The sequence below is a fragment of the Kitasatospora sp. NPDC058965 genome, from assembly GCF_042741245.1.
In the GTDB taxonomy this organism is placed as follows: Bacteria; Actinomycetota; Actinomycetes; order Streptomycetales; family Streptomycetaceae; genus Kitasatospora.
The window spans coordinates 1-41,842 of record NZ_JBHYKG010000034.1; the positions used below are offsets into that span (position 1 = coordinate 1).

At 72.2% G+C, this 41,842-nt stretch carries 36 protein-coding genes and 6 pseudogenes; 20 read left to right on the forward strand and 22 right to left on the reverse strand.

Translation table 11 applies throughout. The features are described 5' to 3' along the window. Positions 1 to 101 precede the first annotated feature (101 nt). The 4 genes from ACFW1A_RS08675 to ACFW1A_RS08690 form a co-directional block, all read right to left on the reverse strand. On the reverse strand, positions 102 to 809 hold the full coding sequence (locus tag ACFW1A_RS08675) for a hypothetical protein (RefSeq protein ID WP_380406453.1): 708 nt from the start codon (positions 807 to 809) through the stop codon (positions 102 to 104). A 215-nt stretch (positions 810 to 1,024) separates the two neighbouring features. Then, on the reverse strand, positions 1,025 to 3,754 hold the full coding sequence (locus ACFW1A_RS08680; RefSeq protein WP_380406456.1) for a SpoIIE family protein phosphatase: 2,730 nt from the start codon (positions 3,752 to 3,754) through the stop codon (positions 1,025 to 1,027). Between the two features lie 266 nt (positions 3,755 to 4,020). Beyond that, positions 4,021 to 4,722: a class I SAM-dependent methyltransferase gene (locus ACFW1A_RS08685; RefSeq protein ID WP_380406459.1), complete on the reverse strand. Its 702-nt coding sequence runs from the start codon at positions 4,720 to 4,722 to the stop codon at positions 4,021 to 4,023. Between the two features lie 162 nt (positions 4,723 to 4,884). Next, the gene (locus ACFW1A_RS08690) at positions 4,885 to 6,438 is read right to left on the reverse strand and encodes an HD domain-containing phosphohydrolase (protein WP_380406462.1); all 1,554 of its coding nucleotides are present in this window, start codon (positions 6,436 to 6,438) and stop codon (positions 4,885 to 4,887) included. Between the two features lie 290 nt (positions 6,439 to 6,728). Between ACFW1A_RS08690 and msrA the strand changes: the two genes are divergently transcribed. The 5 genes from msrA (at position 6,729) to ACFW1A_RS08715 (ending at position 8,626) form a co-directional block, all read left to right on the forward strand. Continuing rightward, positions 6,729 to 7,235, forward strand: coding sequence for a peptide-methionine (S)-S-oxide reductase MsrA (gene msrA / locus ACFW1A_RS08695; RefSeq protein WP_380406466.1), 507 nt, complete (start codon positions 6,729 to 6,731; stop codon positions 7,233 to 7,235). A gap of 224 nt (positions 7,236 to 7,459) precedes the next feature. Beyond that, positions 7,460 to 7,552 carry a hypothetical protein gene (locus tag ACFW1A_RS08700; RefSeq protein WP_380406469.1) on the forward strand — a complete coding sequence of 31 codons (93 nt, stop codon included), beginning with the start codon at positions 7,460 to 7,462 and terminating at the stop codon, positions 7,550 to 7,552. Beyond that, positions 7,546 to 8,097, forward strand: coding sequence for a transposase (locus ACFW1A_RS08705; protein ID WP_380406473.1), 552 nt, complete (start codon positions 7,546 to 7,548; stop codon positions 8,095 to 8,097). Before ACFW1A_RS08700 ends, ACFW1A_RS08705 begins: the two co-directional genes overlap by 7 nt. Next, positions 8,094 to 8,444: a hypothetical protein gene (locus ACFW1A_RS08710; RefSeq protein ID WP_380406476.1), complete on the forward strand. Its 351-nt coding sequence runs from the start codon at positions 8,094 to 8,096 to the stop codon at positions 8,442 to 8,444. Before ACFW1A_RS08705 ends, ACFW1A_RS08710 begins: the two co-directional genes overlap by 4 nt. Further along, positions 8,441 to 8,626, forward strand: coding sequence for a hypothetical protein (locus ACFW1A_RS08715; RefSeq protein ID WP_380406479.1), 186 nt, complete (start codon positions 8,441 to 8,443; stop codon positions 8,624 to 8,626). The genes ACFW1A_RS08710 and ACFW1A_RS08715 overlap by 4 nt, the downstream gene beginning before the upstream one ends. Here ACFW1A_RS08715 and ACFW1A_RS08720 read toward each other — a convergent pair. The 5 genes and pseudogenes from ACFW1A_RS08720 to ACFW1A_RS08740 form a co-directional block, all read right to left on the reverse strand. Next, entirely contained in the window at positions 8,618 to 8,761 is a 144-nt protein-coding gene (locus ACFW1A_RS08720) for a hypothetical protein (protein WP_380406557.1), read from the reverse strand. The two genes, ACFW1A_RS08715 and ACFW1A_RS08720, sit on opposite strands and share 9 nt — an antisense overlap. Before the next feature lie 47 nt (positions 8,762 to 8,808). Continuing rightward, positions 8,809 to 8,961, reverse strand: a pseudogene (locus ACFW1A_RS08725) (ISAs1 family transposase); the annotation flags it as partial. A 164-nt stretch (positions 8,962 to 9,125) separates the two neighbouring features. Then, the gene (locus ACFW1A_RS08730; RefSeq protein WP_380406482.1) at positions 9,126 to 9,614 is read right to left on the reverse strand and encodes a YfbM family protein; all 489 of its coding nucleotides are present in this window, start codon (positions 9,612 to 9,614) and stop codon (positions 9,126 to 9,128) included. A gap of 243 nt (positions 9,615 to 9,857) precedes the next feature. Next, positions 9,858 to 10,218: pseudogene (locus ACFW1A_RS08735) on the reverse strand (transposase family protein); the annotation flags it as partial. A gap of 129 nt (positions 10,219 to 10,347) precedes the next feature. Continuing rightward, positions 10,348 to 10,920: a hypothetical protein gene (locus ACFW1A_RS08740; protein ID WP_380406485.1), complete on the reverse strand. Its 573-nt coding sequence runs from the start codon at positions 10,918 to 10,920 to the stop codon at positions 10,348 to 10,350. Positions 10,921 to 11,161: 241 nt separating this feature from the next. On the opposite strand from ACFW1A_RS08740, the gene ACFW1A_RS08745 reads away from it, so the two are divergent. Then, positions 11,162 to 12,634 carry a hypothetical protein gene (locus tag ACFW1A_RS08745; protein ID WP_380406488.1) on the forward strand — a complete coding sequence of 491 codons (1,473 nt, stop codon included), beginning with the start codon at positions 11,162 to 11,164 and terminating at the stop codon, positions 12,632 to 12,634. Positions 12,635 to 12,894: 260 nt separating this feature from the next. Here ACFW1A_RS08745 and ACFW1A_RS08750 read toward each other — a convergent pair whose 3' ends face one another. From ACFW1A_RS08750 to ACFW1A_RS08760, 3 genes and pseudogenes are all read right to left on the reverse strand, one after another. Continuing rightward, positions 12,895 to 13,173 (reverse strand): nitroreductase/quinone reductase family protein, encoded by a 279-nt coding sequence (locus ACFW1A_RS08750; RefSeq protein ID WP_380406491.1) that lies wholly within the window; start codon positions 13,171 to 13,173, stop codon positions 12,895 to 12,897. A gap of 131 nt (positions 13,174 to 13,304) precedes the next feature. Further along, positions 13,305 to 13,745: pseudogene (locus ACFW1A_RS08755) on the reverse strand (flavodoxin family protein); the annotation flags it as partial. 178 nt (positions 13,746 to 13,923) lie between these two features. Continuing rightward, a complete protein-coding gene (locus tag ACFW1A_RS08760; RefSeq protein WP_380406494.1) occupies positions 13,924 to 14,973 on the reverse strand; it encodes an amidohydrolase family protein in 1,050 nt (349 codons plus the stop codon). Between the two features lie 256 nt (positions 14,974 to 15,229). Between ACFW1A_RS08760 and ACFW1A_RS08765 the strand changes: the two genes are divergently transcribed. The 6 genes from ACFW1A_RS08765 to dmpG all read left to right on the forward strand — a co-directional run bounded on the left by ACFW1A_RS08765 (position 15,230) and on the right by dmpG (position 21,686). Then, positions 15,230 to 16,837, forward strand: coding sequence for a bifunctional 3-(3-hydroxy-phenyl)propionate/3-hydroxycinnamic acid hydroxylase (locus ACFW1A_RS08765; RefSeq protein WP_380406497.1), 1,608 nt, complete (start codon positions 15,230 to 15,232; stop codon positions 16,835 to 16,837). A gap of 43 nt (positions 16,838 to 16,880) precedes the next feature. After that, positions 16,881 to 17,726 carry an alpha/beta fold hydrolase gene (locus tag ACFW1A_RS08770; protein WP_380406553.1) on the forward strand — a complete coding sequence of 282 codons (846 nt, stop codon included), beginning with the start codon at positions 16,881 to 16,883 and terminating at the stop codon, positions 17,724 to 17,726. Beyond that, entirely contained in the window at positions 17,723 to 18,739 is a 1,017-nt protein-coding gene (locus ACFW1A_RS08775) for a VOC family protein (protein WP_380406500.1), read from the forward strand. The genes ACFW1A_RS08770 and ACFW1A_RS08775 overlap by 4 nt, the downstream gene beginning before the upstream one ends. 195 nt (positions 18,740 to 18,934) lie before the next feature. Further along, positions 18,935 to 19,729 (forward strand): 2-keto-4-pentenoate hydratase, encoded by a 795-nt coding sequence (gene mhpD, locus ACFW1A_RS08780; protein ID WP_380406503.1) that lies wholly within the window; start codon positions 18,935 to 18,937, stop codon positions 19,727 to 19,729. Continuing rightward, positions 19,726 to 20,673: an acetaldehyde dehydrogenase (acetylating) gene (locus ACFW1A_RS08785; RefSeq protein ID WP_380406506.1), complete on the forward strand. Its 948-nt coding sequence runs from the start codon at positions 19,726 to 19,728 to the stop codon at positions 20,671 to 20,673. The genes mhpD and ACFW1A_RS08785 overlap by 4 nt, the downstream gene beginning before the upstream one ends. Further along, positions 20,670 to 21,686 carry a 4-hydroxy-2-oxovalerate aldolase gene (gene dmpG / locus ACFW1A_RS08790; protein ID WP_380406509.1) on the forward strand — a complete coding sequence of 339 codons (1,017 nt, stop codon included), beginning with the start codon at positions 20,670 to 20,672 and terminating at the stop codon, positions 21,684 to 21,686. The genes ACFW1A_RS08785 and dmpG overlap by 4 nt, the downstream gene beginning before the upstream one ends. A gap of 115 nt (positions 21,687 to 21,801) precedes the next feature. Here the strand turns inward: dmpG and ACFW1A_RS08795 are convergent, their stop codons facing one another. After that, on the reverse strand, positions 21,802 to 22,125 hold the full coding sequence (locus ACFW1A_RS08795; protein WP_380406512.1) for a hypothetical protein: 324 nt from the start codon (positions 22,123 to 22,125) through the stop codon (positions 21,802 to 21,804). A 117-nt stretch (positions 22,126 to 22,242) separates the two neighbouring features. Between ACFW1A_RS08795 and ACFW1A_RS08800 the strand changes: the two genes are divergently transcribed. Continuing rightward, the gene (locus ACFW1A_RS08800; RefSeq protein ID WP_380406515.1) at positions 22,243 to 22,887 is read left to right on the forward strand and encodes a TetR/AcrR family transcriptional regulator; all 645 of its coding nucleotides are present in this window, start codon (positions 22,243 to 22,245) and stop codon (positions 22,885 to 22,887) included. A 44-nt stretch (positions 22,888 to 22,931) separates the two neighbouring features. On the opposite strand, the gene ACFW1A_RS08805 is transcribed toward ACFW1A_RS08800, so the two are convergent. Together ACFW1A_RS08805 and ACFW1A_RS08810 are read right to left on the reverse strand one after the other, a co-directional pair. Further along, positions 22,932 to 23,585 (reverse strand): DUF2993 domain-containing protein, encoded by a 654-nt coding sequence (locus ACFW1A_RS08805; protein ID WP_380406518.1) that lies wholly within the window; start codon positions 23,583 to 23,585, stop codon positions 22,932 to 22,934. Positions 23,586 to 23,713: 128 nt separating this feature from the next. After that, on the reverse strand, positions 23,714 to 25,189 hold the full coding sequence (locus ACFW1A_RS08810; protein ID WP_380406521.1) for a protein kinase: 1,476 nt from the start codon (positions 25,187 to 25,189) through the stop codon (positions 23,714 to 23,716). A 429-nt stretch (positions 25,190 to 25,618) separates the two neighbouring features. On the opposite strand from ACFW1A_RS08810, the pseudogene ACFW1A_RS08815 reads away from it, so the two are divergent. After that, positions 25,619 to 26,703, forward strand: a pseudogene (locus tag ACFW1A_RS08815) (SpoIIE family protein phosphatase); the annotation flags it as partial. Between the two features lie 68 nt (positions 26,704 to 26,771). Here the strand turns inward: ACFW1A_RS08815 and ACFW1A_RS08820 are convergent. From ACFW1A_RS08820 to ACFW1A_RS08840, 5 genes are all read right to left on the reverse strand, one after another. Continuing rightward, positions 26,772 to 28,331: an MFS transporter gene (locus ACFW1A_RS08820; RefSeq protein WP_380406524.1), complete on the reverse strand. Its 1,560-nt coding sequence runs from the start codon at positions 28,329 to 28,331 to the stop codon at positions 26,772 to 26,774. Positions 28,332 to 28,702: 371 nt separating this feature from the next. After that, positions 28,703 to 29,335 carry a TetR/AcrR family transcriptional regulator gene (locus ACFW1A_RS08825; protein WP_380406527.1) on the reverse strand — a complete coding sequence of 211 codons (633 nt, stop codon included), beginning with the start codon at positions 29,333 to 29,335 and terminating at the stop codon, positions 28,703 to 28,705. Positions 29,336 to 29,495: 160 nt separating this feature from the next. Then, positions 29,496 to 30,650, reverse strand: coding sequence for an amidohydrolase family protein (locus tag ACFW1A_RS08830; protein ID WP_380406530.1), 1,155 nt, complete (start codon positions 30,648 to 30,650; stop codon positions 29,496 to 29,498). 411 nt (positions 30,651 to 31,061) lie between these two features. Continuing rightward, entirely contained in the window at positions 31,062 to 31,778 is a 717-nt protein-coding gene (locus ACFW1A_RS08835; RefSeq protein WP_380406533.1) for a flavodoxin family protein, read from the reverse strand. A gap of 488 nt (positions 31,779 to 32,266) precedes the next feature. Further along, entirely contained in the window at positions 32,267 to 32,908 is a 642-nt protein-coding gene (locus ACFW1A_RS08840; protein ID WP_380406536.1) for a TetR/AcrR family transcriptional regulator, read from the reverse strand. Positions 32,909 to 33,026: 118 nt separating this feature from the next. Here ACFW1A_RS08840 and ACFW1A_RS08845 point away from each other — a divergent pair, with 118 nt between their 5' ends. Beyond that, positions 33,027 to 33,482 carry a PaaI family thioesterase gene (locus ACFW1A_RS08845; RefSeq protein WP_380406540.1) on the forward strand — a complete coding sequence of 152 codons (456 nt, stop codon included), beginning with the start codon at positions 33,027 to 33,029 and terminating at the stop codon, positions 33,480 to 33,482. Positions 33,483 to 33,593: 111 nt separating this feature from the next. On the opposite strand, the pseudogene ACFW1A_RS08850 reads toward ACFW1A_RS08845, so the two are convergent. Beyond that, a pseudogene (locus ACFW1A_RS08850) lies at positions 33,594 to 33,731 on the reverse strand (IS5/IS1182 family transposase); the annotation flags it as partial. A gap of 38 nt (positions 33,732 to 33,769) precedes the next feature. Then, positions 33,770 to 34,123 (reverse strand): annotated as a pseudogene (locus ACFW1A_RS08855) (flavodoxin family protein); the annotation flags it as partial. Positions 34,124 to 34,266: 143 nt separating this feature from the next. Here ACFW1A_RS08855 and ACFW1A_RS08860 point away from each other — a divergent pair. From ACFW1A_RS08860 to ACFW1A_RS08880, 5 genes are all read left to right on the forward strand, one after another. After that, positions 34,267 to 34,794 (forward strand): hypothetical protein, encoded by a 528-nt coding sequence (locus tag ACFW1A_RS08860; protein WP_380406544.1) that lies wholly within the window; start codon positions 34,267 to 34,269, stop codon positions 34,792 to 34,794. After that, a complete protein-coding gene (locus ACFW1A_RS08865; protein ID WP_380406555.1) occupies positions 34,761 to 36,188 on the forward strand; it encodes a hypothetical protein in 1,428 nt (475 codons plus the stop codon). The genes ACFW1A_RS08860 and ACFW1A_RS08865 overlap by 34 nt, the downstream gene beginning before the upstream one ends. Continuing rightward, the gene (locus tag ACFW1A_RS08870) at positions 36,185 to 37,636 is read left to right on the forward strand and encodes a VWA domain-containing protein (RefSeq protein WP_380406546.1); all 1,452 of its coding nucleotides are present in this window, start codon (positions 36,185 to 36,187) and stop codon (positions 37,634 to 37,636) included. The genes ACFW1A_RS08865 and ACFW1A_RS08870 overlap by 4 nt, the downstream gene beginning before the upstream one ends. 95 nt (positions 37,637 to 37,731) lie before the next feature. Next, positions 37,732 to 38,847 carry an AAA family ATPase gene (locus ACFW1A_RS08875; RefSeq protein ID WP_380406549.1) on the forward strand — a complete coding sequence of 372 codons (1,116 nt, stop codon included), beginning with the start codon at positions 37,732 to 37,734 and terminating at the stop codon, positions 38,845 to 38,847. 71 nt (positions 38,848 to 38,918) lie between these two features. After that, positions 38,919 to 41,720 carry a hypothetical protein gene (locus tag ACFW1A_RS08880; protein ID WP_380406551.1) on the forward strand — a complete coding sequence of 934 codons (2,802 nt, stop codon included), beginning with the start codon at positions 38,919 to 38,921 and terminating at the stop codon, positions 41,718 to 41,720. Positions 41,721 to 41,842: the final 122 nt, after the last annotated feature.

Consider the following 41,842-nt stretch of genomic DNA (forward strand, 5'->3'; position numbering starts at 1 on the left):
GGACAGGACTGACAGCCGGTCGTGTCACCGGCGGTACCGCGCCCGATGGCAAACGGGCGCGGTACCGCCGACGGTCACGCCTGCGGCGGGCAGCAGGCCCGTCACCCCTGGTTGGTGTCCTTCCACTGACCGCTCAGCGGATCCTTGGAGACCTCGCACATCGCGATGTTGTAGCCGCCCGACGCGGACGCCTGCGAGATCGTCTGCCCGTCGATCTGCAGCTCGCAGGAGACCTTCCCGTCACCCTGCAGCTGAGCGCTGATCGAGTAGTACAGCGGGTTCCCGAGCGGCTCGCTCACCTTCATCGGGGCGTGCCCCTGGCTGGTGGAGCCGGTCGACCCGTACTGGACATCCGCGCCGGACGAGCCGGTGACGACGAACGTCACCGTGTGCTGGGTTGCCGGGGCGGGTGCGCTGGTGGCCGGCGGCGCAGCTGCCGCCGCGCTGGTCGCGGGCGCGGCCGGCGTCTGGCTCGCAGGGTCGGCCTGGGTGGGGGCCTTCGACGCCTGGGTGGCCGGTGCCGCGGTGGTCGAACCGGTGGTGCCGTTGGACGACTTGCTCAACGCGGCACCGACCACGCCGATGACGACGACCAGGCCGACCGCTCCGAGACAGCCGAGGCCGACCTTCTTCCCGGCGCCGCTCTTCTTCGGCGGCGCGGGCGGCTGCCCCCAAGCGGGCTGACCGGGCGGGGGCTGCTGGCCCCACCCGGGGCCGGGCTGCTGCGGCTGCGGCTGTCCCCAGGCAGGGCCCGGCTGCTGCTGGGGCTGTCCCCAGGCGGGGGGCTGGTTCGGGGGAGGGGTGGACATGCGCTGATCTCCTCAAAGCGGGACGGGATCAGCAGACTTTCAGTCAGATCACGTCAGCTGTAAGGGAGTTGCGAAGCTGTGATGCTACTCCTGAGTTCAGGGCGCGGGCCTTGGCCGGCTCGAAATCGGCCGACGTGAGCACCTCGGCATCGAGCAACCGGTCCGGCTCGAGCGCCGGGAACAGTGACCTTCACCGGGACGTGACCGCCACGCCGTCAAGCTCTGGCGACGAGGCGCGGGGTCTCGTGGTCCTGCGAGGGCACGGCGTGGACGGAGACGGGGAAGGCCTGTTGCGCCCAGATGATCTTGCCGTGCGGTGTGTAGCGGGTACCCCAGCGCTCGGTGAGCTGGGCCACCAGGAACAGGCCCCGGCCGCCCTCGTCGGTGCTCGCCGCGTACGTCAGGTGCGGCGAGGTCTTGCTGCCGTCGGAGACCTCCAGGATCAGGCTGCGGTCGCGCAGCAGCCGGACCCGCACCGGCTCCGAGCCGTAGCGGATCGCGTTGGTGACCAGCTCGCTGAGGGCGAGCTCGGTGGCGAAGGACAGCTCGCCCAGGCCCCATTCCTCCAGCGTCGCCGTGCTCCATGCCCGGATGTCGGCAACGGCGGCCGGGTCGGACGGTACGTCGCGCTCGACGACCCGGTCCGGGCCGAGCACCCCGGTCCTGGCGATCAGCAGTGCCACGTCGTCCTGCGGGCGCTCCGGCAGCAGTGCCTCCAGCACCGCCCGGCAGTTCTCCTCCGGCTCCCGGTCGCGCTGCGACAGCGCCGCGCGCAGCAGGTCCATGCCGACGTCGAGGTCCCGGGTGCGCTCCTCGATCAGGCCATCGGTGTAGAGCACGATCTGGGTGCCCTCGACCAGCCGCACCTGGGCGGTCTCGTAGGGCATCCCACCCGCGCCGAGCGGCGGTCCGGTCGGCAGGTCCGGGAAGACGACCTCCCCCTCGGGATCGACCAGCGCAGGCGGCGGGTGGCCGGCGGTCGCGATGGTGCAGAGCCGGGAGGTCGGATCGTAGATCGCGTACAGGCAGGTGGCGCCGGTGACGCCGGTGCCGGTGCCGCTGTCGGCCTCCTCCTGGTCGATCCGGTTGACCAGCTCGTCGAGGTGGCCGAGCAACTCGTCGGGTGCCAGGTCGAGGGCGGCGAAGTTGTGCACGGCGGTGCGCAGCCGGCCCATGGTGGCGGCGGCGTGCAGCCCGTGGCCGACCACGTCGCCCACCACCAGGGCCACCCGGCTGCCGGGCAGCGGGATCACGTCGAACCAGTCGCCGCTCACACCGGACTGCGCGGGCAGGTAGCGGTGGGCGACCTCCAGGGCGCTCTGGTCGGGCAGGGCGCGCGGCAGCAGACTGCGCTGCAGGGTCACGGCCATGGCGTGCTCGCGCGTGTAACGGCGGGCGTTGTCGATGCTGACGGCGGCCCGCGCGACCAGTTCCTCGGCCAGCGACCGGTCGTCGTCGTCGAACGGCTCGGGCTTCTGCGACCGCCAGAAGTTGACGACGCCCAGGATGATGCCGCGGGCCTTCAGCGGGGTGGTGATCAGCGTGTGCACGCCGTAGTCCAGGATGTGCCCGGTCCACTCCGGGTCCTGGGCCTGCCAGCCGTGCGCGACCGCCAGATCGGGGACGACCTGCGAGCGGCCGCTGTCGAAGCCGCGGGCCATCGGGGAGGACGGGATGAAGGCGGTCAGCCGGCCGCACGGGTAGAACGGGTGGTCGTCCCGGATGCCGTGGACGGCGGTCCGGCGCAGGTTGACGGCGCCGCCGGTGGGCTCGTCGCCCTGCAGCACCGGGTCGGCGAGGTCGACGGTGACGAAGTCCGCGAAGCCGGGCACCGCGACCCGGGCCAGCTCCTCGGCAGTGCGCTCGACGTCGAGCGTGGTGCCGATGCCGACGCCGGCCTCGTACAGCAGGGCCAGGCGCCGGCCGGCCGTCTCGGCCTTGCCGGAGAGGGCGAGGAGCTCCGTGGAGTCCCGGATGGTCGCGACCGTCCCCATGGCGCGACTGTGCGGGTCGGTCGGCCGCTGGTTGACCACGACGAGCCGGCCCCCGACGTGGAGCAGTTCGTCGGTGACCGCCCGGCCCGACAACAGCAGGTCGGCAGCCTCGGGGGTGAGGCCCTCGATGTCGCCCAGGTGCCGACCCTCGACCTGGGCGGGCAGGCCCAGCAGTTCGCGCGCCTCGTCGTTGGCCAGCAGCAGTTGCCCGCCCTGTCCGACGATGACCACGCCCTCGCGGACCGCGTGCAGGACGGCGTTGTGGTGCTCGTACATCCGGGCCAGCTCGCCCGGGTCCATGCCGCGGGTCTGGCGCTTCACCCGGCGGGCGATCAGCGCGGTGCCGGCTGTGGCGACCATGACGGCGGCGGCGCCGGTGCCGAGGATCAGCGGCAGTTGCCGGTTGTCGGCGGCGGTGACGTTCTGGACCTTGAGCCCGGCCGACACCAGCCCTGCGACCGACCCGTCCGGAGCGGTGACCGGCACGGTCGCCTGGACCTCGTGGCCGAGCGGACCGTGCACGCTCTCGGTGTAGGTCTGGCCGGCCAGGGAGGGGCCGATGGTGCCGACGAATCGCTGGCCGATCCGGTCCGGCATCGGGTGCGTGTAGCGGATTCCCTGGTCGTTCATGACGACGATGAAGTCGACGCCGGACACTTTGCGGGTCGCCTCGGTGATCGGCTGGAGAATCGCCGTCGGATTGGGCGACTTGAGCGCGGCGAGCAGACCGGGGGAATGCGCGAAGGTTTGCGCGACCGCGATCGACCTGTTCTTCGCCTCGGAATCGCTGCTCCGCCGTGACTCGAGGACCTGCGCCAGGATCGCCCCGAGCACGAGGAGGACCACGACCACGAGTTCCAGAGCGAAGACCTGAGTGGCTACGCTCCGTCGGTTTCTCGCGATCAGTGGCTTTCTGAATACGATCCGCGATCGGTCGGCGTGTTCGACCATGCAGTCATTTCTAGCACTGCACCGGCATTATTCCGCCAAACCCTATTCGCCGTCTCGCTCCTTGGATTCCTGCCTTCCGCATTCCCGACGCCGGACACTCACCCTCCGTGATCGCGCCGCCCTGCCCGACGGGCCGTGGAAGGCCCGCCGGGTTGAAGAGCGTCCCGAGGCGTGGAAAGCCGCGCCACGGCTCGTGGGTCGCGCGGCCCGCCAGCCTCCGACAGCCGTCTCCGGCCCGTCAGCCTCCGACAGCCGTCTCCGGCCCGTCAGCCTCCGACAGTCGTCTCCGGCACGGCCGTGGCCGGCACGGCCGTGGCCGCGTCGGGCCCGGACGGCGTCGCGGCCGCCGCCGGGAGCCTGGCGCTGCCCAGCACGGCCGGGCCGATGAAGGACGGACTCGCGGGGAACACCTGGCGCTCGACGTGGTCGACGACGAATCCGGCCGCCCGGATCGAGTCGAGCGTCGGACGGTTGCACTCGCAGCAGACCACCAGCCGGTTCAGCCAGTTCATCCGGTCCTGGTGGCGGGCCGCCTTCGGGTCCTCCGAGCGCATGTGCTCCAGGAAGAGCAGCCGCCCGCCGGGGCGCAGCACTCGGCCGAGCTGGCGAAGCGCCCGCTGCTGGTCGCTCACCCCGCAGAGCACCAGCGTCGACACGACGACGTCGAAGCTGTCGTCCTCGAACGGGAGGTCCTCGGCCGGCGCCCGCAGGACCGTGGTGTGCGGGGCCCGCTCCGCAACGTGGCGCTCCAGCCTGCGGACCATCGCCGGCTCGGGCTCGGTGACGGTCAGCGACTCGACGCCCTCGCCGTAGAGGGCGAGGTTGGCCCCGGTGCCGCCGCCGATCTCGAGCACCCGGCCGGCGGCCTCGGCGATCAGTCGGCGACGCAGGTCGTTCAGGCCCTGCCGCTCGGCCTTGGCCATCATCCGGTCGTAGGTCACCGCGAACAGTGTGCTTCTGATGCCCATGACTGCCTCGATTCACGGTCCGACGTTCTGACTCGACGCTAGGCCCGCGCCGTGCCCGGCACATGGGGCGGATGCCTCATCTTCGGCACCGTCGTCCGCGCCGTCGTCCGGGCCGTCGTCCGGGCCGTGGTTCGCGTCGTGGTTCCCGGAGCCGGCGCGCGCTCAGAGCAACCCGTTCTGCACCGCGAAGAGGCAGGCCGAGGCCCGGGTCGAGGCCCCGATCTTGGCGTAGATGTGCTCGATGTGGTTGCGCGCGGTCTTGGGCGAGATCACCAGCCGCGCGGCGATCTCCTTGCTGGAGCAGCCACGGGCCAGCAGCCGCAGCACGTCGATCTCGCGGGTGGTCAGGCCCGCGGGCCCGGCGCCGCGCCGCGGCGTGCGGTGCCCCGCCGCCGTGAGCACCGCGGCGACCGCCTCGCCGTCCAGGCGTCCGGCGGCGATCTCGGCCCGCAACTGCACGGCGGCCTCCGCCGCCTGGAGCGCCGCCCGGTGCGGGCGCGGCTCGATCATCGACTGGTACGCGTCCGCGACGCCCAGGATCCGGCTCGGCCAGGAGATCGCACCGCCCGCGAGCCCGCGCGGGTAGCCGGAGCCGTCCAGCCGCTCGCGGTACTGCACCGCGACCGCGCCCAGGGGCGCGAGCGCCGGGGACTGCCGGAGCATCCGCTCCGTCAGATAGGGCTGCAGCCGCACCCGTTCCCACTCCCCCGCGCCCAGCGGTCCCGGTTTGTCCCAGATCGCATTGGAGACCCCGAGGCGGCCCAGGCCGTGCACCAGGCCGGCCCGGCGCAGCGTCGTCACCTCGACCGGATCCATCCGCAGTCCGAGCGCCGCCGCCACGGCCAGCGCCGCGACGGCACGGCCGTGGCCCAGTGTGTACGGAGACTTCAGGTCCACGAAGTCGGCGACCGCGAGCAGCGCCGCGTCGAACTCCTCGTCGCCGAGCCGCACGCCGAGCGCGGGCTCGGCCCCGATCACCGCCTCCCAGGTGCGGACCGTGTCCAGTCCGCCCACGATCCCCTCGGGCTCCCGGCAGAACTCGACCACGAGTCCGGGATCGAACTGCGCCCCCGCCCGACGCCTGGCCAGCTCCGTGGCCGCACCGGTCCCGCCGATCCGGTGCGCCACCTCGACGTACTCGGACAGCTGCGCGAGCCGGGAGGGCAGTGGCACGGCCTCGCCCTTGAGCTCTCCGGGCCACCCGCGCCCGTCCCACTGCTCGTACGAGCCGGCCACCGCCTCCTGCACGGCGTCCGGCAGACCGAGCCGCCGGGCGAGCTCGCGGGCCAGCGCCGCGTGCGAGGTGATCATCCCGTTCAGATCGCGGAACCCGCCGAGCGTGAACTCCAGGCCGACCCGGAACCGGTGCAACGGCGGATTGCCCGACCCGATCAACCGCAGCGTCGCCGCCGCGCCCGCCAGGCTGCGCTGCTCGTAGGCGTACTTGCCGGACTTCAGCGTGATGTCGTCGCCGAACCACTTCGCCTGCTCGTGCGCGTCCGAGTGGCAGCCGACGTTGATCAGCAACGCCGTGTAGTAGACGACCGACCGGATGTCGTCGTCCAGGCCGAGCCGCTCGGCCAGTCGCAACGCGATCAGGCACTGGCGCAGCACGTGCTCCATCGGCTGGCCGAAGCCCAGGTCGACACCCAGCGAGAGCGCGGCCACCAGCTCCGCCAGACGCACCCCCGCTCCGCTCTCCGCGCGGCTCGTCACCGTCACCACGCTACGCCTCCGCGCACCGCGAATCTCGACCTGTGGGGGTCTTCCCCTCCGTCGTGCACCCGACCGCGGTCCGCACCGTCGGCAACACCGTCATCTCCCCCGACGCCAACCGCACCGTCGGCTCCGCCCCCGGTCACCACCGGCTGGTGGCCGGCCTCCCTCGGTCCTGGGTCCTTACGGAACCCGGACGGGGAGCGGCCGGCGCGTGCACAGGAATACGGGGGCCTCGTACGTTGTCAGTAGCAGCGAAAGTCGATGTCCGTCACTGAGGGAGTGGAACCATGGCGACCGAGAAGGCCATCCTCGCCGGGGGTTGTTTCTGGGGCATGGAGGAGCTCTTCCGCCGCCAGCCCGGGGTGGTGTCCACCCGCGTGGGCTACACCGGCGGCGGGGTCCCGAACGCCACCTACCGCCACCACGGCGACCACGCCGAGGCCATCGAGGTGGTCTACGACCCCGCCCGGACCGACTTCCGGGCCCTGCTGGAGTTCTTCTTCCAGATCCACGACCCGTCCACCAAGGACCGCCAGGGCAACGACATCGGCACCAGCTACCGCTCGGGGATCTTCTACCTCACCGACGAGCAGAAGCGGGTCGCCGAGGACACCATCGCCGACGTCGACGCCTCGGGCCTGTGGCCGGGCAAGGTCGTCACCGAGGTCACCCCCGCCGGGGACTTCTGGGAGGCCGAGCCCGAGCACCAGGACTACCTGCAGAAGTTCCCGAACGGGTACACCTGCCACTTCCCCCGCCCGGGCTGGAAGCTGCCCCGCCGCGCCGACGCCTAAGGGTTGTCCCGCAACCAGAGCAGTGAGCTGAGGGCATGGATAGCCCCGTTCACCGGGCTGAGCCCGCGAGACTTCCGCAAGCTGATGACCGCGCTGCGCCGTGAGGGCGCTGACATGGTGCGGCCCGGCCGGTCGTGGAGTCTGCCTCTGGAAGACCGGGTTCTGCTGGTCGCGGCCTACGGCAGACGAACCTGACGCTGCGGCAGCTCGCGTCGCTCTTCGGGGTGTCCAAGTCGGCGGCTGACCGGATCATCGACTACGTCGGGCCGCTGCTTGCACTCAAGCCGCGGCAGCGGTTCCGCAGGACACCGTGCTGATCGTTGACGGCACTCTGGTCTCCACCCGCGGCCACAGCATCGCCGAGCAGTCCAAGAACTACCGGTACCCCACCAACCACCAGGTCGTCGTCGACGCCCACACCCGCCTCGTCGTCATGGGTCGGCTCGCCGCTTCCCGGCAACCGGAACGACCGGCAAAGCCTGGGGGGGAGTCCGGGGCCAAGGCCGCCGTCGGCAGAGCGACCACGATTGCCGACGGCGGCTACCCGGGCACTGGCCTGGTCATCCCGCACCGGCGGCCGCGCGGCGGCGAACTGACCGAGTGGCAGGTCGAGCAGAACCGTGAAAACAAGCGGGTCCGGGCCCGCGTCGAGCACATCTTCGCCCGGATGAAGACCTGGAAGATCCTGTGCGACTGCCGGCTCAAGGGAGACCGCGTCCACCGCGCGATGCAGATCCGGCGCCCCGCCGGCTGCGCCCGGCCCGTCTCACTGACCAGATTCGCGCCCTTGAGCCCACCGAGCGGCGCCCGCCTGCCGTACGGTGGGCCTTGGCACCACCGAGATGGAGGAAGCCGGAGATGAGCGCTCAGCCGACCCATGGTCCCGAGCTGATCCCGAGGCCGGCCCAGACGCCTTTGGCTCTGTACGAGGCGGTGGCAGCCCTTCTCCCGCACCGGCTTACCGAGATGACCGCGGACCAGGCGCGCGCCATGACCGAGGCAGTCGATCGCCAGAGCCTCAAGCCCCTGCTGCGCTTCACCACGAAGTGGGCTGTGGACGTTGAGATCGCTCGCCACCCGGAGACCCTCGCCGAACTGCACCGTGCTGAGTACCTCGCCAATCACGCCCAGACCTTGGAAGAGCGCAAGCAGCAGGCTGCCCTCGCCGGAGCCATCGTGGGCGCCGCCACAGAGGCGGTGCGCGGGTGACCTGGCTCCGGGAGTACAACCCGGACGAGGAGCACGTGGCCTCCGGCGCACCACCCGCCTTCGTCGCCCCGGTCGAGCAGAAGGCTGTCGAGATTGTCCGAGCTGCCGCAGCGCTCCACCTGGACGGCACCACCTACCAGGGGTCGGGCGAGAAGAGTACTGACTTCGGCTCGTCAGGATGAGGTAGGGCTATCGAGAGTCAGACCGGTGCCGGCTATAAAGCCGTCGAGGATGTCGGGCCGGTACTGCAGGCGCTTGAGCCGGTTGCGGACGAGGGCTTCGAGACGATCGACAGCAACCGAGGAGAGGTTGGCCATGATCTCGCGCCGGCCAGGACCGCGCAGGCGGCCAGGGCGAGGACAAAGGTGAGGGGCTGGCGACGGCCCTTGGCCCGGCGCGGATCGGGCACCGTGGCAAGACAGTCCAGCAGGCCGGGGTGTTCCTCGGCGGCGGAAAGCCGGGCAACAGCGAGCTGGCCCAGACCGGCAGGGATGGGCGATGATGAGCGGCCAGGCACGGTCTTCCGTTGTGGTGATCAGGGACTCGACGCCTCATGATCACCCGGAGGCCGTGCCTGCTTCCGTTCCGGCCCGATCCGGGGACATCGCAGCGGGCTCAGGCACATGAGCTGCCATCAAGTCGGCAGACCGACTGAACGACGCCGCCCTGGCCCCGGAGCCCCTACTGGCCGACCGTAAAGATCACGTGGCTTCCTGCGTCCGCTGCCTGCCGAAAGAAGACGACCAGGTCAGTGAAGTTCGCCCAGGTGTAGGCGAAATCCTCGTGGCCGAAGTTCGGCCCGTAGTCTTCGATGTCGATGCAGTCGTAGCCTGCTTTCAGTGCCTCGCGGCCGACATCGGCCATGGCATCGGCGACATCGCGAACCCGATCCGGAGTGAGCAGGCTGACGATGTAATCGTCCCCTTCATAAAGCTGTACGCCGCCCAGGATTACAGCATTCAGCGGGTAAATGCCGTTGACGTAGCCAAGGTAACCGTCGGTCAGGCTGCGATGGATGGCGTCCCACGCCTTGTCGGTGTCACAGTGGCCGACACCGATGCCCGCTTCCTCAACCTCCTCGACGAGCGCAGCAACCTCGTCGTCGTCGGCGGCCGCGAGCAGGCGATCGGCGGTCTCCGCATCGATGGCGAAATGGACTCCCAGGCTCATACGGCACACCGTACAGGGGCGGCAAGACCCATCACATCCAGCTGATCACAGCTGGCCGCGCACGTCTGTCGGGCTGCGGGCCGCTCAGCTACAGACAGGGACTCATGCCACATGACCAGATGTCCTCATCGACGTCCGCACCCTCGCGCCCCTCGGCCTCAGATAATCACAAAACGGACAGACACACTGAACGACGCCGCCCTGGGCTCGGGACGGGGTGATCCGCCGCTGAGTGGGCTTCGCCTACACGGCTTGGAGCAGGTTGTGCAGGCGGGCGATCCCGACCATGGCGTGGTGGACGCCGTCGCCCTTGAGGCGGCAGTCGCGGAGGATCTTCCAGGTCTTCATCCGGGCGAAGACGTGCTCGACGCGGGCACGGACCTGCTTGTGTTCGCGGTTGTGCTCGGCTTGCCACTCGGTGAGCTCGCCGCCGCGCGGCGGGCAGTGCGGGATGACCAGGCCGGTACCCGGATAGCCGCCGTCGGCGATGGTCGTCGTACGTCCGACGGTGGCCTTGGCGCCGGACTCCTCCCAGGCCTTGCAGTCGTCCCGATTGCCCGACAGGGGGCTTGCCGACAGCGACGACCAGCCGAGTGTGGGCATCGTGCAGCCGGTTCTCGATGGTCCACTGCGACCTGGCGAGTTGGCCCAGGCGCTGGGGCGAGGCCTGATGCGAGGTCAGGTCCGTGATCGCGTAGACGGTCTGGCGGCTGACGACACCGGTCGTGAGATGTCAGGCTTCGGTGGGTCGCGCGTCACTCGGCGTCGGGCCCGGCGAAGGGTGGACGGCTTCACGCTCGGTGGCGGCCTGGTGGAGGAGCATCACCTGGTAGCCGCCGACACGCCCGGGTTCCTGACCGGTGAACCGGGCGACCACGGTGCCGTCGGGTGTGGTGAGGGTGCGGCTCGTGCCCGATGGGCGGTACTCGCTCCCCGACTCCCATTCCTCGCTGGTGATGCTGACGTCCGACCAGCGGATGGGGCGCATGGTGTGGCCACTACCGATCACGAGGCCGTCTTCGAAGCAGTAGAGGCGCTCCAGGCGGCCTCCTCGGCGTCGCTCGAAGCGGGGCCAGAAGGCGGGGCCGGCCATGCCCAATCCCATGAGCAGCCCACCGGTGACGAGTACCCCTTCGGGCCAGAGCGGGGTACCGAGGACCAGCAAGTAGCCGAAGAGCCCGAGGAACAACAGGCCCAACGTCATGAAGAACCCGTCGCCGACCGTGGACCCCGGGACCGCGAAGCCCCGGTAACGGCCCAGGCCGCCGGCGGCTCCCACCGCCAGCGCCGTCTCGTGTTCGCTCACGCGCCCCTCCCCGCCTCCACGGCCCGCCCCCGCCGTGCGGAGGTGCCGCCCTTTCCCGGGGAGACGACGGGGAACGCGTGGGGGGTTCCGCGACTTCCGCGACCGAGGTGGCGCGCCCCGCCGCGGAGGTGGATGCCTCACCGCCATGCGTCCAGGCACCGGCCCGGTGGCGCGCAGCAGGCCCTACGCTACGGGACAGCGGCAGGACGCGACCGGGGGCGACGTGAGTACGCAAAAGGGCATGGCCGAGTGGGGCTATGAGCTGTTCATGGAGCGGTGGCGTGAGCGGCGCTACGGCCTCGCTCGGGAGGGTGATGCCGGAAAGGGCGTCGTCCCGGGCGGGTTCGAACCGTGTTTGGTGACCCTGTTCCGGTTGCTGGCGTCACGGGACGCGGATGGTGCCCGCGAGCCCGTTCCGCTGTGGCATCTGAGGGCACTCGCGCGGACCGGTCACCTCGCGCGTGCGGCCGAGCTGGCATTCGCGATCAGCGACGAGCCCAAGCAGGGCGAAGCGCTGCTGGCGCTGGTGGAGGAGGCGGCCGGCGCGGGAGACCTGCTCGGGGCCCAGGCGCTGGTCGACTCGATCCGGGTGAGGGACTGCCACGATCGTGCCCTGGTCGCGCTGGTGCCGGCGTGGGCCAGGGCCGGTGAACTCGACCGGGCCCTCGCGCTGGCGGAGCGGGTCCGCTATCCGCACAACTGGGGCATCACCTGGGCCCTCCTGGCGAAAGCGCTGGCGGACACCGGGGACGTCCGCGGCGCGCTCGACTTCGCCGACCGCGCCGCGGACAGTGCGTCCTCACGGGTGCTCACCCTCCTTCTCGACGTGGCCACCGCGGCCGGCGACCACGTCCGGGCCGGTGACCTCGCCGACCGTCTGGAGGACCTCGCCCGGCTCCACGGACCCGGCGGTCAGGGGCACGACCGGGGCGGGCCGCGGCCGCTGACGGCGATCCTGGTCCCCGAGGTCGGCCGCGGCGACCTGGATCGGCTCGACGCCCTCCTGCGCCGTCCGGGAACCTCGCCCCTCTACCCCGCCGTCATGGTCGACGTGCTGGAGGCGGCAGCCGAGACCGCCGAAGCGGACGTGGTCCTCGCGCTGGTGGAGCGGACGCAGGCACTGCTCGACGCCTGCAGCCCCACCTCCTGGCACGCCGACGACCTGCGGGCGGCGGCGGCGCGGATGCTGGCCAGGCACGGTCGGGTCGAGTGGGCCATGGCCTTCGCCGACGCGATGAACGCCCCCCACCTCCGTGCGGGTTGGCAGGCGGAGATCGTCGGGGAGCTGGCCCGCGGCGGGGACACGGGCCGGGCCGAGACGCTCGCCCACGCGATCACTGACCGACGGGCACGAGCCAGAGCACTGATCGCCGTGGTCGAGGAGTTGGCCCGGCACGGGGAGACGGACCGAGCCCAGACGCTCACCCGGGCGATCACCGACCTGTGGGCGCGCGGGCACGCATTGGTCCCCGTGGTCGAGGAGTTGGCCCGGCGCGGGGAGACGGAGCGGGCCGAGGCGCTCGCCGACACGATCGCCTTCCGCGAGACACGGGACCGCGCGCTGTTCGTCGTCGCGGGGCTGGCCGCGCCGTCCGACGCCCGCAGGCTCGCCGCACGACTCGCCGCGCTCGGCGGCTGGTACGGGATCACCGGTCTCCTGGAACAGTTGGCACCCCAGGGGATAACGGCGGTCACCGATGCCTTGACCGCGTGACCCGTGGCGGCGAAACGGTGGGCCCCGGGACCGGTGGCCCTGGGCCGCGGCAGGAGAGCGCCTCGCAGGCTCCTGGGCGTCGCCTGACCAGCGCCAACACAAGACCGGCGCTTCGATCCTGCGGTCGCTCACCGCATTCGATCACTGAGGCTTGATGATGCCGCCAGCGACAGCCAGCCGGGTGGCCAACGGGCACTCCCTCGCAACGGTCGCCCTCGCCGTGGTACCGCCGCGTGCGGGGAATCAGACCGTCACGCATGTCAGAACGACAACTGGGCCACGGCGTTCGGCCCGCTCCTGAAAGCCGGCGAAGTACGGGGTGTGCTTCGGCTGTTCGCTCCACAGGCGCTCGCGTTCTGGCCCCCTCGGCATTCGTCGCCCTTGCCTCGAAGGACTCTGCGCCGACCTCGACTCGGCCCCTTTGGGTCGGCCAGGAGGTTGTGGTACCAGCCCGGATGGTTCGCTCGACCGCCGTTGGCCCCGAAAAGCACCAGCCGATCTCCGTCCCGAAGGTAGGTCACCTGGGGCCCGACCGGCACCGAACCGGCGGGCCTGTCATCGCTCTCGGCGGCTCACCTGCAACCGGACGCGACCTTCGGAACTACTCGTCCGGGGCAGCCCTGGCGTCGGCCGGCCCAGGGTCAGCTCGAGGTCGTCGGCCGCGCCGATCTCAGCGGTGCTCCGGGTTCTCGAAGTCGAACCGGCACCCCGCGTCCCACTCCGAACGCTGGTTGCCGTGCGCCGGGATGCCGCCCGCATCCTTGAGCATCCGGGCCAGGTGCAGTTGGTTCCACGTCATGAACGTGGTGTTCCGGTTGGTGAAGTCGTTCTCCGGGCCACCTGAGCCCGGGTCCAGGTAGGAGGGCCCCGGGCCGGCCGGGCCGACCCAGCCCGCGTCGGCCTGGGGCGGGATCACGTAGCCCAGGTGCTGCAGGCTGTACAGGACGTTCATCGCGCAGTGCTTCGCGCCGTCCTCGTTGCCCGTGATCAGGCAACCGCCCACGCGACCGTAGTAGGCGTACTGGCCGTGCTCGTTGAGGATCGAGGAGCAGGCGTAGAGGCGCTCGATCACGCGCTTCATCACGGAGCTGTTGTCCCCGAGCCAGACCGGCGGAACACTCTGGCACCCTAACTGACCTGCGGCGAAGACATCCAGACCTTCGTGGCCCTTCCAGGGGCGCACGGGATCCGAAAGCCCTGCGAACAGGCGTCAGCTTCTACGTTGGCCTAGGGCTCATGCTCCGGTCCGGCTGGAGTGTGAGTCTCGGAGTGGTGGACAAAGCGCCCGATCAGTCCGCGCCGGGCTGGACGAGCTTGAAAGCCAGGCGCGCTGCGGCGCGTTGGGCTACGCGGCGGATGCGTACCGAGGTCGGCGGTGTCGCCGGGGGTGTCGGGTGGGTGGTTGCCAGCCGGGGGAAGAGCACTTCGGCGCTGGTGCGGTTGACGGCTGCGAGCGTGCCGGGGTCGACGCCCGTGTCGAGGCCGTTGGCGAAGTACTGCCCGGCGGGGGTCGGGGCGAAGGGCCAGTCGCTGCCGAAGAGGACGTGTCCGGGGCGGGCGAAGGCGAGGAGGGTGGGCAGCGCGGCCGGGCTGGAGGACAGGGCGGTGTCGAAGTAGAAGGAGCGGAAGTCGTCGAGGACGTCGAGCGGGCTGCGCGCGGTGTCGTTGGCGAGGGTGACGGCCATCCGGTGCGAAGCGTAGGGGACGAAGCCGCCGGCGTGGCTGAGGATGAAGCGGATGTGCGGGTAGCGGTGCACGATGCCGCTGCGGACCAGGAGGTAGGCCGCCCTGGTGGTGTCCAGCAGGAAGTCGGCGGCGAAGGCCGGGATGCCGTCGACCGGTGGGGCGGGCAGTTCCGCCGGGTGGACGAAGACCACCGCGCCGCGGTCGTCGAGCGCGCGCCACAGGACGTCCTGGCCGTCGGCCCCGAGGTAGGTGCCGTGGTGGTTGGCGAGCAGGGTGACGCCGTCGGCGCGTAGCTCGTCCAGCGCGCGCACCGCCTCGGCGGCGGAGGCTCCGGTGTCGGGCATGGGCAGGGTGGCGAAGAAGCCGAAGCGGCCGGGGTGGTCCGAGGCCAGGGACGCGCCGTGGTCGTTGAGGCGTCGGGCCAGGTCGGCGGCCGCGCCGGGGTCTGCGAGGAAGCCCGTCGCGGGCGTGGACACGGAGACGATCGCGGTGGCGGTCTCCAGCAGGTCCATCAGGTGCAGCGCCGATTCGGCGCTCCAGTCGGGCAGGGCCCGGCCTCCGGCGTCGGCGATGCCGGCCCTGGCGAGCTCGTCGCGGTAGAAGCCGGGCACCACGTGCTGGTGGACGTCGATGCGTCGTGCCGAAGGGGACATGCCGCGGCCTTTCTTCGTGCGGTCCGTGGGGGGCGGAGCGGGGCGTGTCGTGCCGGTCACCGGCCGTGCGGCGCCGAGGTGGGGGCGCGTTCCTCGCGGGGCCTCTGCGGCCCGGGCCCGAGGGGCGTTCCCTCCGGTGGTGCGCGGTTCCGGTCACTTGACCCTCTCCGACAGCGAGCATACCGTAGCAGTCATTCCAATTGGAGTGAGCGCTACAGCAAGAGTCGCGCGGTGAGATCGACAGTGAGGTGGCCTGATGCGTCAGACCGGGGCCGGGACAGCGCCCGAGGACAGTTCCTACGACGTGGCCGTCATCGGTTACGGGCCCACGGGCGTGACCGCGGCGAACCTGCTGGGCGCGATGGGGCTGCGCGTCGTCGTCCTGGAGCGGGACGCCGAGATCTTCACCCGCGCCCGGGCCATCTCCACGGACGAGGAGGTCGTGCGGATCTGGCAGCGGATCGGACTGGCCGAGCGCCTCAAGCAGGACATGCTGACCGAGCGGCCCGTGGACTTCGTCGACGCGGACGGCCGCCCATTCATCCGCGCCCGCCCCACCCCGCGCGGGCACGGGCATCCGCCGCAGATGTTCATCTACCAGCCCGCGCTGGAGCAGGTCCTGCGCGACGGCGTCGACCGCTACCCGAACGTGAAGGTCCTACTGCGCCACGAGTGCCTGCGCCTGCGCCAGGACGCCGACGGGGTGGAGCTGACGGCCGTCGACACGGTGGACGACTCCGTGCACCGGCTGCGCGCCTCCTACGTGATCGCGGCCGACGGCGGCTCCAGCCTCACTCGCGCCCAGCTGAACATCGGCTACGAGGGCCGGACGTACGAGGACCGCTGGGTCGTCATCGACACCGAGATGCTCAAGCCCTGGCCCGACCACGACAAGCTGCGCTTCCACTGCGACCCGGCGCGCCCGGCCGTCGACTGCCCGACCCCGCTGGGCCACCACCGCTACGAGTTCCCGCTCCTGCCCGGGGACGACGAGGAACACCTGGTCACCGAGGACGCCGTGTACCGGCTGATCTCCCGGTACGGGATCGGCCGCGACAGCATCAAGGTGCTGCGCGCGACCGTCTACAGCCACCACGTGCGCTTCGCCACCCGCTTCCGCGCGGGCCGGGTCTTCCTCGCCGGCGACGCCGCCCACGCCATGCCGCCGTGGATCGGCCAGGGCATGGCCGCGGGCGTGCGCGACGTGGCCAACCTCTGCTGGAAGCTCGACGCCGTCCTGCGCGGCGAACTGCCCGAGACGGTCCTCGACAGCTACGAGGCCGAACGCAAACCGCACGTCAAGGAGGTCACCCGGCGGGCGGTGCTCGTCGGCCGGACCATCACCGAACGCCGCCGGCCGGTCACCAAGGTCCGCGACGGCGCCCTGCGCACCCTGGACCGCGTACCGGGCTTCAGCAACTGGCTGCAGAGCGCGAACTGGATCCCCGTCGCCCGTTACGACGCCGGCCTGCAGGCCCGCTCCCGCGCCAGGGCGACCGGCCACCAGGTGCCCCAGCCGTGGGTCACCGGCCCCGACGGCAGCCGCGTCCGCCTCGACGACGCGCTCGGCGGCCGGTGGCACCTCCTGCACGCCCGGACCGCCGCCCCCCAACTCGCCTGGGACGTCCTGGAGGTGCCGTCCCTGACCGTCACGCCCCTGGGCTCCGAGCCGGCCGAAGGCACCCTCGTCGACAGTGACGGCGTCCTGCTGCCCTGGATGGCCCGGCACGGCGCGGCCGCACTCGCCCTACGCCCCGACGCCTACGTCTACGCGGCGGCCCCCGCGGGGGCCCCGCTCCCGCTACCGCCCCGGGGCTTCGCCCCGGCCACCGCCCCCCGCCCGCACGCGTCCACCCCCCAGTGAGGACACCGGCACCATGACGACGACACCGACCGGCCTGCCGACGATGCAGGAGACGACGTACGACATCGGCGGAAGGAGGGTCTTCGCCGCGGAGACCGGCGACGGCCCGCCGCTGGTGCTGCTGCACGGCGGCGGCCCGGGCGCCTCCGGCGTCTCCAACTACACCCGCAACATCGCCGCCCTGGCCCGGGACCACCGGGTCATCGTGCCCGACCTGCCCGGCTACGGCCGCAGCACCAAGGGCGTCGACGCCGGCGACCCGTTCGGCTTCCTCGCCGACCACATCCGCGGGCTGCTCGACCGGCTCGGCCTCGACAAGGCCCACCTGGTCGGCAACTCCTACGGCGGCGCCTGCGCCCTGCGCCTGGCCCTGGACACCCCCGAGCGGGTCGACCGCATGGTCCTGATGGGCCCCGGCGGCGTCGGCACCACCCGCGCCCTGCCCACCCCTGGTCTCACCAGCCTGCTGAACTACTACAACGGCGACGGACCCTCGCGGCCGAAGCTGGAGAAGTTCATCCGCAACCACCTCGTCTTCAACGCCGCGGACGTCCCCGACTCCGTGATCGACGAGCGCTACCGGGCCAGCATCGACCCGGAGGTGATCGCCGCACCGCCCCTGCAACGACCCTCCGGACGCGACGCCCTGCGGACCCTGTGGAGGATGGACTTCACCCGCGACCCGCGCCTGTCTCGACTGCCCGTCCCGACCCTGGTGCTGTGGGGAGCCCGGGACAAGGTCAACCGGCCCTCCGGCGGCCCGATGCTCGCCGCACGCATGCCCGACTGCGACCTGTACACGGTCGCCAACACGGGCCACTGGGTCCAGTTCGAACGCGCGGAACTCTTCAACCGGCTGTGCGCCGACTTCCTGGCAGGTCGGCGATGACCACGCAACCGGCCAACGCCACCGTCTTCGGCGCCGTCCACCTCGGCTACGTCGTCATCGAGACGGACCGCTTCGCCGACTGGCGCCGCTTCGGCACCGACGCCATCGGCATGCACCACGACAGCCTCTCCCCCGACCTGATGCGCTTCCGCCTCGACGACCAGGAGTGCCGCTTCCTGCTCACCCGCGGCCCCGCCGAGGATGTCGTCGCCACCGGCTGGCACGTCGACGACCACGCCGCCTTCGAACGGATCGAAGCCCGCATCCGCGCCCACGGCGTCCCCTGCACCAGGGGCTCCGACGAGGAGGCGGCCCTGCGCGGCGTCGAGCGGCTGCTGCGCTTCCCCGGCCCCAAGGGCATCACCCAGGAGATCTACACCAACCCGAAGCGAGCGGCCGAACCGCTGCGCATGCTCGCCTCCGGCTTCGTCACCGGCGACTCCGGCATGGGCCACGTCGCGCTGACCTCGACCAAGCCCGCGCAGATCCGGGGCTACTTCGACACCGTCTTCGACGCCCGCCTGACCGACTACATCGACGAGACGATCAGCGGCGTCAAACTCAAGATCCGCTTCCTGCGCGTCAACGAGCGCCACCACTCCATCGCCGTCGCCGCCGTCCGCGGCCTGCCCCTGGACCCGATCCGCACCCGGGTGCAGCACCTCAACATCCAGGCCGCCACCCTCGACGACGTCGCCCGCAGCTACCAGCGCGTCCACGAACTCGGCTTCGACATGGCCCTGTCCGTCGGCCAGCACACCAACGACAGGGAACTGTCCTACTACGCCCGCACCCCCTCGGGCTTCGAGTGGGAGGTCGGCTGGAACCCGATCGTCATCGACGAGAGCACCTGGGAACCCACCACCCACCAGGGCATCAGTACCTGGGGCCACCTCCCCGTCGGCCAGACCGTCGTCGACAAACTCGCCCAGTTCCGCGCCGGAGCCCGATCCCTGGCCCGCCCGGAGCTCACCGTGCCCGCCCTCAGCGGCACGGGCATCCCCGACGACTGACCTGGACGGTCACCGCGCCACCGGTGCGGTGCCGTCCCCGCCCGACCCGGTGCTCGCGGCGCACACCCGCACCCGACGGAGACCGGCGAACCGTCACCGCTCCCCACCACCCCGCAACCATCCCCGGAGGTCACCCTCGTGCTCGGCTCCGCACCACCCCACCGACCCCTGCCGGATCCGACTCGGCCCGCCGGCGTGGCCAAGGCGGCCGCTCTCCTGGAGGGCGCCGCCCGCACCGGCATCCCGTGCGCCCCGGTACGCACGCTGCTGCCCGAGGCCGACATCGAGGCCGCCTACGCCGTGCAGCAGCTCCATGTCGACCTCGGCGTCAGCGCCGGGCGACGGCTCGTGGGCCGCAAGGTCGGCCTGACCTCGCCCGCCGTGCAGCGCCAACTCGGCGTCGGCCAGCCGGACTTCGGCGCCCTGTTCGCCGACATGGCGGTGCCCGAGGGACAGCCGGTCGCCCCCGGCCGACTGCTCCAGCCGAAGGTCGAGGCCGAAGTCGCCCTGGTGCTCGGCGCCGACCTGCCGCACCGCGATGCGACCGTCGCCGACCTGCTGCGCGCCACGGCGTTCGCGCTGCCCGCCCTGGAGATCGTCGACAGCCGCATCGCCGACTGGGACATCACCATCGTCGACACCGTCGCCGACAACGCCTCCTGCGGGCTGTACGTCCTCGGCGGCACCCCGGTGCCGCTGGACCGGGTCGACCTGCGGGCCGTGACCATGACGCTCACCAGGAACGGCGAACAGGTCTCGCGGGGCACCGGGGCCGACTGCCTGGGCAGCCCGCTCACCGCCGCCCTCTGGCTCGCCTCCACCCTCGCCGGGCTCGGCGACCCGCTGCGGGCCGGCGACCTCGTCCTGACCGGCGCGCTGGGCCCGATGGCCGCTGCCGCCGCGGGCGACGAGTTCACCGCCGTCATCGAAGGACTGGGCACGGTCACGACCGCGTTCGCGCCCGCCGCCACGGAAGGAGCCCTCGCATGACCACGAAGGTCGCCGTCATCGGGTCCGGCAACATCGGCACCGACTTGATGATCAAGATCCTGCGGCTCTCCGAGTCCCTGGAGATCGCCGCGATGGTCGGGATCGACCCCGACTCCGACGGCCTGGCCCGCGCCCGCCGCCTGAAGGTCGCCACCACCCACGAGGGCGTGGACGGCCTGGTGGAACTGGACGAGTTCGCGGACGTGCAGATCGTCTTCGACGCCACCTCCGCCGGAGCGCACCGCCGCCACGACGAGGTGCTGCGCGCGCTGGGGCGCACCGTCGTCGACCTGACGCCCGCGGCGCTCGGCCCGTACGTCGTCCCGCCGGTCAACGGCGACGCCCATCTCGACGCCCCCAACGTCAACATGGTCACCTGCGGCGGCCAGGCCACCATTCCGGTCGTAGCCGCGGTCTCGGCCGTGACTCCCGTCCACTACGGCGAGATCGTCGCCTCGATCTCCTCGCGCTCCGCGGGCCCCGGCACCCGGGCCAACATCGACGAGTTCACCGAGACGACGTCCTCGGCCGTCGAGAAGGTGGGCGGCGCCTCCCGCGGCAAGGCGATCATCGTCCTGAACCCGGCCGAGCCGCCGCTGATCATGCGCGACACCGTGTACTGCCTGGTCGGCGACTGCGACGACGCCGCGGTGACCGACTCGGTCGAGCGGATGGTCGCCCGGGTCCAGGCGTACGTCCCCGGCTACCGTCTCAAGCAGAAGGTGCAGTTCGACCGCGTCGCCGCCGACGACCCGCTCCGATCCCTGCTGCCCGCGCCCTCCCGCACCGGTGACGCCGCGAAGGTGTCGGTGTTCCTGGAGGTGGAGGGGGCCGCCCACTACCTGCCCGCCTACGCCGGCAACCTCGACATCATGACCTCGGCAGCCCTGCGCACCGCCGAACGCATGGCCGCCCTCCGCGCCCCGGAGGTGGCGACGCGATGACCCCCCTCTACGTCCAGGACGTGACCCTGCGGGACGGCATGCACGCCGTACGCCACCGCTACACCGTCGACCAGGCCCGCACCATCGCCACTGCCCTCGACGCGGCCGGCGTGGCCGCGATCGAGATCGCCCACGGCGACGGCCTGTCCGGCTCCAGCATCACCTACGGCGTCGGCGCCCACACCGACTGGGAGTGGATCGCCGCCGTCTGCGACAGCGTCCACCACGCGGTGCCCACCACCCTGCTGCTGCCCGGCATCGGCACCCTGCACGACCTGCGGCGGGCCCAGGCCCTCGGCATCCGCTCGGTGCGCGTCGCCACCCACTGCACCGAGGCCGACATCTCCGCCCAGCACATCGACGCCGCCCGCGGCCTGGGCATGGACGTGGCCGGCTTCCTGATGATGTCCCACCTGGCCGAGCCTGCCGAACTCGCCCGGCAGGCCAAGCTGATGGAGTCCTACGGTGCCAACTGCGTCTACGTCACCGACTCCGGGGGCCGCCTCACCATGGACGGCGTGCGCGACCGCCTGCGCGCCTACCGCGACGTCCTGACCTCCGACACCGAGCTCGGGATCCACGCGCACCACAACCTGGGCCTGGGCGTCGCCAACTCCGTCGTGGCCGTGGAGAACGGCGTCACCCGCGTCGACGCCTCCCTGGCCGGCCAGGGAGCGGGCGCCGGCAACTGCCCGCTGGAGGCGTTCGTGGCGGTCGCCGACCTGATGAACTGGGAGCACGGCTGCGACCTGTTCCCGCTGATGGACGCCGCCGACGACGTGGTCCGCCCGCTGCAGGACCGCGAGGTGCGCGTCGACCGCGAGACGCTCACCCTCGGCTACGCGGGCGTGTACTCCAGCTTCCTGCGCCACGCCGAGACCGCCGCCCGCCGCTACGGCCTGGACACCCGCACGATCCTGGTCGAGGTCGGGCGGCGCAAGATGGTCGGCGGCCAGGAGGACATGATCACGGACATCGCGCTCGACCTCGCGGCGGCCGCTTCCGCGGGCTGACCCGGGAGTGCTCGGAACCAAGGTCCGTCGCCGGTGAGCGGAGACGGCACCACCACCTTCAGGAGCCGGACTCGACGGACGCCCGTCGAGTCCGGTCGGCACGCCCGCCACCTGGTTACTGCGACGCCAGCCAGGCCGCCCCCGCGGAGTGGACGTGCAGGTCGACGACGACCTCCTCGCCCTCCCAGCGGCCGCGCTCCGAGATCTCGAGGCCGATCATCGCCAGATCGCCGGCCCGACCTCGCAGCTCGTACTGCTCACGGGTCTCCTCGCTGACGCCATCTGACTCGTCACGCTCCCAGGCAGCGACCGCGATCTCGGCCACAGCCCTGGGCAGCCGCACCGTGACACGGTCGACCTGGGCGTCAACGTGCCTCCCGATCGCTGCCAGCACCTTCGAGTCTTCCAGGTACCGAACGTACTGCTCCTGATCCGTCACGGGCCGAGACTATCCGGGCTCCCAGGCCTGTCCCGACCGAATTAACCGGCGGCCCCGCGCGGCCGAGGCCCCGTGGCTGATGGCTTCGTCAGTTCTGGGCTCCCCTACAGTTTCCCCATGGACGCATCCCGGACGGCCTCGTCCCCCAAGCCCGACCGCTTCGAGCGGCGCCGCACGCGGACGCGGCGGGCGTTGATCGGTGCGGCACGGCAGATCCTGGCGGAGCAGGGCGGAGCCGCGGTGAGCATCCAGCAGATCGCCGAGCAGGCCGACGTCGGCTTCGGCACCTTCTACAACCACTTCGAGACCAAGGACGCCCTGTTCGACGCGGCGGTGGCCGACGCGCTGGAGGAGTACGGGCAGCTCCTGGACGCCGCGACGGGGGACGTCGCGGACCCGGCGGAACGGTTCGCCGCCAACATCCGGCTGACCCTGGTGCTGGCCGCCACCCACCCCGAGATCACCGGCATCCTGCGGCTGCGCGGCATGCAGCACATCCACGCGTCCGACGGGCTCGGCCCGCGGGCCCTGCGCGACCTCGAACACGGGCGCGCGGCGGGCCGGTTCCGGATCGACGACCCCGTGCTGGTCCTCAGCGCGATCGGCGGAGCCGTTCTCGGCCTGCTGGAGCTGCACACGGTCAAGCGGCTCGACGAGGGCGACGGGACGCGGATGGCCGAGCTGCTGCTGCGCATGCTGGGTCTGCCGGACGAGGACGCACACGAGGTGGCCACCCGCCCGCTGCCGGCCCTGGACCAGTAGCGGGCGGGTGGCCACCGGCCGACTGCGGCGTGGCGGGTCGGGTCCTAGGCAGTGCGGGGCCGCAGCTCGACACCGTGCCCGGACATGTGGGCGACGATGCCGTGGTCGGTGACGGCCACGGACCGCAGCGCGAGCCCTTCGGGCAGGCCGTCGAGCGGGGTTCGGCGCTCCAGGGCCCGCTCCAGCAGGGGCCGTGCGGCCGGGGGCACGTTCTCGGGGAGCAGGACGTCGTCGAGTCCGACCGCGCCCGGACCGGCGACGCCGACGCGGGCGGAGGCCGAAACCTGCCCGAACAGCGGCACCCGGGCGGTCGCCGCCACCCGGTTGTCACCGTCGCCCCGACCGATGGCGACCCCGTAGAAGGCCGAGAGGTCGTCGTACGCAACGGTCGCCGTGACCTCCGCTTCGTCGGCCCGCTCCCCACCGTCCTGCTCCTGGTGCACTCCGCGCAGGTGGACGGCAACGCCTTGGACGGTCAGGACGCGGCCGTCCACATCGGCCGGAACGCGTACGGCGTCGATGTCCGCCCCGGTGACCACTCCTCGGGCCAGTTGCAGCGACACGGGAAAACCGTGCACGTGCACCTCGGGGGCGGATGCGAGCCCGAGGTTCCGGCGAGCCGAGTCGGCGATGCGTTCCTGCGCGTACTGCGCGGCCAGCGTCTCGCCACCGGCGGCGGCGAGCAACGTCAGGGCCACCGCGATCCATCCGTTCCGGCGGCGTTTGAGCCGCGCTGCCCGGCCGTTGCCCGGTCCGTCCACGTTCTCTCTCCTTGCGGTGAATGCCTCGTCCGACCGCGGGGCCGGATCCCGGCGGTGTCGTTCCGTCAGCGATGGATCGGCGGCGGGAGGACCACCGGGCCGGGGCTCGCGGTCGTGCGCGACGCCGAGGGGCTGGGGCTGCTGCTCGTTGCCGCGCTCGTCGGGGTGGCGGGGGGAGTGGCGGACGCCTCAGCATCGGCCCGGGTGGCGAGGAGGACGGTGCCGCCGAGGCTCAGCCGCGTACCGGCGGACGGGGTGGCCGCCGTCACGGTGCCGGCGTCGTCGGCGCTGGAGCCGGGAGCGAGGGCGGCGTTCAGGCCCAGTTCGGCGAGCTCGGCCCTGGCTCGCGCCAGGGTCTTCCCGACCAGGTCTCCGGGGACGGCGACGGTCAGGGTCGGAGTGGTGGTCTCGGCCGTCGGGCGTGGGCTCCTCGGACTGGCGCTACGGCTGGGACGGGTGCTCTCCGCACCGCTGGCGGAGGGTGCCGGCGAAGAAGAGATGCCTGCGGGAGGCGGAGAGGACTGTCCGGTGGGACCGGCCGTGTGCGCGGCGTCCGGCACAGCGGCCATGACGGCGACGGCGGCCACACCCGCGCCGAGCAGGGCCAGGCCTGCGAGCGCGGCCCGCCGGGGCCCCCGGGGCCTGCCGGAGGGCGTGAGCACCGCCGCCGTCCGCTCTTCCTCCGTGAAGTCGTCGCCCGGCGGGGCCACCAGGGCGCTGCGCATGGCCGCGGCGTCGGCGAACCGGTCGTCGGGGTTCTTCGCCATGGCCCGGGCGAGGGCCGCCTCGACGTGCGGGGGCAGGTGCACCCCGAGGTCCCCCGGGGCCGGCGGGTCCGCGCAGATGTGCTGGTAGGCGATGGCGAACGGGCTTTCCCCGGTGAAGGGCTGACGGCCGGTGAGGAACTCGTAGAGCATGCAGCCGGTCGAGTAGAGGTCGGACCGGGCGTCGACGGCTTGGCCCTGGGCCTGCTCGGGGGACATGTACGCGGTGGTGCCGACCGCGCTGCCCGTCCCCGTCACGTTCTCGTCCTGCCCGTCGGAGACGTGGGCGACCCCGAAGTCCATGACCTTGACCAGCCCGTCGGCGGTGATCATGACGTTGGCCGGTTTGATGTCCCGGTGGACCAGGCCGGCCGCATGGGCGCAGGCGAGCGCGTCCAGTGTCCCCGCGACCCAGGCGACCGCTTCCTGCACCGAGGGCGGGGCCGACCTCAACCGTTCGGCGGCCGTGTGCCCCAGGACGTGCTCCATGACCAGGAAGGGGCGCGGGGGCGCGGTCGGGAGCCAGCCGGCGTCGTGGACGGCCGCGACGCACGGGTGGTTGAGGGAGGCGGCCGCACGGACCTCGCGCTGGAAGCGGCTCTGCGCGACGTCGTCGAAGGCGAGCTGCGGGTGCATCAGTTTCACGGCGACCGTGCGGTGCAGGAGCAGGTCGTCGGCCAGCCAGACCTCGCCCATGCCGCCGCGGCCGATCACCTGGCGCAGTGCGTACCGGTCGCCGATCAGACCGGCCCACTCGTCGTAGGGGGTGTACTGCATGGGTTACCTGCGGTCTCTCGGATGGTCGGGCTGACGGGGAGGGCCGGGGGCGGCCTCCGGTACGGGTCGGCGCCGGGCCGCACGGAGCCGCCCCCCGCTCGGATGCCGGGGAAACCGCGCAAGTCTCCGCGGGCCCGTACGGCGTCGTGGACGGGGTCATCGGCCGGGCGAGGGTTGCTGTGGTGCCCCTTGGCGGCCGAACCGGCACGAGAAATGATGAGAAGATCTTAACTGATGAAAGCATCAGTCTTGGCGGCAGCGGGCGTCAAGGGCGAAGTGATGAAGTCATCAGATTCGAGACTTCCTGGTGCGGCGTCAGCGGCACTTCCGAGGACCTCGCGAACACGAGCCCCCTGGAGCGCGGACCGGGACCAGTTGGTCGTGCGTGGGAGCGACGCCCTGCGGAGCGGAAGAACGAGCCGGTCGGGCTACCGGCCGGCCGGCTCGGAGGCCGGAGTGGGCGGCGACTGGTACGATGTCATCCCGCTGTCCGGTGCCCGCGTCGCCCTCGTGGTGGGCGACGTGGTCGGCCACGGTGTCCGCGCCGCCGCCGCGATGGGCCGGCTACGGACCGCGGTGCGCACCTTGGCGGACATCGACCTGCCGCCCGACGAACTCCTCACCCACCCTCGACGACGTCGTGCTGCGCCTGTCCTCCGAGCCTCCGGTGCCCGCGGACGCAGGGACCGAGGGAGACCTCGGCGCCACCTGCCTCTACGCGGTCTACGACCCCGTCTCCCGCCGCTGCAACCTCGCCCGCGCCGGACACGTACCGCCCGTCGTGGTGACCGCGGGCTCAAGGGCGGAGGTCCTGGAGGTGCCCGCCGGCCCGCCCCTGGGACTCGGCGGCCTGCCCTTCGAGGCGGCCGAGGTCGAACTACCCGAAGGCAGCCTGCTCGCCCTGTACACCGACGGCCTGATCGAAGCCCGGGACCGCGACGTCGACGCGGGCCTCACCGCACTCTGGAGGCGCTCTCCGGGCCCGCACCGTCGCTGGAGGGGGTGTGCGACACGGTCGTCGAAACGCTGCTGCGTCCCGACCCGGACGATGACGTCGCCCTGCTCGTGGCCCGCACCCGCGTCCTGGGCACCGAGCGAGTCGCCAGCTGGGACCTGGACAACGACCCGGCGGTGGTCGCCCGGGCCCGTACGGCGGTGTCCGGGCAGTTGGACGCCTGGGGACTGGACGGGCTCGAATTCACCGCCCAACTGGTGGCCAGCGAGCTGGTCACCAACGCCATCCGCTACGGCCGGGCTCCGATCGGGCTACGGCTCATCGTTCCCGAGCCATCAGCCGGGACGGGGAGGACGCCAGCCGTACCGTCCTGTGCGAGGTGTCCGACTCGAGCAACACCACCCCGCACCTGCGCCGCGCCCGGGTGTTCGAGGAGGGCGGTCGTGGCCTGCTGCTGGTCGCGCAGCTCGCAGAGCGCTGGGGCACCCGCCACGCGCACCGGGGCAAGACGGTCTGGGCCGAACTGAAGACGGCCGCGGACTTCCCGTTCGACGCCTGACGGCGACCGCGGGACCGCCCCGCCGGGGATCGGACGGCCCGTCACCGGCAGCGGTACGAGAAGCACGGTCAGTCCGACGTCGGCGGGGTTTTCGGCGCGCGGAACAGGCAGCCGACGGCGGCGGCCAGGACGATGGCGCCGACCACGACGAGCGAGGCCGACAGGCCGTCCATGAAGGCGGCCTTGACGCCGTCGGCCAGAGCCGCTCCCCCGGCGCCGAGTTGCTCGGCGACGTGCAGGCCTGCAGCGGCGGAGTCGCGCGCGGCCGCAGCCGCATCGGCGGGCAACTGATCGAGGGAGGCGGGGAGGCTGGATCGGTAGTGGCTGCCGTAGATCGATCCCATGAGGGCGATGCCGACGGCGGAGCCGACCTCGCGGGTGGTGTCGTTCATCGCGGAGGCGACTCCCTGTTGACCGCGGCCGAGCGAGCCGGTGATGGCGGAGGTGCCCACGGCCCCGGACAGGCCGATGCCGAAGCCCGCCAGGACGAGCCCGCCCAGGAACGGCAGGTAGCCGGAGTCGACGTCGATCCGGGAGATGACGAACAGGCCGGCGCTCAACAGGGCCAGACCGACGGTCATGGTGACCTTCATCCCCACCCGTCGCACCAGGCGGGGGGTGAGCTGCGAGACGGGCAGCACGACCACGGCGACGGGAACGAGGGCAGCGGCGGCCTTGAGCGGGCTGTAGCCGAGGATGAGCTGCAGGTACTGCAGGCCGACGAAGAAGAACCCGAAGACGGCCATGAACTGCACGAGGACGGTGATCGCGCCGGCCCGGAAGCCGCGGATGCCGAACAGGGCGGGGTCGAGGAGCGGGTGCTCGTTGCGCAGGCCGAGCCAGGCGTACGCGGTGAAGGCCAGCACCGTGACGACGAGCGCGGCGATGACCGGGGGCTGCGTCCAGCCCTGCTCGTTGCCCTCGATGATGGCGAAGACCAGGGTGCCGATCCCCAGGGCGGTGCAGACGGCGCCGGGCACGTCGGGCGGCTCGGGGTGCGGGTCCTTGGTGTCGGGCGCCAGGAGGATCGCGGCGAGGGCGGCGACCAGGGCGACCGCGGCGCTGGTGACGAAGATCGACCGCCAGGAGTACCACTCCAACAGCGCCCCCGCGGCGAGCATGCCGAGGATGGCGCCGGCCGCCGCGAATCCCGACCAGGTGGCCACGCCCTTGGCGCGCTGCTCGGGCGGGAAGGCGGCCGTAATGGTGGACAGCGTGCCCGGCATGATCATCGCGGCGCCGAGCCCCATGACGACCCGCCAGACGATCAGCGTGGTCGTGGAGTCGGCGAAGGAACCGGCCAGGGAGGCGGCACCGAAGACCACGGTGCCCGCGACCAGGACGTTGCGGCGCCCGAGGCGGTCACCGATCGCGCCGAGGGGCAGCACGAGCGCGGCCAGGGCGACGGTGTAGGCGTCGGCGATCCAGGTCAGCGAGCTGTTGGTGGCCGACAGGTCGACCGCCAGGTCCGGCAGGGCCAGGTTGAGGGCGGAGACGGAGGCCACGACGAGGACCAGGGCCAGGCACATGGCGGCGAGCACGCCGTTGTGGCCGGCCCGGCCGGTCGCGACGGCGCCGGGGCTCTCCCCGGTGCGGTCGTCGGGCTGGTGGGGCGGGGTGGTGGACATGGGGAACCTGTCTCGGTCGGTGCTGTGCTGAGGGAGCCCGGGGCCGGGCGCGCTGCGGCGCACCGGGCCGCGCGGCAGCAGCGCTCAGGCACGGCACACACTTCGGCGCCGGGCGTGTTCGTGCCGCTGTCGCCTTCCGGGCCGTCGGCGCAGCGCCGCCCGGCTCCGGCCGGGGTGCCGAACCGCCCGCTGCCGGGAAGGGCCGGCCTGGGCGGCACCTGCGGAGGGAACAGGACGGGCCGGAGGGCGGAAGCCGTGTCCGGGTACGGCCGGGCGCGTCGGACGGGTCGGACGGGGCGCCACCGGTGATGCCGGTGGCCGGGACGGTGCGAGGAACGGAACTCGAAGTCGTACGGCCGGGTCGGCCCGGCTCACTCCTCCTTTCTCGCCGCCATGCGTGTCGCCGCCTCGTAGACGAGCCGGGCGTGCAGTTCGAACATCGCGACCAGGTCGACGGCGTCTCCGTGGATCTCGCGCTGGACGAACAGTCCGTCGGCACCGGCGACGGCGTAGGCCGTGAGCAGGCGGACGGACTCCTCGCCGAGGTCCGGGACGAGCGCCTGGGCCATCTCGGCGATCTTCGCGCCCGCGATCTCGCGGACCTCGAGGAACACCGTCCGGCCCCGAGGCTCCGTGGGGCGCCGCTCCAGCGCGAGCATCAGCCCGAGCCGGAGGAAGTCGGGGGCGTCGATCAGTGACTTCGCCACGCTCGCCGCCATGGCGGTGACCCGCTCCAGCGGGGTGCCCGCGTCTTCGCCCGGGAGCTCGACGGCGGCGAGCCACGTCGCGAAGCTGCGTTCGATGACCGCGGCGATGAGGTCGTCCTTGTCCTTGAAGTGCCAGTAGATCGAGCTGGCGGGCAGCCCGCACTTCGCGCTGACGGCCGCGATCGAGGTGCCCTCGTACCCGCGCTCGCCCGCGATCTCCACGGCGGCGTCCAGGATGCGCTGCCGCGACTCCACCCCGTTCGCGCGCTTCTTGCGGGTCGTCTGCGGCCCGGCCATGGCGGGTGCCTCCTCGTGTGCGGGTGCGCTCGGCTGTCGTCGACGGCGATCCTACTGCAGCGCCCACTCCAATTGGAGTGACCACTACAGCAAGTGTCGCACAGCGCGCCCGCCGGCGCGGCCCACCCGCCGGACCGGCCGGCCCTGCTCGGCTCGGGGTTCAACCCGTGCGAGCTCCGAGCCGCGCCGCCAGGGCCGGGAACTGGGCCAGCGCGTTGCCCCGCTCGACGGCCAGGCGCTCGCCGGAGTCGAACGTCTCGTCCAGCTGGGGCGCGGGATCCCCGACCCCCGGGAACAAGGGGCCACTGAAGGGCCAGTCGGTGGCGAACAGGATGTGCCCGGTGCCGGCCAGCTCCCGCACCGACTTCATCGCTTGGGGCGCCGGGGAGAGCGCCGTGTCGTAGAAGAGGCCGCGGAAGTACGGGCTGCTGTCCGCGGCCCCGGAGTCGCCGAACTGCTGGGCGAGCGCGGGGGTCAGCGTCAACAGGCTGGCGCGATAGGAGAGGTAGGGCAGCGTGCCGCCGGCGTGGGCGGCCAGCCAGCGGATCCGCGCGTGCCGCCCGTAGACGCCCTTGTAGAGCATGTTGACCAGCGCCCGCGTGGTGTCGAACGTGAACTCGTAGAGGAACGGCGGCAGTCCCAGGTCGGGATAGGCGGCGGGGGTCACCGGGTGGACGAACACCATCGCCCGCAGGTCGTCGAGTTCGCGCAGCAGCGGCTCGAGGACGGGGTCGCCCAGGTAGGTGCCGCCGTAGCTGCTGAACAGGCCCACGCCGTCCAGCCCGAGTTCGCGCACCGCCCGCCGGGCCTCCAGCACCGCGTCGCCCACGTCCTTGGCGGTCACCTTACGGCCCAGCGGCAGAACCGCGAAGCCGCCGAAGCGCCCCTGGCGGTAGGCAGATCCGTGCACGAGCTCGCTGCTCATGTAGGTGTTGAGGCGCTGCGCCATCGCCAGCCGGTCGGCGGCGGCGTCCAGGTAGGTGACCCCCGGCTCGGAGACGGAGACCACCTGCGCCTCGATGCCGTAGCGGTTCATGAAGTCGACCGCGAGCGCCGGACTCCACAACGGCACCGGCACTCCGCCGATCTCGGTGACACCGTGCGCGGCGAGGGACTGCCGGTAGAAGTCCGGGACCAGGTGGCAGTGCACGTCGATGCGGTCCCGGCCGCGCGGTGCGGGCGCCTTCGGCGTCGGGCCGGGCGATGCCGCGCGGGCCGGTGCCGTGTCGAGCGCCGTGGCAGTGACGGCGAGCGGCAGGGCGGCCCGGAGGAGCCGCCTCCGCCCCAGGCCCTGAGCGTTTCCGGCTTCGGTCATGTGCGGACACCTCACTGTGGGCAGCGGGACGCCGGCATGAACTCTCGGCGGACTGGCGTCGACACCGAGCAGGCATGCCGAACCGGCGGGTCGGCACTGCTGCGGACACGCCCGTTCATGTAGCGACCACTACAGAGTCCTGTAGTGGTCGATACAGTAAAAGGAGAGAGAAGCAGGGTCAATGGGACGGGACACAGCGACATTCCGGTCCACGGATCCATTCAGGCCTCACCGCCCGCGGCCACCCTCCCGATGCAGGCCGGTCCGCCGCCTTGCCAACGCCTCACGCATGAACTGTTTGGACGGGTCCGGCGCCGTACGGATGAAGGGCCGAGACCTCAATCAAGACCAGTCGGCCGGAACGACCGCTCCACGACAATCCCGCCCCGACGGCAGGTCCGACGAAGAGCCCTACCGGTGCTCGGGGTTCTCGAAGTCGAAGCGGCACCCCGCGTCCCACTCCGAGCGCTGGTTGCCGTGCGCCGGGATGCCGCCCGCATCCTTGAGCATCCGGGCCAGGTGCAGTTGGTTCCACGTCATGAACGTGGTGTTCCGGTTGGTGAAGTCGTTCTCCGGGCCGCCGGAGCCCTCGTCCAGGTAGGACGGCCCCGGCCCGGCCTCGCCGACCCAGGCGGCGTCGGCCTGCGGCGGGATCGTGAAGCCCAGGTGCTGGAGGCTGTAGAGCACGTTCATCGCGCAGTGCTTGGCGCCGTCCTCGTTGCCGGTGATCAGGCAACCGCCGACCCGGCCGTAGTAGGCGTACTGGCCGCGGTCGTTGAGGACCGACGAGCAGGCGTAGAGCCGCTCGATCACCCTCTTCATGACGGAAGAGTTGTCGCCGAGCCAGACAGGTCCGGCCAAGGTAAGAATGTCCGCGGCCATGACCTTCGAGTAGATGACGGGCCACTCATCGGTCTCCCATCCGTGCTCCGTCATGTCCGGCCACACACCGGTCGCGATGTCGATGTCTACCGCGCGCAGCACCTCGACCTCGACGCCCTGGCGCTCCAGGATCCCGGTGCTGATGTCGATCAGCCCCTGGGTGTGGCTCCGCTCCGGCGAACGCTTGAGGGTGCAGTTGATCACCAAGGCGCGGAGATCACGGTAGGACGGGCCGGTGTCGGTCATCGATGCGTCCCCTTGCGGACGAGTGGGTGGTCGGCCGGCGTAACACCCGGCTGCAGACGTCGGTGGGGCCCCTGGGCGGTTCGGCCGAGAATCCCGTCTACTGTCTCGCCTCTCCGGGCGGAAGGACGGGTCGCCGCGCCAACGGTCGCGGAGTCGGCCACCCGATCACCCGCATGGCCCCGCACCGATGACAGGTATCCCCGAATCAGCTCGGCAGAACACCTGGCGCCCTACCTGACCTGCAATTATCAGAGTGGTGATTCCGGCGAATCCGTGTCAGGTGATGTCCAGCGACATGGTGGGCTGCGACTCCAGCAACGGGACCTGCACGGCAAGCACTGGCCCTGCTGGTGACTCCGGTGGCGATCGGGCCGGACCAGCTCGCTGAGGTTCGGGAACCCTCCTGAAGCTACCGACCACCATGACAATCGCTCGGATGCCCGCGCGGTTCACGGGACTCCCCCTCGGGCCGCAGCCGGTTCGCCCCTCTATGAACGGAAGCGGTGCAGGAAGGTCTCGACGAGGAAGCGGGCCAGGTCGGTGAGCCGCTCCGGGGGGTAGGTGGCGGGGTCTCGCAGGAGCAGTCGGCCGCCGTCCTCGAACGTGGTGAGCAGGACGTGGGCGAGGAGGTCGACGTCAACACCCGCGGCGCCGGGCCGGTCCTGGAGGAGCTGGCGGACGGCCTCGGCGAAGCGGGCTCGGATGTCGGCCTCGGCAGCCTCCTTGTACTTGCGCACCGGCGCGGGTGAGGTGTCGACGGGCAGCAGGATGGCGCGCCAGCGTGCGGGGTGAGCGAGCACGGCGTCGTAGAAGCCGCGGGCGACGGCGGTGAAGGTGTCGGCGGGGTCGGCGTCGGCCAGGTCGGCGGTGATGACGCCGGCGAGCTGGGCAAGGGCGCGCTCCCCCTCGCGTTCGAGCAGGTCGCGAAGGAGGTGGTCGGAGTCGGTGAACTGGCCGTAGACCACCGGCCGGGTGACGCCGGCGAGGCGCGCGACGGCGTCGACGGACACGGCGGCGACGCCACTGGTGTTGATGATCTCCAGTGCGGCATCGAGCAGTTGCTCGCGGCGCTCGGCCGGGGGCAGCCGCGGAGCGTAGGGCCGCTTGGGGGTGGTCTGCGCTCTGGCCATGTCCCGGATCGTACCTTGCGAAGCTACACAGCTGAAGCTACGGTACTGAAGCTACAAATCCGTAGCAATTGCCGGAGACCCGACGACGCACACCGACGAAGACCGGAGCCTGACGCACATGCACGACCAGACCACGCCCCCCTTCCCCCAGGAGATCCTGGACCAGTGGGCCGCCACGGGCATCGACCTGCCGGCCGTCTTCTCGCTGGGCGCGCTCTGCGACCGGATGGGGATCCGCATCCAGGAGGCCTCCGCCGACCGCGTCGTCGGCACGCTCCCCGTCGAGGGCAACACCCAGCCCTACGGTCTCCTTCACGGCGGGGCCTCGGCCGTCCTCGCCGAGAGCCTCGGCTCGACGGCGGCGGCACTGCACGGCGGCCCCACCAAGTACCCCGTCGGAGTCGACCTGAACTGCACCCACCACCGCAGCGTCCGCTCCGGCCTGCTGACCGGAGTCGCCACCGCCGCACACCTCGGCCGCACCATGGCGACCTACGAGATCGTCATCACCGACGAGACCGCCCGACGGGTGTGCACCGCCCGCCTCACCTGCCTCTTGCGCACCGCCGGCTGACCGCACGCCCGAGGCCGCCGCTGCAGCGCCGACCGCATCAACAGCCGCTTCGGGCAGGCCCGGTGACCTCCGCAGCCGGGGCAGGAAGGCCGGTAGGACGACGCCCGGCTTTTCCACGTCGATGCCGAGTCGTGCTCCGTGTTCGACGGCCTGGGCCTTGTGGCCGGCATCGACCCATGCCTTGGTGATCGTGGGGTGGGTGACGGCGAGTCGGGTGCGGAGCTGCTTGCCGGCTTCGTTGTCGGAGAGGCTCGACCTCCTTCTGCTCGTCATGGTCACCGCGGCCGGCGCTCCGACAACGCCGCCGGGACTGACCGAGTGTTCCCCCCGCCCCACACCGGTCCGGCCAGCGTGAGGATGTCCGCGCCCATCGCCTGGGAGTGGACCGCCGGCCGGTCGTCCGTCTCCCAGCCGTGCTCGGTCATGTCCGGCCGGACGCCCGTGGCGAGGTCCAGGTCGACCGCGCGCAGGACGTCGACGGTGACGCCCTGGCGCTCCAGGATGCCGGTGCTGAGGTCGATCAGGCCCTGGGTGTGGCTCCGTTCCGGGGAGCGCTTGAGGGTGCAGTTGATGACCAGGGCGCGCAGGTCCGAGTAGCCCGTCACCGAGCCATTGCAGCAGGTGGGCGGCCCGGAGGGCAGTAGGCATGAGGCGGCGTCAGCCGTCCGGACCAGCTTCGCGCGTTGTCGGTGGGCCCCGATAGGTTCTTCACATCGCGCCGGTCCGGCGTGGTGAATCCCCCTCAGCGGTGCGCCGCTTTGCCGTGCCCGAAGGAGCTGGTGTGGTGTCAGGGTCGTCAGACTGGGAGCGCTGGGAGGGATCGAGCGCCGCGCGCGTCGTCCCGCCCGCGCGGGTGCGGAAGTTGGCCAAGGTGCCGTTCGTCGAACTGGCGGACGGACGGCTGCAGGGGGTGGTGTCGAGCGGCTCGGACATCGAGCGGGTCTATGTCTCCTCGGTGGCGGCCGGCGACCACGCCTTCGCCTGCAGCACCAACAACAACCGGCCCTGCGGCGGGGCGCGCGGCAGCTTCTGCAACCACATCCTCGCGCTGGTGGGCGAGGCGGTGCTGCAGTACGGGGGCCAGCGGGTGGCCCGGTACCTCAGGGTCGAGCTCGCGGACGCCGAGCCCACCGCCGCGCAGCTGACCAGCGCGATGCGGGCGGCCCGACCGAGCGCGGTGCCCGGCAAGGAGCTGGCGGCCGCGGTGTTCAACCGGTTCCTGCGCCACCTGGCCTACTTGGAGCTGGCGCCGAGCACGGAGCCGCTGCCCGAGCTGCACTGGTTCCCGCCGACCCGGACGGCGGTGGCCTGATGCGCACCGATCTGCTGACCGAGCCGGTCTCCGGGCTGGCCGAGGTCCTCACCGCCGTCGACACCTTCGACCGCACGCTCGTCGGCGGCCTGGTCCGCCCGCAGCCGGCCCAGGCGGCCGCGCTGGCGGAGTTCGCCGACGCGCTGACGGGCAGTCCGCTGGCCGGCGCCGTCGCCGAGGCGGCCGAGAAGGCGGCGGCCGGCGGCGCGGGCGAGGAGCACCTGGTGCTGCTGGCGGCCGCGCGCACCGCGCTGCTGGGGGCGGCGCACGACGCGCTCGCGGCGGTCGTCGCGCAGGCGACCGGGCGGCCCGACGCCGCCGAGCCGTACCCGGCGCCGGAGCCCGCCGCTGCCGTCAACGTCCTTGCGGCCGCGCGCTCGTGGCTCTGCGACCTGGCCCGTGCCGGGTGGCAGGGCATCCACCACGAGCTGGTCGCGGACGCCGCGCCCGTGGTCTCGGCGATGCTGCCCGATCCGGCGCTGCGCCGCCTGGCGGTGCTGCTGGACGGATTCGCCGCCGAGCTCGCGGCCAGTTGCCCGGGTGCGACGCTGGAGCGGATCCCGGTGCGCCGCTGGGCCGACCTGTGGGCGCGTGGGCTGCTGCTCGCCCAGCCGGGCGCCCTCGCCGCGCCGCCCGCCGGCCCGGTGAGCGGGCGACTGCTGCCGCTCGGCGTGGACCTGCACGAGCACGCCACCGCCGCGCAGGCCCAGGTGCACGGCGTGTTCGAGCCGGCCGACGGGGGCCCGGCGCGGCTGGTCCGGGCGAGCGTCGCGGTGCCGAAGCCGGACACCGTGGTCGGGGCGGGGGTCTGGCAGTTGCTGCGGCCGCGGCTCTCGCTGCTGGCGGCGGCGGGCGAGGGCCGCGCGATGGAGCTGACCGGGATGACGCTCACGGCGGCGGGCGACCTGCACTGGCAGGACGAGCTCGCCAAGGCCGGCGAGCCGGCCGACCCGTTCGTCACCGCGCGGGTCGCGCTGGCCACCGCACAGGCGGCCGGGACACCACCGCTGGAGCGGCACCCGGCGCGGCTGGCCGAGCCGGTCTTCCTGGAGGGTTACGCGGTCCACCAGGACGGGGACGAGGACGGCTTGAGGTTCGAACTCGCGGGCCACCGGCTGCTGGTGGACACCGACCGGATCCCGGTCGCCGGTCCGCTCACGCCGGAGGTCGTCGCCGCCTCCACCTCGTGCATCGGGCTGCTGCGCTGGGACGCGGGGCGTTTCGTGCTCCAGCCGCTGGCCGTGGAGACGGTGGTCAGGAAGAAGACGGTCGCGGTGCACGGCGGGGCCTGGGCTGGCGGCACGACGGACAAGGTCGGGGTGAAGGCGGAGAAGACCGCCACCGACGCGGTCGCGGTGCTGCGCGAGCGAGCGGGAAGGCTGCTGCGGAAGTGACGGAGACTTCGCTGGAGAACCGCCGCCAGGTGCTCTACTGGCGGCTGCTGGCCCGCCTGTTCGACCACGATGAGCAGGCGGCGCTGGAGTCGGCGAGCCTCGCGGTGGTCGAGGACGCGGGGCTGCCGGCCGCGCTGCTGGACCCGGGTGCGTCGGTGGACGCGATCGTGCAGCGCCACCCGGAGCTGGCTACCGAGTTCGAGGGGCTGATGCTCCCGTCGGCGGACGGAACCGCAGAGGGCAAGGACGACAGCCGGGCCGCGGACGAGGGCGAGGACGGGAGCACGGACGAGGCCGAGACCGAGGCCGGGGGCGGGAGCGCGGGGCGTGACCGTGAGGCCGAGGTGCGGCGGGCAGCGCTGGCCGCCAAGGTGCTGCTGAACGTCTTCGCCCCCGCCCGCGGCACGGTGTCGGCCGGTCAGCTGGCGCAGTGGCAGTCGGACGCGGGATGGCTGGAGCGGGCCTTCGGCTGCCCGCCCGGTGCGCTGCGCGGCCGGGCGGCGGGCGGCTCGGGGACCGGGGTCGGCATGCCGTCCCCGGACCTGGCCCGGCTGATCCCGCCGATCGGGCCCGAACTCGGCGCGATCGAGGCCGACCTGGTGAAGCGGATGCACCTGCGCGAGGTGCTCGCCGATCCGAAGCTGGCCGCCCAGCTGACCCCGAGCATGTCGCTGATCGAGCAGCTGCTGCGGGACAAGAACAACCTGTCGGGCGTCGCGCTGGCCAACGCGAAGGCGCTGATCCGGCGGTTCGTGGACGAGGTCGCGGAGGTGCTGCGCACCCAGGTGGCCAAGAGCACGGTCGGCGAGCTGGACCGCTCGGTGCCGCCGAAGCGGGTGTTCCGCAACCTGGACCTGGACCGGACGATCTGGAAGAACCTGACCAACTGGAGCCCGGAGGAGGAGCGGCTCTACGTTGATCGGCTGTACTACCGCCACACTGTACGGCGCACCACGCCGGCAAGGTTGATCGTCGTGGTTGATCAATCCGGGTCAATGGTTGACTCGATGGTCAACTGCACGATCCTCGCGTCAATCTTTGCCGGTCTGCCCAAGGTTGACGTCCACCTTGTCGCGTATGACACCCAGGCTCTTGACTTGACTCCGTGGGTGCACGACCCGTTCGAGACGCTGCTCCGCACCAAGCTGGGCGGCGGCACCGACGGCCGGGTGGCCATGACGCTGGCCCAGCCGAAGATCGCCGAGCCGCGCAACACCGTGGTGGTCTGGATCTCCGACTTCTACGAGTGGCAGTGCGAGGAGCTCTTCGAGCAGATGGCCGCGATCCACCGCTCCGGCGCGAAGTTCATCCCGGTCGGCTCGGTCACCAGCGCCGGCCGGGGCAGCGTGAACCCCTGGTTCCGCGAGCGGTTCAAGGACCTCGGCACCCCGGTGCTCTCCGGTCACATCCGCAAGCTCGTGCACGAGCTCAAGACCTTCCTCGCCTGACGCGGGGCCGGCCAAGCCCCGGCGCCCACCACACCCGTCCCGGCCCACCCCGGCCGACTCCCTGACCTCCCCTCATGCACCGAAAGGCCACCACCATGACCGACCTCCTGCGCGCCCCCGCCGAGCTCAAGTACGCCGACGAGCTGGACTGGCTGGAGTCGATCGACGACTCCCCCAAGCCGTTCAGCTGGCGGCTGTCCCCCAAGATGGTCCGCCTGTTCGTCCTCGGGTCCGAGCGCGCCGACGGCCTGGACCGCGAGATCGAGCAGAAGTGGTTCGGCGACCGCAGCATCGTCGAGCGCGCCATCGTCACCCTGGCCTCCGACCGCGGCCTGCTGCTGATCGGCGACCCGGGCACCGGCAAGAGCTGGCTCGCCGAGCTGCTGGCCGCCGCCATCTGCCGCACCTCCACCCAGGTGGTCCAGGGCACCGCCGGCACCACCGAGGACCACATCAAGTACTCGTGGAACGTCTCGATGGTGATCGCCAAGGGCCAGTCCCGCGCGTCGATGATCCCCTCCCCGATCATGACCGCGATGGAGGCCGGCACGATCGGCCGGTTCGAGGAGCTCACCCGCGCCACCAGCGACGTGCAGGACGCACTGATCTCGATCCTCTCCGAGAAGTACATCTCGGTGCCGGAGCTGACCGGCGAGCAGGGCATCGTCTTCGCCAAGCCCGGCTTCTCGGTGATCGCCACCGCCAACAGCCGCGACCGCGGCGTCAACGACCTCTCCTCCGCGCTCAAGCGCCGGTTCAACTTCGTCCGGATCCCGGTGGTGACCGACAAGAAGAGCGAGGCGGAGATCGTCCGCTACCGCACCGAGGAGCTGCTGCGCCGCCACCAGATCGACCTGGAGGTGCCGCCGACCCTGCTGGACGTGCTGCTGCAGTCCTTCGCCGACCTGCGCGCCTCGGCCGCCGCGGCCGGCAGCGACGACGAGAAGCTGGAGTCGGCGCTCTCCACCGCCGAGCAGATCGGCGTGCTGGAGGACGCGGTGCTGCACAGCAACTTCTTCGGCGAGAAGGCGCTCAGCGCCCGCACCCTGGCCTCCTCGCTGGTCGGCTCGCTGGCCCGGCGCGAGCCGGAGGACCTGGCCATCCTCAACAAGTACCTGCACGGCGTGGTCGAGCCGCGCGGCAAGGAGGAGGGCGGCGACTGGCCGGAGTTCCTGGAGGGCGGCCGCGCGGCGATCGCCAGCCTCTCCTGAGCCGACGCCCCGCTCCACCCGCCACCCCGCCGCACCGCGCCCACTCCGAGCCCCGAGGAGCCCCGGACCTCATGACCACCGCCCAGCCGCCGGTCTTCGACCCACTGCGCGCCCAACTCCAGGAAGCAGCACAGGCGTTCGCCGACGGCCCGGACGCGCTCGGCGACCTGCTGCTCGGCCTCGTCGACGACGTGGACCGCGCGGTGCGCGAGCCGCTGGAGATCTTCCCGGTCTGCCACCACTCCCCCGCCTCGGCCACCGCGATGGCCCGCCGGCTGCGCGAGAAGCAGCCCAAGGTGGTCTACCTGGAGCTCTGCGAGGACCTGGCCCCGCTCCTCACCGAACTGCGCAACTGCCGCCTGCCGGTGGCCCTGCAGGCCTTCGCGGGCGAGGTGGACGGCTTCCCGGTCGACTGGGCGCCGCTCTCGGTGGTCGCGCCGATCACCGAGGCCTCCGCCGAGTACCAGGCCATCGCCTACGCCCTGGAGACCCCGGACGTGGAGCTGGTCCTGGTGGACCGCTCCAGCGACCACGTCTTCCAGTGGGAGCCGCGCCCGGGTGCCGGCGACCTCCCGCAGGACGAGGAGTCCGCCCTGCACGGCGACGCGGTGGGCGTGGAGATCGGCGACCTGCGGCCCCGGTTCGCCGAGCTGGAGCAGTACCTGCTGCACCACGGCAAGGTGCGGCACTGGTCCGAGTGGTGGCACCAGTACGTCGAACTCCCGCTCGGCGACGCCGATCACGACACCTACCGGCAGGTGATGCTGCTGATCGGCTCGCTCTTCCGCCGCCTGGCCCCGGGCGACTCCCGCCGGGTGCGGGTGGACGAGGACCGCGAGCGGTACATGTGGACCAGGATGCGCGAGCACCTGGCGGCGTCCGGGGCCGATCCGGCCGACTGCCTGTACGTCTGCGGTGCCTTCCACGCGGCCAGCCGGGTGGCCGAGTTCGGCGTGGCCGGCGCCGACACCTTCGAGATCACCGAACGCACCGCCACCACCTGGCAGTACGGCCTGATCCCGTCCAGCCACGCCGCCATCGAGGCCCAGTTCGGACTCGCGGCCGGATCGGTCTCGATCGCCGCCTCGGTCTGGGCGAAGAACCTCAAGCGCACCGGCGTACGGCCGTTCCGCCTCGCGGGCCAGGCCGGCGCCGCCAAGAAGGGCACCCAGAAGAAGGCCACCGCCAAGCAACCCACCAAGCAGCTCACCGCCAAGGCGCCGCTCCCCGCCCTGCCGCCCGCCGACCGGCTCACCGGCTTCCTGCAGCGCCCGCCGGTGCTCGACGCGCTGGACGAGGCCGAACTCCTCGGCTGGTCCGTGGACATCGTCCGCGCCGCCCGCCGCAACGGCTACCTCGCCTCCACCGCCGACGCCATCGCCGTCTTCGAGACCTCCATCCTGCTGGCGGGCCTGCGCGACCGGGCCCGCCCCACCCCCTACGACTTCCAGGACGCGGCGGTCACCTGCATCGAGAAGGACGCAGTCCCGGGCCGGCGGGACGTGGGGCGACTGGTCGAGGTCATGATGGGCGGCGACCGGGTCGGCCAGGTCGGCTACGCGTCGCTGCCGCCGCTGGCCCGCGACGTGCACGACCGGCTCGCCCCGCTCGGCCTGAACCTCCAGCAGCGCGGGGTGAAGCGGGCTCTGCTCGACCTGGCCGGCCAGCCCGAACTGGCGCCCTGCTCCGATGCCCTGTGGATCCTGCGGTCGCTGCTGCCGGACGGCGCGGCGCGGACCGTCATGGGCGAGCGGGGGCTCGGCGAACGGTCCCTCCAGGAGTCCTGGGACCTCGCGCTCGGCACCCACCAGCGTGCGCTGATCGAGCTCGGCTACGAGGGCGTGAGCATCGAGCAGGTACTGGAGCAGCGACTGCGCCGCGCGGCCAACGGCCCCCAGACCACCACGGCCGTGGTGCTCGCCGCGGTGGAGGACGCGCTGCGCCTGCTGCGCAGCCGCCGCCTCGCGGACGAGCTCGGCACCAGGGCCCTCCAGGTCCTGGCCGCCGAGCGCAGCGTCGACGGGGCACCCGAAGTCCTGCGCCGGATCCGCCGGTTGCTCGCCCACTACCGGACGAGTGAGCCGGTGCTGCCGGGCTGGATCGAGTCGTTCGTCAAGGCCGGGTACGCGCACTACTGCACCCTGCTCCCGCTCTCGTTCGCCGACGAGCAGGTGACGGTGCGCCAACTCGCCGCCATGCTCGGCTTCCTGTTCAGCATGGAGTCGCTGGCCCTGTCGCTGGGCTGCGACCGGACCCAGCTGGAGCTGGCCGTCGCCCAGTCGCACCCCGAGGACCCGGCGAAGACGGCACTGCTGTGGGCCGCACAGGTCCACCTCGGCACGCTGAGCCGGGCCGAGCTGCGCGAACGTTGCGACGCACTGCTCGGCAACCCCCTCACCCTGCCCGCCTATCCGCAGTACCTGAGCGGCCTGGTGCAGGCCCTGGAGCCGGTGCCCGCACTGACCGACTTCGTGGTGGAGGCGATCTCCCACGCGTTCGGCCGGCTGCCCGACGCGGTGCTGCTGCCCTGGCTGCCGACCCTGATCACCACCCTGCGGGCGGACGGTGCGGAACTCGCGCCGCTGCTCACCCGCGAGGCGGGCCGGATCTTCCCGGCGAAGCTGGCGGCGCTGGACACCTGGACGCCGCCGTGGCTGGCGGAGCCGGCCCCGGTCCGACCCCGGCGCAGCGCCACCGCCACCGGCACGGGCCCGGCCCTGCTGGCGGCGCACCCGGCGAGCTGCGACGCGCTGGCCGCACTGCTCGGCTTCGAGGGGAGTTGGCAGCAGTCGGCCCCGACCGGTCCGGCCCTGCTGGCGCGCCACCCCGGCACGGCCGAGGCGCTGGCCTGCCTGCTGCTGCCGGCGGGGTGAACACCGAGGTGCGGGGCGGGGGTCGTGGCCGACCCCCCCCCCGCACCAGAAGTTGCGTCAAACCGTAATCCCCGTTAGGGGAACCTTACCCGATTGGGCCCCCATCAGTACGCCCAGCACCA

Bases quoted from the DNA above. Each gene is read 5' to 3' on its own strand.
- ACFW1A_RS08800 (WP_380406515.1), top strand. From the start codon at position 22,243: ATGGACGCATCCCGGACGGCCTCGTCCCCCAAGCCCGACCGCTTCGAG.
- ACFW1A_RS08675 (WP_380406453.1), bottom strand. From the start codon at position 809: ATGTCCACCCCTCCCCCGAACCAGCCCCCCGCCTGGGGACAGCCCCAG.
- ACFW1A_RS08745 (WP_380406488.1), top strand. From the start codon at position 11,162: ATGGCCGAGTGGGGCTATGAGCTGTTCATGGAGCGGTGGCGTGAGCGG.
- ACFW1A_RS08835 (WP_380406533.1), bottom strand. From the start codon at position 31,778: ATGACCGACACCGGCCCGTCCTACCGTGATCTCCGCGCCTTGGTGATC.
- ACFW1A_RS08825 (WP_380406527.1), bottom strand. From the start codon at position 29,335: ATGGCCGGGCCGCAGACGACCCGCAAGAAGCGCGCGAACGGGGTGGAG.
- ACFW1A_RS08840 (WP_380406536.1), bottom strand. From the start codon at position 32,908: ATGGCCAGAGCGCAGACCACCCCCAAGCGGCCCTACGCTCCGCGGCTG.
- ACFW1A_RS08875 (WP_380406549.1), top strand. From the start codon at position 37,732: ATGACCGACCTCCTGCGCGCCCCCGCCGAGCTCAAGTACGCCGACGAG.
- ACFW1A_RS08880 (WP_380406551.1), top strand. From the start codon at position 38,919: ATGACCACCGCCCAGCCGCCGGTCTTCGACCCACTGCGCGCCCAACTC.
- ACFW1A_RS08785 (WP_380406506.1), top strand. From the start codon at position 19,726: ATGACCACGAAGGTCGCCGTCATCGGGTCCGGCAACATCGGCACCGAC.
- ACFW1A_RS08680 (WP_380406456.1), bottom strand. From the start codon at position 3,754: ATGGTCGAACACGCCGACCGATCGCGGATCGTATTCAGAAAGCCACTG.
- msrA (WP_380406466.1), top strand. From the start codon at position 6,729: ATGGCGACCGAGAAGGCCATCCTCGCCGGGGGTTGTTTCTGGGGCATG.
- ACFW1A_RS08710 (WP_380406476.1), top strand. From the start codon at position 8,094: ATGAGCGCTCAGCCGACCCATGGTCCCGAGCTGATCCCGAGGCCGGCC.
- ACFW1A_RS08775 (WP_380406500.1), top strand. From the start codon at position 17,723: ATGACCACGCAACCGGCCAACGCCACCGTCTTCGGCGCCGTCCACCTC.
- ACFW1A_RS08765 (WP_380406497.1), top strand. From the start codon at position 15,230: ATGCGTCAGACCGGGGCCGGGACAGCGCCCGAGGACAGTTCCTACGAC.
- dmpG (WP_380406509.1), top strand. From the start codon at position 20,670: ATGACCCCCCTCTACGTCCAGGACGTGACCCTGCGGGACGGCATGCAC.
- ACFW1A_RS08760 (WP_380406494.1), bottom strand. From the start codon at position 14,973: ATGTCCCCTTCGGCACGACGCATCGACGTCCACCAGCACGTGGTGCCC.
- ACFW1A_RS08720 (WP_380406557.1), bottom strand. From the start codon at position 8,761: ATGGCCAACCTCTCCTCGGTTGCTGTCGATCGTCTCGAAGCCCTCGTC.
- ACFW1A_RS08845 (WP_380406540.1), top strand. From the start codon at position 33,027: ATGCACGACCAGACCACGCCCCCCTTCCCCCAGGAGATCCTGGACCAG.
- ACFW1A_RS08770 (WP_380406553.1), top strand. From the start codon at position 16,881: ATGCAGGAGACGACGTACGACATCGGCGGAAGGAGGGTCTTCGCCGCG.
- ACFW1A_RS08830 (WP_380406530.1), bottom strand. From the start codon at position 30,650: ATGACCGAAGCCGGAAACGCTCAGGGCCTGGGGCGGAGGCGGCTCCTC.
- ACFW1A_RS08810 (WP_380406521.1), bottom strand. From the start codon at position 25,189: ATGCAGTACACCCCCTACGACGAGTGGGCCGGTCTGATCGGCGACCGG.
- ACFW1A_RS08730 (WP_380406482.1), bottom strand. From the start codon at position 9,614: ATGAGCCTGGGAGTCCATTTCGCCATCGATGCGGAGACCGCCGATCGC.
- ACFW1A_RS08685 (WP_380406459.1), bottom strand. From the start codon at position 4,722: ATGGGCATCAGAAGCACACTGTTCGCGGTGACCTACGACCGGATGATG.
- ACFW1A_RS08820 (WP_380406524.1), bottom strand. From the start codon at position 28,331: ATGTCCACCACCCCGCCCCACCAGCCCGACGACCGCACCGGGGAGAGC.